The sequence below is a fragment of the Mesorhizobium robiniae genome (genome assembly GCF_040545535.1).
GTDB classification, from domain to species: Bacteria; Pseudomonadota; Alphaproteobacteria; order Rhizobiales; family Rhizobiaceae; genus Mesorhizobium; species Mesorhizobium robiniae.
This window is the reverse complement of record NZ_JBEPMC010000012.1, coordinates 1-56,327: the sequence shown is the minus strand read 5'-3', so window position 1 is coordinate 56,327 and position 56,327 is coordinate 1. Positions and strand designations below refer to the sequence as shown.

Annotated in this window: 52 protein-coding genes and 1 pseudogene (1 of these 53 running past the window's edge); 24 read left to right on the top strand and 29 right to left on the bottom strand. The window is 63.2% G+C overall.

Going from position 1 to position 56,327, the window contains the following annotated elements; translation table 11 throughout:
- Window positions 1–126 carry the 5' end (the start) of a Gfo/Idh/MocA family protein gene (locus tag ABID19_RS27365; RefSeq protein WP_354494021.1) on the bottom strand. The gene continues 1,062 nt to the left of window position 1, outside the view, so only the first 126 of its 1,188 coding nucleotides appear in the window; it begins with the start codon at window positions 124–126; the stop codon falls past the left edge of the window.
- Between the two features lie 152 nt (window positions 127–278).
- Window positions 279–1,334, bottom strand: coding sequence for a sugar phosphate isomerase/epimerase family protein (locus tag ABID19_RS27360; RefSeq protein ID WP_354494020.1), 1,056 nt, complete (start codon window positions 1,332–1,334; stop codon window positions 279–281).
- A 395-nt stretch (window positions 1,335–1,729) separates the two neighbouring features.
- Here ABID19_RS27360 and ABID19_RS27355 point away from each other — a divergent pair, with 395 nt between their 5' ends.
- Genes ABID19_RS27355 through ABID19_RS27340 form a run of 4 tightly spaced genes read left to right on the top strand, consistent with a single transcriptional unit; the run spans window position 1,730 to window position 5,546 of the window.
- Window positions 1,730–2,617 carry a sugar phosphate isomerase/epimerase family protein gene (locus tag ABID19_RS27355; protein ID WP_354494019.1) on the top strand — a complete coding sequence of 296 codons (888 nt, stop codon included), beginning with the start codon at window positions 1,730–1,732 and terminating at the stop codon, window positions 2,615–2,617.
- Between the two features lie 58 nt (window positions 2,618–2,675).
- Window positions 2,676–3,845, top strand: coding sequence for a mandelate racemase/muconate lactonizing enzyme family protein (locus ABID19_RS27350; protein WP_354494018.1), 1,170 nt, complete (start codon window positions 2,676–2,678; stop codon window positions 3,843–3,845).
- A 2-nt stretch (window positions 3,846–3,847) separates the two neighbouring features.
- Window positions 3,848–4,564: a FadR/GntR family transcriptional regulator gene (locus ABID19_RS27345; RefSeq protein ID WP_354494017.1), complete on the top strand. Its 717-nt coding sequence runs from the start codon at window positions 3,848–3,850 to the stop codon at window positions 4,562–4,564.
- A gap of 1 nt (window position 4,565) precedes the next feature.
- A complete protein-coding gene (locus tag ABID19_RS27340; protein WP_354494016.1) occupies window positions 4,566–5,546 on the top strand; it encodes a hydroxyacid dehydrogenase in 981 nt (326 codons plus the stop codon).
- 7 nt (window positions 5,547–5,553) lie between these two features.
- Here ABID19_RS27340 and ABID19_RS27335 read toward each other — a convergent pair whose 3' ends face one another.
- Window positions 5,554–6,849 (bottom strand): amidase, encoded by a 1,296-nt coding sequence (locus ABID19_RS27335; RefSeq protein ID WP_354494015.1) that lies wholly within the window; start codon window positions 6,847–6,849, stop codon window positions 5,554–5,556.
- Window positions 6,850–6,968: 119 nt separating this feature from the next.
- Here ABID19_RS27335 and ABID19_RS27330 point away from each other — a divergent pair.
- Window positions 6,969–7,315, top strand: a pseudogene (locus tag ABID19_RS27330) (GFA family protein).
- A 37-nt stretch (window positions 7,316–7,352) separates the two neighbouring features.
- Here the strand turns inward: ABID19_RS27330 and ABID19_RS27325 are convergent.
- The gene (locus ABID19_RS27325; protein ID WP_354494014.1) at window positions 7,353–8,261 is read right to left on the bottom strand and encodes an SDR family oxidoreductase; all 909 of its coding nucleotides are present in this window, start codon (window positions 8,259–8,261) and stop codon (window positions 7,353–7,355) included.
- A gap of 94 nt (window positions 8,262–8,355) precedes the next feature.
- Here ABID19_RS27325 and ABID19_RS27320 point away from each other — a divergent pair, with 94 nt between their 5' ends.
- Entirely contained in the window at window positions 8,356–8,925 is a 570-nt protein-coding gene (locus ABID19_RS27320; RefSeq protein ID WP_354494013.1) for a TetR/AcrR family transcriptional regulator, read from the top strand.
- A 45-nt stretch (window positions 8,926–8,970) separates the two neighbouring features.
- Here the strand turns inward: ABID19_RS27320 and ABID19_RS27315 are convergent, their stop codons facing one another.
- Window positions 8,971–10,185, bottom strand: coding sequence for an MFS transporter (locus tag ABID19_RS27315; RefSeq protein ID WP_354494012.1), 1,215 nt, complete (start codon window positions 10,183–10,185; stop codon window positions 8,971–8,973).
- A 91-nt stretch (window positions 10,186–10,276) separates the two neighbouring features.
- On the opposite strand from ABID19_RS27315, the gene ABID19_RS27310 reads away from it, so the two are divergent.
- Window positions 10,277–11,248, top strand: coding sequence for an AraC family transcriptional regulator (locus ABID19_RS27310; protein ID WP_354494011.1), 972 nt, complete (start codon window positions 10,277–10,279; stop codon window positions 11,246–11,248).
- A 179-nt stretch (window positions 11,249–11,427) separates the two neighbouring features.
- On the opposite strand, the gene ABID19_RS27305 is transcribed toward ABID19_RS27310, so the two are convergent.
- The 7 genes from ABID19_RS27305 to ABID19_RS27275 all read right to left on the bottom strand — a co-directional run bounded on the left by ABID19_RS27305 (window position 11,428) and on the right by ABID19_RS27275 (window position 18,108).
- Window positions 11,428–12,513 (bottom strand): ABC transporter ATP-binding protein, encoded by a 1,086-nt coding sequence (locus ABID19_RS27305; protein ID WP_354494010.1) that lies wholly within the window; start codon window positions 12,511–12,513, stop codon window positions 11,428–11,430.
- The gene (locus tag ABID19_RS27300) at window positions 12,513–13,616 is read right to left on the bottom strand and encodes an ABC transporter ATP-binding protein (protein WP_354494009.1); all 1,104 of its coding nucleotides are present in this window, start codon (window positions 13,614–13,616) and stop codon (window positions 12,513–12,515) included. Before ABID19_RS27300 ends, ABID19_RS27305 begins: the two co-directional genes overlap by 1 nt.
- Window positions 13,613–13,822 (bottom strand): hypothetical protein, encoded by a 210-nt coding sequence (locus tag ABID19_RS27295; RefSeq protein ID WP_354494008.1) that lies wholly within the window; start codon window positions 13,820–13,822, stop codon window positions 13,613–13,615. Before ABID19_RS27295 ends, ABID19_RS27300 begins: the two co-directional genes overlap by 4 nt.
- Window positions 13,819–14,778 (bottom strand): carbohydrate ABC transporter permease, encoded by a 960-nt coding sequence (locus tag ABID19_RS27290; RefSeq protein ID WP_352935648.1) that lies wholly within the window; start codon window positions 14,776–14,778, stop codon window positions 13,819–13,821. Before ABID19_RS27290 ends, ABID19_RS27295 begins: the two co-directional genes overlap by 4 nt.
- A gap of 1 nt (window position 14,779) precedes the next feature.
- The gene (locus tag ABID19_RS27285) at window positions 14,780–15,685 is read right to left on the bottom strand and encodes a carbohydrate ABC transporter permease (RefSeq protein WP_029348308.1); all 906 of its coding nucleotides are present in this window, start codon (window positions 15,683–15,685) and stop codon (window positions 14,780–14,782) included.
- Between the two features lie 73 nt (window positions 15,686–15,758).
- Window positions 15,759–17,075 (bottom strand): ABC transporter substrate-binding protein, encoded by a 1,317-nt coding sequence (locus tag ABID19_RS27280; protein WP_352935651.1) that lies wholly within the window; start codon window positions 17,073–17,075, stop codon window positions 15,759–15,761.
- 349 nt (window positions 17,076–17,424) lie between these two features.
- A complete protein-coding gene (locus tag ABID19_RS27275; RefSeq protein WP_354494007.1) occupies window positions 17,425–18,108 on the bottom strand; it encodes a TetR/AcrR family transcriptional regulator in 684 nt (227 codons plus the stop codon).
- Window positions 18,109–18,223: 115 nt separating this feature from the next.
- Between ABID19_RS27275 and ABID19_RS27270 the strand changes: the two genes are divergently transcribed.
- The 3 genes from ABID19_RS27270 to ABID19_RS27260 are packed head-to-tail and all read left to right on the top strand — an operon-like array spanning window position 18,224 to window position 20,719.
- Window positions 18,224–19,420 (top strand): Tm-1-like ATP-binding domain-containing protein, encoded by a 1,197-nt coding sequence (locus tag ABID19_RS27270; protein WP_354494006.1) that lies wholly within the window; start codon window positions 18,224–18,226, stop codon window positions 19,418–19,420.
- An 11-nt stretch (window positions 19,421–19,431) separates the two neighbouring features.
- Window positions 19,432–20,295, top strand: a complete 864-nt coding sequence (locus tag ABID19_RS27265) for a phosphoenolpyruvate hydrolase family protein (protein ID WP_292224048.1) — start codon at window positions 19,432–19,434, stop codon at window positions 20,293–20,295.
- 4 nt (window positions 20,296–20,299) lie between these two features.
- The gene (locus ABID19_RS27260; RefSeq protein ID WP_354494005.1) at window positions 20,300–20,719 is read left to right on the top strand and encodes a cupin domain-containing protein; all 420 of its coding nucleotides are present in this window, start codon (window positions 20,300–20,302) and stop codon (window positions 20,717–20,719) included.
- Here ABID19_RS27260 and ABID19_RS27255 read toward each other — a convergent pair.
- Window positions 20,716–21,906, bottom strand: coding sequence for a Xaa-Pro peptidase family protein (locus tag ABID19_RS27255; RefSeq protein ID WP_354494004.1), 1,191 nt, complete (start codon window positions 21,904–21,906; stop codon window positions 20,716–20,718). The two genes, ABID19_RS27260 and ABID19_RS27255, sit on opposite strands and share 4 nt — an antisense overlap.
- 375 nt (window positions 21,907–22,281) lie before the next feature.
- On the opposite strand from ABID19_RS27255, the gene ABID19_RS27250 reads away from it, so the two are divergent.
- From ABID19_RS27250 to ABID19_RS27230, 5 genes are all read left to right on the top strand, one after another.
- The gene (locus ABID19_RS27250) at window positions 22,282–23,892 is read left to right on the top strand and encodes an ABC transporter substrate-binding protein (RefSeq protein ID WP_354494003.1); all 1,611 of its coding nucleotides are present in this window, start codon (window positions 22,282–22,284) and stop codon (window positions 23,890–23,892) included.
- Between the two features lie 276 nt (window positions 23,893–24,168).
- Complete coding sequence (locus ABID19_RS27245) at window positions 24,169–25,155, top strand: ABC transporter permease (RefSeq protein ID WP_354494002.1); 987 nt, start codon at window positions 24,169–24,171, stop codon at window positions 25,153–25,155.
- Window positions 25,152–25,982: an ABC transporter permease gene (locus ABID19_RS27240; protein WP_354494001.1), complete on the top strand. Its 831-nt coding sequence runs from the start codon at window positions 25,152–25,154 to the stop codon at window positions 25,980–25,982. The genes ABID19_RS27245 and ABID19_RS27240 overlap by 4 nt, the downstream gene beginning before the upstream one ends.
- Complete coding sequence (locus ABID19_RS27235) at window positions 25,979–26,989, top strand: ABC transporter ATP-binding protein (protein WP_354494000.1); 1,011 nt, start codon at window positions 25,979–25,981, stop codon at window positions 26,987–26,989. Before ABID19_RS27240 ends, ABID19_RS27235 begins: the two co-directional genes overlap by 4 nt.
- Window positions 26,986–27,789 carry an ABC transporter ATP-binding protein gene (locus ABID19_RS27230; RefSeq protein ID WP_354493999.1) on the top strand — a complete coding sequence of 268 codons (804 nt, stop codon included), beginning with the start codon at window positions 26,986–26,988 and terminating at the stop codon, window positions 27,787–27,789. Before ABID19_RS27235 ends, ABID19_RS27230 begins: the two co-directional genes overlap by 4 nt.
- On the opposite strand, the gene ggt is transcribed toward ABID19_RS27230, so the two are convergent.
- From ggt to ABID19_RS27210, 4 genes are all read right to left on the bottom strand, one after another.
- Window positions 27,783–29,369: a gamma-glutamyltransferase gene (ggt, locus tag ABID19_RS27225; protein WP_354493998.1), complete on the bottom strand. Its 1,587-nt coding sequence runs from the start codon at window positions 29,367–29,369 to the stop codon at window positions 27,783–27,785. The genes ABID19_RS27230 and ggt overlap by 7 nt on opposite strands.
- A 99-nt stretch (window positions 29,370–29,468) precedes the next feature.
- The gene (locus tag ABID19_RS27220) at window positions 29,469–30,323 is read right to left on the bottom strand and encodes a TIGR01459 family HAD-type hydrolase (protein WP_354493997.1); all 855 of its coding nucleotides are present in this window, start codon (window positions 30,321–30,323) and stop codon (window positions 29,469–29,471) included.
- Window positions 30,320–31,606 carry an FGGY-family carbohydrate kinase gene (locus ABID19_RS27215; RefSeq protein ID WP_354493996.1) on the bottom strand — a complete coding sequence of 429 codons (1,287 nt, stop codon included), beginning with the start codon at window positions 31,604–31,606 and terminating at the stop codon, window positions 30,320–30,322. The genes ABID19_RS27220 and ABID19_RS27215 overlap by 4 nt, the downstream gene beginning before the upstream one ends.
- A gap of 1 nt (window position 31,607) precedes the next feature.
- Window positions 31,608–32,651 (bottom strand): class II aldolase/adducin family protein, encoded by a 1,044-nt coding sequence (locus ABID19_RS27210; RefSeq protein WP_354493995.1) that lies wholly within the window; start codon window positions 32,649–32,651, stop codon window positions 31,608–31,610.
- A gap of 180 nt (window positions 32,652–32,831) precedes the next feature.
- Here ABID19_RS27210 and ABID19_RS27205 point away from each other — a divergent pair, with 180 nt between their 5' ends.
- From ABID19_RS27205 to ABID19_RS27180, 6 genes are all read left to right on the top strand, one after another.
- Window positions 32,832–33,614 (top strand): DeoR/GlpR family DNA-binding transcription regulator, encoded by a 783-nt coding sequence (locus tag ABID19_RS27205; RefSeq protein ID WP_354493994.1) that lies wholly within the window; start codon window positions 32,832–32,834, stop codon window positions 33,612–33,614.
- Window positions 33,611–34,990, top strand: coding sequence for a carbohydrate kinase (locus ABID19_RS27200; RefSeq protein ID WP_354493993.1), 1,380 nt, complete (start codon window positions 33,611–33,613; stop codon window positions 34,988–34,990). The genes ABID19_RS27205 and ABID19_RS27200 overlap by 4 nt, the downstream gene beginning before the upstream one ends.
- The gene (locus ABID19_RS27195; RefSeq protein ID WP_354493992.1) at window positions 34,987–36,531 is read left to right on the top strand and encodes a sugar ABC transporter ATP-binding protein; all 1,545 of its coding nucleotides are present in this window, start codon (window positions 34,987–34,989) and stop codon (window positions 36,529–36,531) included. The genes ABID19_RS27200 and ABID19_RS27195 overlap by 4 nt, the downstream gene beginning before the upstream one ends.
- Window positions 36,532–36,575: 44 nt before the next feature.
- Entirely contained in the window at window positions 36,576–37,574 is a 999-nt protein-coding gene (locus tag ABID19_RS27190) for an ABC transporter permease subunit (RefSeq protein WP_354494157.1), read from the top strand.
- Between the two features lie 77 nt (window positions 37,575–37,651).
- On the top strand, window positions 37,652–38,590 hold the full coding sequence (locus ABID19_RS27185) for an ABC transporter substrate-binding protein (protein WP_352935711.1): 939 nt from the start codon (window positions 37,652–37,654) through the stop codon (window positions 38,588–38,590).
- A 118-nt stretch (window positions 38,591–38,708) separates the two neighbouring features.
- The gene (locus ABID19_RS27180; protein WP_354493991.1) at window positions 38,709–39,602 is read left to right on the top strand and encodes a sugar phosphate isomerase/epimerase family protein; all 894 of its coding nucleotides are present in this window, start codon (window positions 38,709–38,711) and stop codon (window positions 39,600–39,602) included.
- Between the two features lie 90 nt (window positions 39,603–39,692).
- On the opposite strand, the gene ABID19_RS27175 is transcribed toward ABID19_RS27180, so the two are convergent.
- The 12 genes from ABID19_RS27175 to uxuA all read right to left on the bottom strand — a co-directional run bounded on the left by ABID19_RS27175 (window position 39,693) and on the right by uxuA (window position 53,155).
- Entirely contained in the window at window positions 39,693–40,529 is an 837-nt protein-coding gene (locus ABID19_RS27175) for an SMP-30/gluconolactonase/LRE family protein (RefSeq protein ID WP_354493990.1), read from the bottom strand.
- Window position 40,530: 1 nt separating this feature from the next.
- Window positions 40,531–42,297, bottom strand: a complete 1,767-nt coding sequence (locus ABID19_RS27170; protein WP_354493989.1) for a CoA-transferase — start codon at window positions 42,295–42,297, stop codon at window positions 40,531–40,533.
- Window positions 42,294–43,079 (bottom strand): enoyl-CoA hydratase/isomerase family protein, encoded by a 786-nt coding sequence (locus ABID19_RS27165; RefSeq protein WP_354493988.1) that lies wholly within the window; start codon window positions 43,077–43,079, stop codon window positions 42,294–42,296. The genes ABID19_RS27170 and ABID19_RS27165 overlap by 4 nt, the downstream gene beginning before the upstream one ends.
- Window positions 43,080–43,081: 2 nt before the next feature.
- Window positions 43,082–44,287, bottom strand: coding sequence for a CaiB/BaiF CoA transferase family protein (locus tag ABID19_RS27160; RefSeq protein ID WP_354493987.1), 1,206 nt, complete (start codon window positions 44,285–44,287; stop codon window positions 43,082–43,084).
- Between the two features lie 22 nt (window positions 44,288–44,309).
- Complete coding sequence (locus ABID19_RS27155) at window positions 44,310–45,095, bottom strand: SDR family NAD(P)-dependent oxidoreductase (protein ID WP_354493986.1); 786 nt, start codon at window positions 45,093–45,095, stop codon at window positions 44,310–44,312.
- 1 nt (window position 45,096) lies between these two features.
- Window positions 45,097–46,092: an ABC transporter permease gene (locus ABID19_RS27150; RefSeq protein WP_354493985.1), complete on the bottom strand. Its 996-nt coding sequence runs from the start codon at window positions 46,090–46,092 to the stop codon at window positions 45,097–45,099.
- 63 nt (window positions 46,093–46,155) lie between these two features.
- A complete protein-coding gene (locus ABID19_RS27145) occupies window positions 46,156–47,688 on the bottom strand; it encodes a sugar ABC transporter ATP-binding protein (protein WP_354493984.1) in 1,533 nt (510 codons plus the stop codon).
- A complete protein-coding gene (locus ABID19_RS27140; protein ID WP_354493983.1) occupies window positions 47,678–48,661 on the bottom strand; it encodes an ABC transporter permease in 984 nt (327 codons plus the stop codon). Before ABID19_RS27140 ends, ABID19_RS27145 begins: the two co-directional genes overlap by 11 nt.
- Window positions 48,662–48,797: 136 nt before the next feature.
- Window positions 48,798–49,829, bottom strand: coding sequence for a sugar ABC transporter substrate-binding protein (locus tag ABID19_RS27135; RefSeq protein WP_354493982.1), 1,032 nt, complete (start codon window positions 49,827–49,829; stop codon window positions 48,798–48,800).
- Between the two features lie 24 nt (window positions 49,830–49,853).
- Window positions 49,854–50,705 carry an IclR family transcriptional regulator gene (locus ABID19_RS27130; RefSeq protein ID WP_354493981.1) on the bottom strand — a complete coding sequence of 284 codons (852 nt, stop codon included), beginning with the start codon at window positions 50,703–50,705 and terminating at the stop codon, window positions 49,854–49,856.
- On the bottom strand, window positions 50,706–51,854 hold the full coding sequence (locus tag ABID19_RS27125; RefSeq protein ID WP_354493980.1) for an ABC transporter substrate-binding protein: 1,149 nt from the start codon (window positions 51,852–51,854) through the stop codon (window positions 50,706–50,708). It lies immediately after the preceding gene.
- A gap of 116 nt (window positions 51,855–51,970) precedes the next feature.
- Window positions 51,971–53,155 carry a mannonate dehydratase gene (gene uxuA, locus ABID19_RS27120; protein WP_354493979.1) on the bottom strand — a complete coding sequence of 395 codons (1,185 nt, stop codon included), beginning with the start codon at window positions 53,153–53,155 and terminating at the stop codon, window positions 51,971–51,973.
- A 189-nt stretch (window positions 53,156–53,344) separates the two neighbouring features.
- Between uxuA and ABID19_RS27115 the strand changes: the two genes are divergently transcribed.
- From ABID19_RS27115 to ftsZ, 3 genes are all read left to right on the top strand, one after another.
- Window positions 53,345–54,079, top strand: a complete 735-nt coding sequence (locus ABID19_RS27115) for a FadR/GntR family transcriptional regulator (protein WP_354493978.1) — start codon at window positions 53,345–53,347, stop codon at window positions 54,077–54,079.
- Between the two features lie 12 nt (window positions 54,080–54,091).
- On the top strand, window positions 54,092–54,877 hold the full coding sequence (locus ABID19_RS27110; RefSeq protein ID WP_354493977.1) for an SDR family NAD(P)-dependent oxidoreductase: 786 nt from the start codon (window positions 54,092–54,094) through the stop codon (window positions 54,875–54,877).
- A 237-nt stretch (window positions 54,878–55,114) separates the two neighbouring features.
- The gene (ftsZ, locus tag ABID19_RS27105; RefSeq protein ID WP_354493976.1) at window positions 55,115–56,122 is read left to right on the top strand and encodes a cell division protein FtsZ; all 1,008 of its coding nucleotides are present in this window, start codon (window positions 55,115–55,117) and stop codon (window positions 56,120–56,122) included.
- Window positions 56,123–56,327: the final 205 nt, after the last annotated feature.

The following is a 56,327-nucleotide window of genomic DNA, read 5'->3' as shown; positions in this document are numbered from 1 at the left end:
CACGAACTCATTGTCCATGCGCGCCGCGATCCGGTGCACCGCACCGATGAAGGCGCCTTGCCCACCGCCGACCATGCCGTAGCGGATCGGGCCGCCTCCCGTTTCCGACTTCGATGCGCCGACCATGATTTTCTCCCTCGTTGTCGCTTACCTCCCCCTTGAGGGGAGGTCGATCCGCGCAGCGGATCGGGTGGGGTCGCCGGGCGTGGAGCTCGGCATGAACCGACCCCACCCGGCCCTTCGGGCCACCCTCCCCTCGAGGGGGAGGGAAAGCCGCGCTAGATGCCCATCATGGCGCGCAGCACCTTCTTGTCGGTCGCGCCGCCGGCGAAATCGTCAAACGCCTTTTCCGTCACCCTGATGATGTGATGCTCGATAAAGGGAGCGCCTTCGGCCGCACCGTCCTCCGGATGCTTCAGACAGCATTCCCATTCCAGCACCGCCCATGAATCGTAGTCATATTGGGCCAGCTTGGAGAAGATGCCGCCGAAATCCACCTGCCCGTCGCCGAGCGAGCGGAAACGCCCGGCCCGGTTCGTCCAGCTCTGATAGCCGGAATAGACGCCCTGCCGGCCGGTCGGATTGAACTCGGCGTCCTTGACGTGGAACGCCTTGATCCGCTCGTGATAGATGTCGATGAATTCGAGATAGTCGAGCTGCTGCAGCAGGAAATGCGACGGGTCGTAATTGATGTTGCAGCGCTTGTGGCCGCCCAGCGCGTCGAGGAACATCTCGAACGTCGCACCGTCGAACACGTCCTCGCCCGGATGGATCTCGTAACCGAGGTCGACGCCATTGTCCTCATAGACGTCGAGGATCGGCTTCCAGCGTTTGCCGAGTTCGGAAAATGCTTCCTCGATCAATCCCGCCGGCCGTTGCGGCCAAGGATAAAGGTAAGGGAAGGCCAACGCTCCGCAAAATGACACCGAGGCCTTGAGCCCGAGATTTTTTGAAGCCTTGGCACCGAACTTCATCTGCTCGACCGCCCATTGCTGCCTCGCCTTCGGATTGTTGTGCACCGCAGACGGCGCGAAGCCGTCGAACTGCGCATCATAGGCCGGATGCACCGCCACCAATTGTCCCTGCAGATGCGTCGAGAGCTCGGTGATCTCGACGCCGGCATCCGTGCAGATGCCCTTCACTTCGTCGCAATAGGCCTTGGAAGACGCCGCCTTCTCGAGGTCGAACAGGCGGCTGTCCCAGGTCGGGATCTGCACGCCCTTGTAGCCCAGCCCGGCCGCCCATCTGGTGATCGACGGCAGCGAATTGAACGGTGCGGCATCGCCCGCGAACTGCGCCAGAAACAGCCCAGGCCCCTTCATTGTCGACGGCATCGGCATCCTCCCTTTTTGTCAGGACCAAGCATAGCGCCGATTGAAAGCACGGCCAGCCTCTTTGGTCTTTTCTCGACAGGCGCATATTTGCGCCGCCATTCTGGTATTACCAAATGTGGATATTTGGTCAAGCGGCTCCGCTCGCAATCAGAGCTGCCGCGATTGCCCAATTGCGAGAAAATATACCAGCTTAATCAATGGACTAATCCACTAACAGGGTTACCATGCAGGACTTCTTGCCGTCCATATGAAATTGCTGTAGACCTCTCCGGAGGCCCAATTGGTCGAACCAGTTCACGGCAAATGCTGGAGCGCCTTGGGGAGGAATCTTGCGACGCAATCTGGGGGTGCGTCGCGGGCGAATTGTTACAGGCGAATTCTGGGAAGGACAGACCATGCATCTTTCGACGCACAACTGGATGCGGGCCGAACCGTTGGAGACGACACTCAGGCGCATCAAGAAATTCGGCTATGAGTCGATCGAGATTTCCGGCGAGCCCGAACAGTACAAGACCAACGAGACGCGTGCGCTCCTCAAGGAGCACGGCATCCGCTGCTGGGGGGCGGTGACGCTGATGCTGGGCGAGCGCAATCTCGCCGCCAAAGACCAGGGCCAGCGCGAGCGCTCGGTGCAGTATGTCAAGGACGTGCTGACGATGGTCAGCGAGCTCGACGGCGAGATCATCACCCTCGTTCCCGCCACCGTCGGCAAGGTGGTGCCGGACGGCACCGAAGAAGAAGAATGGAAATGGGTGGTCGACGCCACCAGGGAATGCTTCACCTACGCCAAGAAGGTCGGCGTCAAGATCGCGGTCGAGCCGCTCAACCGCTTCGAGACCTATCTGTTCAATCGTGGCGCGCAGGCGCTGGCGCTGGCCGATGCGGTCAGCCCCGAATGCGGCGTCTGCCTCGACGCCTATCACATCCACATGGAAGAATTTAACGTCTATGACGCCATCCGGCAGGTCGGCAAGCGCCTGTTCGACTTCCATGTCGCCGATAACAACCGCTTCGCCGCCGGTCTCGGACAAATCGACTGGCCGAAGATCGTCAGCACGCTGAAGGAGGTCGGTTACGACGGCGCGCTGACCAACGAATTCGTCGCCCCTGTCGACCGCACGCCGGCCGCTCCCTATCCCGACATGGTCGAACGCAATCCTGTCGACATCTCGCCCGAGCAACTCAAGTTCATTCAGGATCATGGTTCCAGCGTGCTGACGGAAAAGTTCTACACCGATCAAATGCGCATCAACGCTGAAACGCTGCTGCCGCTGATCAAGTAGTCGATCCGTTTGGGAATGAGCCTTTCCGCCCTGACCGGCGGCAGGGCCGGGGATGAACATGCGCATCAAGACGGTCCAAGCCTGGTGGGTTCGCATACCGATCGAAGCCGCGAAGCAGCATCGCAGCGACTTCGGTCAGGTAACGACGTTCGACGCCGCCATCCTGCGCATCGAGACCGATGATGGGCTGGTCGGCTGGGGCGAAGGCAAGAATGCCGCCGGCAGCACCGGCAGCTATGGCGCACTCGTCCACATGCTGAACCACGAAATCGGCCCGCAGCTGATCGGCTGCGATCCGGCCGACATCGGGGTCATCTGGGAGATGCTCTACAATGGCGTGCGCCACGACAGTGCCGCGAAAAACGGCCACGCCATGCCGCAGCTGGCGCGGCGCGGCATCAGCGTCGCCGCGATCAGCGCCGTCGACATCGCGTTGTGGGATATTCTGGGCAAGTCGCTAGGGGTTCCGGTCTGGCGGCTGCTTGGCGGCCGCAAGCTCGACCGCATGCCGGCCTATGCTTCCGGTGGCTGGGCTTCCTCCGAGGCGATCGGCGACCAGCTGAAATCCTATATCGCCAAGGGCGGCTTCAAGGCGCTGAAGATGCGTGTCGGCGCGATGGACGGCGCTCCGCACAATTCCGCTGCCCGCGTCCGCGCCGCGAGACAGGCGCTCGGCCCTGAAGTCGACCTGATGGTCGATGCGCATGGCACCTATACGGTGGCGGAAGCCAAGCGCTTCATCCATCTCGCCGGCGATCTCGATCTGGCCTGGTTCGAGGAGCCGGTTATCGCCGACGACAAATCAGGCATGGCCGAAGTGCGGGCATCCGGCTCCGTCCCGATCGCCACCGGCGAAAGCGAAGCGACGCGCTATGCGTTCCGCGACCTCGCCACGCTGAAGGCGGCCGATATCTTCCAGCCCGACCCGGCCTTTTGCGGCGGCATCAGCGAGGCGATGAAGATCGGCACGATCGCCAGCGCCTTCAATCTGCGCTTTGCGCCGCATCTGTGGGCAGGCGCGCCTTGCTTCTTCGCCGGACTCCATGTCTGCGCTGCTTCGCCGGCTAGCTTTACCGTCGAATATTCGCTCGGCGCCAACCCGATGATCCACGATCTGATCGAAGAGACTGTCGAAGCAAAGGACGGTATGATAGCGATCCCCGAGAAGCCCGGGCTGGGATTCACCCTTTCGGAACGGTTCCTGGAGGCGCACGCGCTACGCGGCTGATCATGAAAGAAAAGAACCTTCTCGCGGAGCTCGCCGCCTATCTGTTCTCCCACTCCGACAAGGAGACGGGCCGAACGCCGTCGGAGCGTGAGCTGGCCGAGCATTTCGCCGTCAGCCGTGGCCAGATCCGCGAGGCGCTGGCCATCCTCGAAGCCATGCGTATCGTCGAGCGCCGGGCCAAATCCGGCATCTATATCGACACCAAGCAGCCCAGCGTCGAAGCGATGGCACTGTTTGCGCGAGCCGGCCTGCCGCTCGACCCGATTATGATCTACGAGACGGTCGAGTTGCGCAAGATTCACGAAATCAAGGCCGCTGAGCTTGCCTGTTCGCGTGCCACCGAGGAAAATTTCGAGCGGCTGCGCGAAATCCTGAAGGCTTCGGAGGATCGCATTGCTGCGGGCGAAGGCCTGGCCAAGGAGGACCGCGAGTTTCACCTTGAGATCGTGCGGGCAACCAAGAACAGCGTTTTTCACAACATATGCAGCGTCTATTACATGATGGGTGAGCAACGCCTGCCGATCTATTTCAACGATCCCGAACGTGGGGTTCGCTCGCATGCCGAGCACATTCAGATCTACGAGGCGCTGCTGCGCCGCGACGGCAACCTCGCCCAGGCGCTGATGAGCGCCCATCTGCAAGGCGCCGAAAGCTATTGGAAAGGCCTGATCGAGGGCGGCGGCGCAGAACCTCACAGCCCAGCACTCGAGCAGGTCTGACATGCCTAAAATCCTGTCGACGCACACGCTGCACCCGCGCGCCTCCGCCATGCTGACTGGTGCCGGTGAACTCGCTGTCGCCTCCGGCCTCGATGCGGACACGCTGGCGACTGAGGCGAGGAATGCCGACATCATCATCGTTCGCGCGCCGCTGCCGTCAGTGCTTTTCGAAGGGGCAACAAAGCTCCGGGCTGCAATCCGCCACGGCGCCGGGCTCGACATGATCCCGATGGAAGCGGCCACTGCAGCCGGCGTGCTGGTGGCAAACGTGCCGGCGGTCAATGCACGCTCGGTCGCCGAGCATGTGATGTTCGCGGCGCTCGCACTCTCCCGGCGCTTCCGCATGGTGGACCGCGATTTGCGCACAAAAGGCTGGCTCGCCGGCCGAGAGCACGCCAATTCTAACAGCGAGCTCGCCGGCAAGACGATTGGCATAGTCGGCCTCGGCGCGGTCGGCCAGGCGGTCGGCCACATCGCCGCGCATGGCTTTGACCTGAACGTCGTGGCGACCACCCGCAGCATGCGGCCGGCGCCGGACAAGGTCGGCTTCCTGTCAATTGATGCGCTGGTCGAGCAGAGCGACATCATCATTCTGTGCTGTCCGCTGACGCCGGAGACGCGCGGCCTGATCAGCCGCGAGCGCATCGGCCGCATGAAGCCGGATGCGCTGCTGATCAACGTTTCGCGTGGACCTGTGATCGACGATGACGCCCTGATCGAGGCGCTGAAAAAGGGCCGCATCGGCGGCGCCGCGCTCGATGTCTTTTCGACGCAGCCGCTGCCGCCAGGTCATCCCTATTTCAGCTTCGACAATGTCATTGTCACCCCGCACATGGCGGGGATCACCGAGCAATCGATGATGCGCATGGGCGTCGGCGCTGCGGGTGAAGCCTTGCTCGTGCTGGCCAACAGACTGCCGGTCAACCTGCGCAATCCCGAAGTGGTCGAGCACTATAGGCGGCGGTTTCCGGCCGACGCCTGACGGCACCTCAACGGCGAAGCAGTGCCTCGACTTCCGCCGCAATGCGCAGGAGACGGTGGTCGTGGCCATTGCGCGCCACCAGCATCAGCCCGGCCGGGCGCGTCATTCCCGGCATCGGCAGCGAGATCGCACAGAGGTCGAACTGGTTGGCAACCTGCGTGTTGCGCAGCAAAAGGCCTTCCGCACGCTCACAGAGAACATCGTCGCTGGTCATCGACACGATGGTCGGTGCGGTGACCGGCGTGGTCGGCAGGGCCAGCACATCGATCGATGCCAGCCGCTCGTCCATGGCGGCGACAAGCACCGTGCGGCGGCGGATTGCCTTTATATAGGCCGTGGCCGGAACGGCGGCAGCGCGCGACAACGGCTCGCTCACCCGCGGATCGACCGGCGTTGTCGCGCCAGTCGCCAGCCAATCTGCATGGACCTCGGCGCCCTCCATCGCAGCGATCGAGGCCCGCCCGGTTACCCCTCGCAAATCGGCAAGGAGGTCATCGATGGACAGGTCGGCGAGGCGTGCACCCGCAAGCTCTACCGTTCGAACATATCGGTCGAACGCCACCGCGACCTCTTCCTCCGTATCGTCGAACAGCACGCCGCGTGGAACGCCGATGCGCAGTCCGGCAAGCGGAAGTGGAATGAGAGCCAGAGGCTCTTCGCCGGCCATCACGGCATCGGTTGCGGCACATTCGGCCACGGTGCGGGCAAGCGGGCCAATGGAGTCCAGCGTGACCGACAGCTGGAAAACGCCATCACGCGGCACGCGCCGCGCCGTCGGCTTGAAGCCGACGACACCGTTCAGCGATGCCGGAATGCGCACCGAACCGCCGGTGTCGGAACCGATCGAGATCTCGCTCGTACCTTCGCCGACCGAAACACCGGCGCCGGAGGATGAGCCGCCCGCAATCCGGCTGGCGTCGGTCGCATTGCCGGGCGTGCCGTAATGCGGATTGACGCCGATCGCGGTGAAAGCGAATTCGGTCATATTGGTTTTGCCGAAGATGACGGCGCCGGCCTGTCGCAGCCGCCGCACGATGACGGCATCCCGCAGCGCCGGCGCCGCGGCGCCGAGCAACAGCGATCCGGCCGTGGTCGGCTCGCCGGCGACGTCGAACAAGTCCTTGATCGATACGATCGCTCCGTCGAGCGGTCCGAGCGTCACGCCGGCTTTGCGCCTGGCATCGGCGGCATCGGCTGCTGCCCGAGCGGCTTCCGGATAGAGTTTTACGAACACGCTTTCATTATCCGCGCGGACGGCGAGACGCGAAAGGACGGCTTCAAGACGATCGCGGGCTGATTGCATTTCGGTGTCGGACTCCGGACGCCTGCAACGTCTTACAGGCAACGACTGGTGCATGGACTGCAGAGGCATAACCTGGCAGGGACAGATTTGCACCCCGTTGAATGGAAGGAGGAGACCTGATGCTGTACAAAGGCAGCTGCCACTGCGGCAAGATCGCCTTCGAGATCGAAGGCGATCTGACCGGAGCCGTGCGATGCAATTGCTCGATCTGCTCACGCAAGGGCGCGCTGCTATGGGCCGTGCCGCATGAGACGTTGCGGGTGCTTGCCTGGGGCGACGATCTTGGCAAGTACACTTTCGGCAACCATGTCATCGCCCACCGGTTCTGCCGGGCCTGCGGCGTCCATCCCTTCGCCGAGGATGTCAGCGAAGGGGACGAACGAAGCGCCTACGTCAACATCCATTGCGTAGACGACCTCGATCTGGACGCTGTGTCGATTTCGACTTCGACGGCCGCGCGGCCTGAAACCGAAACCATTGCCGGCTCCCAGCGTTCGAGCGGTCTAACGGTACCCGGTCACATCGGCTGGTTTGCCGGCGTCCTGAACCTCGGGAACATAGCGCCAAGCGTCGGGCCGCGAGCCGTCGAGGTCAGTGAAACCGTAGACCTGCGCCAGCCCGCCACTCGACAGCGACTGTCCGTTCCAACGCGAACGATCCGGGTCGGCCGCAAGCGCCGCCACCGCGCGGCCGACAAAGCGCGGCGTCTCCGAGATGGCAAAATGCGGCACCTTCGCTATCGCATCGCGCCAGTTGTCCTCCTTGACGCCGAACGCCTCAAGCATCATTTCCGAACGCAACCAGCCGGGCGTGAGCGAAACCGACGTAGCACCATGCGCCGCGAGATCCTTGGCATGGGCCCATGCCATGCGTGTCACCGACACTTTGGCGAGATCATAGAAGGGCGACAGCCGATAGTGGTCGGCATTGTATTCGGCGGTGCCGTCGGTGACCTCGACAAGCAGCCCACCCGAACGCTCGATCAGCAGCGGCAGCGCGTGGTGAGCTGTGATCAGGTGCGTGTCGATTGCCAGCCTGAGCATGCGCAGGCCGTTCTCGAGATTGTGCTGCCAGACCGGCTTGTCCCATTCGAACAGCTTTTCGCCGCCCCAGATGTCGTTGACCAGTATATCGAGACGGCCCTGCTCCGCGCGGATTCGGTCGACCAATTTGCGCACGTCTTCCGAAATCAGATGATCGACCTGCACGGCAATGCCCTTGCCGCCAAGCGCCGAAACCAGTTCCGCCGTTTCCTCGATGGTCTCAGGACGTGCATATTCGGACGGATGCCCGCGCGTCGACCTGCCGGTGACGTAAACAGTCGCGCCGCTGGCGCCCAGTTCGACTGCAATGCCTCGGCCGGCGCCACGCGTGGCGCCCGCGACCAGAGCGACTTTTCCACGAAGCGTCATTAGGCTCTCCCTAAACTCGATTCGACCAGGAGGTGCTGGTCTTTGCCAGTGCCGCGATATATAAATGATTATTCGGTTATAAATGGATGTCAAGATGCCCCGGCCAAAAACCCAGTCCGACCAAGACGTGCTCGAAGCGGCGAACCGGCTGATCCACGCGCATGGCCCGGAAGCGCTCACCTTCGAGCGGCTGTCCGTGGCCTGCGGACTTTCCGGCTCGACGCTGGTGCAGCGTTTCAAAAGCAAGGCCGCTCTGAAGCAGAGGGCTCTGTTGCAAGCATGGGACCGGCTTGATGACAAGACGGCGAGGCTGTCGAAGACGATCCCAAGAACCCCTGGTGGAGCGATTGGGCTGCTGGTGGCGCTGTCGCAGGACTATGGCGGCATCGAATCCTATGCCGAAGGCCTTCTGGTGCTGCGCGAGGATCTGCGCGATCCACTGCTTCGCGAACGCGGCGCGTCGTGGAAAGCTTCTCTGTGTGACGTGCTCGACGCCTGTTTTGCCTCAGCAGCCGATCCGCCTGAAGGCATCGGCCTGCTCATGGCTTCGCACTGGCAAGGCTCGCTGCTGTGGTGGAGTTTCGACCCCAAGGTCGAAGTGACCGCTTATGTCGAAAACAGCCTGACCCGTTTCGTAACGGCGATAACGGCCCGAAGAGCGTAACCGATCTCCGGGCCGGTCAAAGATGAATCCGCAAGGGCGGATGGGCTAGGCTGCGTGCTTCGGACCGAGCAGGAACGCCGCCAAGGCCGCCAGCAACGTGGCGATCCCGCAATAGGCGAAAGCGCTGGCAACGCCGGCATTGTCGACCAGCACGCCGCCGAAAACGGCGCCCAGCGCAATGGCCACCTGGAACGCCGCGACCATCAGCCCGCCGGCGCTCTCGGCCTGGTCGGGAGCGGCTCGCACCAGCCAGGTTTGCAGCCCGACCGGCACCGCACCGAAGGCAAAGCCCCAGGCAGCAACCGCTATCGCCGCAACGACTGGCGAGGCTCCGAGAGTAAGTAGCAAGGCGGCTGCCAGAGCAATCAGCAGAGGTGCCAGGCCGACGGCGGTCTTAAGGCTGCGCTCGGCCATGAAGCCACCGGCAAAATTGCCGAAGAACCCACCGATTCCGAAGGCGAGCAGCACCAGAGAGATCGTCTCGATGTCCAGCGCAGGCACCTTCTCCAGAAACGGGCGGACATAGGTGAAGCCGGCAAAGTGTCCCGAGGCGACCAGCAGGACCACCAGAAGTGCCGCCCTGATTGTCGGGCGCTTCATCACGTCCAGCAAGGTTCGAAAGCTTGCCACGCCCATCGGCGGCAGCTTCGGAAGGGTGGCGATCTGCACCAGCAGCGCCAGGGCGCCGACGACCGCCGCGATCATGAAAGCGGTGCGCCATCCCCAGACGTCGCCGACATAAGCGCCAACCGGGGCTGCGGTAACGGTGGCGACCGAAACGCCGGTTAGGATAATCGACATGGCGCGCGGCATCAGCCGCATCGGCACGAGCCGCATCGCCATGGCCGCCGACATCGACCAGAAGCCGCCGAGGGCGATGCCAAGAACGACGCGGGCAGCCAGAAGCACAGGAAGCGACGACGCGAACGCCGCGAGCAGGTTCGAGACGATCAGAAGAACGGTCAGGCCCCACATGACCAGCCTGCGATCCAGCCGCTTGGTGACGATGGCCATGGTCGGCGCCGCGATCGCTCCGACGACCGCTGTCGCAGTGACAGCTTGCCCGGCGGCGCCTTCGGTGATGCCGAGATCCTGCGCCAGCCGCGTCAGCAGGCTGGCGGGCAGGAATTCGGCGGTCACCAGGCCGAAAACGCCAAGCGCCAGCGATACCACCGCGCCCCACGCCGGCTCGGATCGTTCTTCGGATTCGGAAGAGTCGAGAACAGCGGCGTCCATGACGCCTGTCACGGGTTCGGTCATCGTGAATCTCCGATCTGGTTGCAGCGCAACATTTGGCTGCAGTGCAACATAAGGAGTGACCGCCTGGAGTTTCCATGCTAGAAACACCATTATGCTTGACTATTCGTCCAAAGTTCCGATCACCGGCGATCCGCTGACCGACATATTGCGCGGGCTGCGGCTCGACGGCGTCGAATATGGCCGCTGTGAAATGCAGGAGCCTTGGGGGCTTCAATTTCCGGCCCAGACGGCGGCACGGTTTCATTTCATCGGCCGCAAGGGATGCTGGCTGCTGCAACCGTCCGGCGAATGGGTAGAGCTCAAGGCGGGCGACGCGGTGTTGCTGCCACGCGGTGCAGCACACGTCCTGGCAAGCGAGCCGGGCATTGAGGCTTCGCCGATCCAGGGCTACCAGGTCGCCGAGGTCTGCAAGGGCGTTTACTGCCTGTCCAACGAAGGTTGCCGGCCGGGGACCCTGCTGTTTTTCGGCAGCATGTATTTCAATCTCGACGGTCTGCATCCATTGCTCGGCATGATGCCGGACGTGATGCGCGCGCACGAGTTGGAAGCCTATGAACCCGGCATCCCACATCTGCTGGAGTCCATGGCCCGCGAAGTGACGCTGGAGCGTGTCGGTTCGGGCGGCATTCTCGCACGGCTTGCCGATGTGCTCGCCGCCACCGTCATCCGGTCGTGGGTCGAGCGCGGCTGCGGCGACTCGTCCGGATGGATTGCGGCGGTGAGAGACCGCGAGATCGGCCGCGTGCTGGCCGCAATCCACCTCGAACCGGACCGCGACTGGACGGTGGAAACGCTCGCCAGGATGATGGGCGCCTCGCGATCGGGTTTCGCGGAGCGCTTCGCCACGATCGTCGGCGAAACGCCGGCGAGATACGTCACCCAGGTGAGGATGCATCAGGCACGGCAATGGCTGGTCCGCGACCGGCTGAAGATCTCCGTCGTCGCCGCTCGCCTGGGCTATGAATCCGACGCGGCCTTCAGTCGGGCGTTCAAGCGCGTCATCGGAACGGCTCCCAGCCATTTCCGGGCCGAGGAACAGGCTGAGACCCGTCAAGCCGGCTAAATCTGGCTAAGGGCTTCAAGCCGCCGAGCATCCTCCTGCCCAACAGACGCGCTCAACAGCGTTTCACCGTTTCACGGAAACGCCGAAACGCTCTATCTCTTTGTTTCTGCGCAATTCCCTAGGGAAAGCGCTATGCGCTTTTCCCGGGAAAACCATTTCACACTTTTCCTGGAATTGCTTTAGCCCGCGTGGCGGAGGCTTATTCCGCTACTCTTGTCGAACAGCACCACCTTGTCCGGATCCCAGGCAAAGCGCACCGGTTGCTCGATCTCGACATCGGTTCTGGCCGGCACCGTGGCCCGCAGCATGGCGTCGCCGACCCGCAGCGTAAGGATCTTCTCGACGCCATGGTTCTCGACATCGTGGACGCGCGCTTCCACCGGCGCCCCGCTCTCGAGATAGACATCCTCGGGACGAATGCCGAAGACGAGCGGGCGACCGTCGGTCGCACCGCTCGTCTTTGCCCTCCCCGCAAAAGGCAGTTCGAAATTCAGCGGTGCCATCACCGCGCGGCCGTCGACGAGTTTGCCGTCGATGAGATTCATCGGCGGCGAGCCGACGAAGCTCGCCACATAGGTGTCGCGCGGATTGTTGTAGATCTCATACGGCGTGCCGGTCTGGACGATGCGGCCATGGTTGAGCACGCCGACCTTGTCGCCCATCGACATCGCCTCGATCTGGTCGTGCGTCACGAACAGGAAGGTCGCGCCGAGCTGCATCTGCAGGTTCTTCAGCTCGGTGCGCAGCGCCTCGCGCAATTTTGCGTCGAGCGCCGACAGCGGCTCGTCCATCAGGAACACGCGCGGCTTGCGCACGATGGCGCGGCCGATCGAGACACGCTGCATCTCGCCGCCCGAAAGCCGGTCGGTCTTGCGGTCGAGCAGATGCTCTATCCGCAGCGTCCTGGCGGCACGGTCGACGCGATCCTTGATCTCCGCGTCGGGCAGCCGGCGGATTTTCGGCTTCAGCGGGAATTCGAGGTTCTGGCGCACCGTATAGCGGGGATAAAGCGAATATTGCTGTAGCACCAGCGCCACATCCCGCTCGGCCGCACCCCAGTTGGCGACGTCGACGCCATCGATGAAGACCTGGCCTTCGGTCGGCTTCTCCAGGCCGGCGACCATGCGCAGCGTCGTCGTTTTGCCGGCCCCGGTCTCGCCGAGCAGCACGAAGAACTCGCCATCGGCAATGTCGAGATTGAGCCCGGTCAATGCAGTGTGATTGCCGAATGTCTTCGAGATGTTCTTAAGCTGGATATGGGCCATCAGAGTCTCACCCCCAGCGACTTGCCGCTCGCCGTATCGAAGAAATGCGCCTGGGCCGGATCGATCTTGACGAAGACCCTCTCGCCCGGTCCAGTGACAAAGCCGCTCTTGGTGCGCGCGCGCAGCATCTTGGAGCCGACCTTGAGGTCGACGATGTCGAAAGAGCCGAGCGGCTCGACGATCTGCGCCTCGACCGGCAAGAACCCGTCGGCGGCTTCGCGGCGAACGATGACGCCTTCCGGCCGGATGCCGAGCGCAAGCTTGGCGCTGGCATGGCCGTTGAGCTTCGCCAGCAGCGCGCGCGGGAATTCGAAGCCGGTGGCCGCTCCGCCAACCGTCACCGAGGCCGACGCGGCTTTTTCCGCCACCGACGCATCGGCGACATTCATCACCGGGCTGCCGACGAACTGCGCGACGAACAGATTGGCCGGCCGCGAATAGACCTCGTCCGGCGAACCGACCTGCTGCAGCACGCCTTCATGCATGATGACGATGCGGTCGGCGAGGCTCATCGCCTCGATCTGGTCATGCGTGACATAGATGGTGGTGGAGCCCTGCTTGATGTGCAGCCGCTTGATCTCGGCCCGCATCTCCTCGCGCAGCTTGGCATCGAGCGCGCCGATCGGCTCGTCCATCAGCATTGCCTTCGGCCGCCGCACCAGCGCCCGGCCGATGGCCACGCGCTGCATGTCGCCGCCCGACAGCGCCGAGGGTTTCTTGGCGAGGAGATCGGTGATCTGCAGCGTCTTGGCGACCGAGCGCACTTCGCTGTCGATCTCGGCTTTGCTCTGGCGCGTGGCCCTGAGCGGAAAGGCAATGTTCTCGTAGACGCTCATATGCGGATAGAGCGAGAACGACTGGAAGACCATGGCGATGTCGCGGTCGGCGGCCTTGAGATGCTGGACCGGCTTGCCGTCGATGAGGATATCGCCGCCGTCGATCGTCTCCAGCCCGGCAATAGCGCGAAGTGTCGTCGTCTTGCCGCAGCCCGATTGGCCGAGCAGCACGATGAACTCATTGTCGGCGATCTTGAGATTGAGGTCCTTGATGACCTGAACGGCGCCAAAGAATTTCTGGACGCCACGAAGCTCGATCTGGGTCATGCGTGGCCTTCTTTTTCCAACGCGCCGGTCGCCTGCGGTTTCTGCCTTGGACCGACCCAACCGGTGATCATGAAGGTCAGCAGTCCGACGATGATGATCGTCAGCCCGTAGCGGTGCAGGAAGAAATTCCACGGCTGGCAGAGCGCGATGATGCCGAACACCATCACGATCTCGGCCGTGCGCTGGATTGTAGCATGGCGGATCATTTGCGGATCGCTCCAAAGGACATGCCGCGCAAGAGGTGGTTGCGGAGCAGGAAGGTGAAGATCGCGACCGGCAGCAGGAACAGGAAGGTTCCGGCGGCAATCACCGTCCAGTCCGGCAGGCCGGAACCGACCTGGCTGGGGATGAAGGGCGGTGCCGTCTGGGCGCGTCGGTTGGTCATGATCAGCGCGAAGGCATATTCGTTCCACGCGGTGATGAAGCAGAACACGGCGGTGGCGGCGATGCCGGTGGCCGCTTCCGGCAGCACGATCTTGAAGAAGGCCTCCATGCGCGTGTAGCCGTCGACGAGCGCTGCCTCCTCGTACTCCCTCGGAATCTCGTCCATGAACCCCTTCATCAGCCATACGGAGAAGCTGAGGTTGAAGGCGGTGTAGAGGATGATCAGGCCCCAATGCGTGTCGTTGAGGCCGACGACCCGGTACATCAGGAACATCGGGATCGCCACCACCACTGGCGGCAGCATGCGCGTCGACAGGATGAAGAAGAGCAGGTCCTGTTCCCCCTTTATCTTGAAGCGCGAAAAACCATATGCGGTGAAGGTGCCCATGCCGACGGCCAGGACGGTCGAGGTTATGGCGACGATCAGCGAATTCATGAAGCGGCTCGGATAGCCGGACCACTGCACCTCGCCCCTGCCCGAGCGCACCACCTTCTCGCCGCCGTCAAACACCAGCCGCTCCCACCACGGGGCGGCGGCGTATTGCTCCGGCGTCGGCGCGGTGCGCAACTGCGACCGCTTGGTGAAGAGCTTCACGAAGGGCGATATCTCAGGCTGGAACACCACCGTCGGTGGAATGGTGGTGGCAAGGTTGCGCGGTTTGAACGCCGTCGAGGCTATCCAGTAGATCGGCGCCAGGAAGATCATTGTGATGATCAGCACACCGACGATGGCGAGCTTGTTGAGCGAACGCTCGGTAGAGGTGGTGACAGCGGCCATTCTAGCGCTCCTTCACCTTGTTCAGGTATTTGACGTAGATGTTGGTGATCGCCAGGATCATGATCAGCACGATGTAGGCTAGCGCGCAGGAGCGCCCGGTCTGCCATTCCTGGAACGCCATCTTGTAGAGCCGGATCGAGATCACCTCGGTGGTTGGCTGGCTGGTCAGGATGTAGGCGAGATCGAAGGTCTTGAACGCCTCCATGGTGCGAAAAATGATCGCGATCATCAGAATCGGCGCGACCAAGGGCAGCGTGATGCGAAAGAAGGTGTAGAACGATCCGGCGCGGTCGATCGCGGCCGCTTCGTAGAGGTGCTTCGGCACTGCCGACAGGCCGGCGAGCGACAGCAGCATCACGAAGGGCGACCACATCCAGATGTCGGTGATGGCAACCGCGTAGAGCGCCATGTCGGGGTTGGAGAGCCACTCGAAGGAGCCGAGGCCGAGCGTATAGTTGATGATGCCGAAGGACGGGTCGTAGAGCAGCTTCCAGAACAGGCCGACGACGGCCATCGACAGCATCATCGGCAACAGCAGGAGGGTCGTCAGCAGGCCCTTCAACGGGATATCGCGGTTGAGCAGCAACGCCACCCCAAAGCCGACGATGACCTGGCCGACTACGGAGACGATGACATATTTGGCGGTGATGGCGAAATTCGACCAGATGAACGGATCGTTGAGCAGCTCGCGGTAATTCTGCAGTCCGACGAAATTGGCCGCCGCCGGGCTCGATGCGCGAAAATCGGTGAACGAATAGCCGAGCGAGTAGATCAGCGGAAAGATGTTGAAGACGATCAGGAAAACGATCGTCGGAATGATGAAGAGATTGCGGATCGTGAGATCGCTCATACCGCGGGCGGCGGAGCGCGAATTTGGATCCAGAGTGGTCATGACTGCAGTGGCCAAGGCCCGTTCCTTCCTTGTCCGGAAAAGAAAACGGAAGGGGCGAGCTCCCGCCCCCTCCGAGCGTTAATGCCGTTTACTTCACGCGGTTGTATTTCTTGAATGTCGCGTTCCAGTCCGCGGCGAGCGAATCGAGCACTTCCTTGGCCGTGCCCTGATTGCCGGTGATGTACGGATAGACGCGTTGGTTCATCTGGATGAGCAGCTCGGCATATTCCGGCGTCGCCCAGAAGTCCTTCACCTTGAACATGGTTTCGTAGAAGGCCTTGTTGTAAGGCGTTGCGTTCTGGAATTCAGGCGACTCGAGCACCTTGGCGCTTGCCGTGTAACCGCCGAGTTCCGCCCATTTCTTCTGCGTATCTTCCTTGATAAACCATTCCAGGAACTTCATCGCCTCTTCCTGGTTCTCGGAATAGGAGATGACGGAGATGCCCTGGCCGCCGAGCGCGGCGAACTGGTCGCCGTTCGGCCCTGGAGGGTTGGCGAAGAAGCCGGTGGCCTTGGCATTCGGGTTCGAGGCTTCGTTGATGAGCGCCGGGAAGAAGGCGAAATAGTTCATGCTCATCGCCGCCAGGTTCTCGGTGATCGCCTGGTTGTCCTCGATGAAGAAGCTCTTGGCCCAACCAGGAGGAGTGAAGGAATAGAGCTCCTTGTAGGCCTCGAGCGCCTTGACGTTCTGTTCGGAGTTGATGATCCCGTCGACCTTGTAACTGGCATAATCGCCAAGTTCGCCGCCGTAGGAGAAGATGGCGTTCTCGACGCCCATCACCAGCGCGTCATACGAGTTATCGGTGTAGATGGCGACGCCGTAGCGCTTCTCGTCGGGACGGTGGAAGAATTCGGCGATGTCGCGCAACTGCTTCCAGTCCTTCGGCACGCCGAGATCGTAGCCATACTTGGCCTTGAAGGCTTCCATCTCCTTCGGGTCTTCGAACCAGTCCTTGCGATAGGACCAGCCGACCGCGTCGCCCTCGGCCGGGATCGACCAGTACTTGCCGGAGTTGGACGGATATTCGGCGTAGTACTTGACCGTCGCTGGCGCCATCACCTCCTTCAGATTGTGCTTGTTGAAAAAGTCGGTGAGGTCGACATAGTGGCCCGCCTCGGAGGCCGCGCCGATCCACTGCGAGTCGCCGACGACCATGTCGTAGGCGCTGCCCTTGGCGTTGAACTCGGTGAATGCCTTGGTCTGGAAGTCGGACCAAGGCGTGGTTTCGACCGTGACCTTCACGCCGCTCTCGGCTTCGTAAAGATTGACGAGTTCCTGCAAATAGTTCGCCGGATCCCATTCAGCCCAGAATATGGTGAGTTCCTTATCCTGCGCGTAGACGGACGTTCCGCAGGCGAGCACTAAGCCGATACCAGCAAGCATGCTGGTCATTGTCTTGCGCATAATGATTTCCTCCCTTGTGCGCATTCTACCGTATCATGCGAGCCGGCGGCGAGGCCGACCCTGGTAGTTCCTCCCGTGATGCCACCATCCGGCTTTGAGCCTCCTCGCTCAGCCGAAATGGCCCTCACATCCAATCCGCTTTATTGCCTTGATCTGGTATTACCAATTCCAGACGCACGTCAAGCTCTTTCTTGGACGATGACAGACACTCAAACAAGCGAATTCCAGCGACATCTGCCTGTTTTCCTTAAATTTTCCTACTCCTTGATACGCAAGAGCCTTGTACGGGCTACGGCACCACGGCTATTGTCAGTAATCGGCATCCCCATCTGGTCGAACCAGATCGACACTATTTCGTGGCTGTCGTCGGCGCGCTTCTGTCCCCTCCGGCTATCGATTCCACTACTGCAGCTCGCACCAGGGCCCCGGCTGCCCATTGCGCGACCGACATCATCCTGCGGCTGTCCAGCCCCCATATATCCTTCAGCACGATGAGCACTTCAACGCCGAAGATCAGCGACAGGGCCTGCGCCAGGCGCTTGAATTCGCGCGGCGGCAGCCGATCCTTGAGCGGTGCGATCGCGTCCTTGAGCAGATCGACGCGATGGCCGCGCGTGAAGGCCGGCTCGCCGCCCAGCGTGCCCGCCTGCCGGCGCGCCCACTGGTCGAGCGACAACTTCAGTGCTGCCTTGAACGTCGCCTCGAAGGCCTCGATACGCGGCATAGCCGTATCGAACAGTTCGACGACGCGGCGCTCGGGGTCGGTTGAGGCTGATTTCCAGGTGAGGATCGGCCCGAGGCCTTCGTTGACCACCGCTTGCACCAACGCCGCCTGGCTGGGAAAATACCGATAGGCGGTGGCGCGCGAGACTTCCGCGGCTTCGGCGACCTCGCTGACCGAGGGCGTGGCGCCTGCCTGCATCAGCCTTGTCGCCGTCTCCAGCATCAACCGCCTTGTGCGCGCCCGCGGTCCGCGCGCCGCTTGAGAGCCGGCGTCGTCGGACACTGCCGCTTGTTGACGTGAGACATTCATGTCAATACGATACGCGCGTCTCAAAAAATTGCAATGGCCCTTCGCGCTGCCGAACGGCCGGGCAAAAGAGCGGCAGGCGGCAACGCCGAGCGCGCCCAGGGATCGGGGAAACGCAATGAAGCGCGTCTATGTGGTGGGCACCGCCGACACCAAAGGTGAGGAGCTGGCTTTTCTGGCCGATGCGGTCGCTGTCACCGGTGCTGCTGTCGCCAGCGTCGACGTCGGGACACGCAGCCCGACGGTACCGGTCGATGTCCCGGCCGACGAGGTCGCCGGTCACCATCCCGGTGGCAGCAGTGCCGTGTTGGGCATCGACGACCGCGGCACCGCGGTGGCGGCAATGGCCATCGCCTTTACCCGCTTCGTCCAATCGCGTACCGACATATCAGGTGTGATCGGCATCGGCGGTGGCGGCGGCACGTCGATCATTACATCAGGCATGCGCGCTCTGCCGCTAGGCCTGCCCAAGATCATGGTCTCGACGCTCGCCTCGGGCGACACCGCGCCTTACGTCGATGTCTCCGACATCGTCATGATGCCGTCGGTGACAGACATGGCCGGCCTGAACCGGCTTTCGCGTGTCGTGCTGCACAATGCGGCCCAGGCGATATCAGGCATGGCGGCAAAGCCGGCGCCGCCGCCCGACGGCAAGCCGTCGATCGGCCTCACCATGTTCGGCGTCACCACGCCATGTGTGACTTCCATCGCCGAGCAGCTTCGCTCGACTTACGACTGCCTGGTCTTCCACGCCACCGGCACCGGCGGCCGCACCATGGAAAAGCTGGCCGATAGCGGCTTGCTGTCCGGCGTCATCGACATCACCACGACCGAGGTCTGCGACCTCTTGTTCGGTGGCGTGCTGCCGGCAACCGAAGACCGCTTCGGCGCGATCGCTCGCACTGGGCTGCCTTATGTTGGCTCGGTCGGGGCGCTCGATATGGTGAATTTCTGGGCGCCGCCGACCATTCCGGAACGCTACAACGGACGGCTGTTTTATGAGCACAATCCGAATGTGACGCTGATGCGCACGACACCTGAGGAAAGCCGCAAGATCGGCGAATGGATTGGCACAAGGCTGAGCCTCTGCGAGGGACCGGTCCGGTTCCTCATTCCCGAAAAGGGCGTCTCGGCACTCGATATCGAAGGCGGCGCCTTCTTCGACCCTGAAGCCGATGCAGCACTCTTCGAGGCCATCGAGCGCACGATCCTGCCTGATGACACGCGACGCGTGACGCGCCTGCCGCTGCACATCAACGATCCGGAATTCGCCGAGGCTGCAACAGCGGCCTTTCTCGACATCCCCATACAGTGAGAGAAAAAGACATGGCCGCCATACCGCGCAAGAAGATCCTGGAAAAGTTCCGCAAGATGATTGCCGGCGGCGTGCCGATCGTCGGCGGCGGCGCCGGCACCGGCCTATCTGCCAAGGCCGAAGAGGCCGGTGGCATCGACCTGATCATCATCTACAATTCCGGCCGCTATCGCATGGCCGGGCGCGGCTCGGCCGCCGGCCTGCTCGCCTATGGCAACGCCAACGAGATTGTCAAGGAAATGGCCTATGAGGTGCTGCCGGTGGTGAAGAAGACGCCGGTTCTGGCCGGCGTCAACGGCACCGATCCCTTCGTCATCATGCCGCTGCTGCTGGCCGAACTGAAAACGATGGGCTTTTCCGGCGTGCAGAACTTTCCGACAATCGGCCTGTTCGACGGCCAGATGCGGCAGAGTTTTGAAGAAACCGGCATGGGCTTCGGGCTCGAAGTCGACATGATCGCCGCCGCACACGAGCTTGACCTCCTGACCACCCCCTATGTGTTCAATCCCGATGAGGCACGCGCCATGACCAAGGCTGGCGCCGACATCGTCGTCGCCCATATGGGCGTGACGACAGGCGGCTCGATCGGCGCGACGTCGGCCAAGTCACTGGACGACTGCGTCAAGGAGATCGACGCCATCGCTGAAGCGGCGCGCGTCGTGCGCAAGGACGTCATCCTGCTTTGCCATGGCGGGCCGATCTCGATGCCGGACGACGCCCGCTACATCCTCGAGCGCTGCAAGGGCCTGCATGGCTTCTATGGCGCGAGCTCCATGGAACGGCTCCCGGCGGAAGCGGCGATCGCCAGGCAGACCGCGGATTTCAAGGCTGTGACGCTTGGTGCCAAAACGACTGCGAAGAAAAAGAAGGGATGAGACGATGACTGACAAGAGCAAGATGTTTGTCTATCCGAAGGACGTCAGCGCCTTCGGCTTCGACTGGGGCAAGCTCTCGCTGACAGTTGCGCCCGAGGTGAACGGCGCGACACGCTTCTCCGGCGGCGTCGTCGACCTGCCCTCCGGCAAGGGCCACACGCGCCACAACCATCCGGGTGCGGAAGAGATCATCTTCGTCATCTCGGGCAATGGCGAGCAGATGGTCGAAGACGACGAGGGCAATCCGGTCGTTGCGAAGGTCGGGCCCGGTTGCACCATCTATGTACCGGAAAGCCGCTTCCATTCGACGCTGAACACCGGCGACGCGCCGATGCAGCTCTTCGTCGTCTATTCGCCAGCCGGGCCGGAGCTGGCGCTGCGGGAATTGCCTGATTTCAGGCTGCTGCCGCCGGGTGGTGGCTAAGCCACCCCACCTCTGTTCCAACCCCTGCCCCGGTCGCCGAACATGACGTAGCCGGCGTCTGTGACGGCCACCGTGTCCTCCAGCTTGATGAAGCCGCGCGTCGGGTGAAGCATCGTCGTCTCGACCGAGAGCACCATGTTTTTCTCCAGCGGCTTTTCGGCGTAAGTGCCTTCATAGGTCACGGGATGGTTGGTCATCAGGAAGGGCGCTTCGTGGGTGATCAGTCCCATGCCGTGGGCGAAGAAATCGGTGTACGGTGCGACCTTGGATTTCTTCAGCACGCCCTCGGCATAGGAGATCATATCGCCGCCAAGAGTGCCCGCCCTGACCTTGGAAAAAGCGGCCTGCTGCACCGTCTCGACCTCGGCCAGCAAATCCTCCAGTTCAGCGTCCGGTTCGCCTAAGATGCCCATGCGACAGAGGTCACCGATATAGCCGTGATAATTGCCGCCGGAATCGATCGACATCACCTCGCCCTTTTTCCACGCCTGTGGTGAGCCGGCACGGTTATGGCTGGCGCCGAGCGTCAACAGGCAATATTCGAAATGCGCGCCGCGATTGGTCTCCTCGCGCCTGAGCTGCTCGATGATCTCGGCCTTGGTCGTGCCTTCGCGTGCCCAGGCAATGGTTGCCAGCATGGAATCGGTGATCAGTTCGGACGCGACGCGCAGCTTCTCCAGCTCCGCTTCGGTTTTGATGGCACGCATGCGCTCCAGCATATCAGTCGCATCGATCAGCTTGGCGTCGGGCAACGCCTTGCGGATCAGGGTGTAGGCGTCCGACGGCAGGAAAGCCGGCTCTATGCCGATGCGGGCGTTGCCCTTGCCGATTTTCGTCAGGTGCTCGACCGCAAGGTTGGCGGCGTCGAGCGTGCCCCAGCAGGCGGCGTGCAAGGTCGGCGTCCAGAACGGGTTGTTCTGGTGCTCGCCGCCCTCCATGCGGTTGCCGATATAGGCGGCATGCTCAGGCCCACCCTTCTCGTAGACGACAACAGGCAAATAGCGGCTGTGGCCGATCGCATCCATGGCGGCGAAGAAGATGAACTTGTAGCCGCCAAGCAGATATTGCGTGTTGTGCTTGGAGGTGGCGAGCAGCACATCGATGCCGGCCTCCTCCATCAGCCGATCGACCCTGGCATGATCGAACGGGATGGTGCTGATGGCATTCTTGCCCGGGGCGACGTTCATCTTTCTCTCTCCCTGAATTCCCTGGCCGGCCGGTCGCATCGCCAGCTGTCTTGGTCATGATATTCTGGCTGTCAATCAAATCTGCACTATTTTGCCCAGCCTGGTCCAGCCAGAAACAGGTGGAACGGCCATTCCAGCATACTTCGTCCTCGTATATTGCGAGGCTTAACCTAATCTGGTCCTACCAGATCAGCCCGAATGAGCCGCTTCCCTCTAACTGGTCCAGCGGACGAAATTTTCAAAGCCACATAAGGATGCGCCTAATCCGTCTCTGGCGAAACCCTTGGCGAAGCTCATAATCACCCTTGCAAGGATGCCGCCTGGCGTCCGAGGGTGGCCTGCCCGGCGGGTGGCTGAGAGGGACGGAGTTCGATCATGTCAGAGTTCACGATTTCCAGACGCACCGTGCTTGCCGGTTCGGCATTGCTTCTGGCCTCGACGGCGCTGCCGACCATTGGTCTGGCGCAGACGCCCAGGAAAGGCGGGCGGCTGGTCGTCGCCGCCGATTCCGAGCCGCGCAACCTCAACCCGGCGATGGTGGCTTCCAACGGCGTGTTCTTCATCTCGAGCAAGATCGTCGAAACGCTCGCCGAGGCGTCCTTCGACGGCAAGGGCGGGCTCGACCCACGCTTGGCGACAGACTGGGAGGGCGCCGCCGACGGCCTGTCGGTGACATTCAAATTGCGCGAAGGCGTCAAATGGCATGACGGCAAACCTTTCACCTCCGCCGACGTCGCGTTCTCGGCGCTGCAGATATGGAAGCCGCTGCAGAATCTCGGCCGTACCGTGTTCAAAGACCTTGAGGCGGTCGATACGCCCGACGAACTGACCGCCGTGTTCAAATTCGCCAAGCCGACACCATTCCAGCTGATCCGCAACGCCTTGCCGGCGCTGAGCAGCGTCGTGCCCAAGCACATCTACGAAACAGGTAAGATCGAAGAAAACCCGGCCAACAATGCGCCTGTCGGCACCGGCCCCTTCAAATTCGCCGAACATAAACCTGGCGAATACTACCGGCTGGAGAAGAATACCGGCTACTGGGGCAAGGACCAGCCTTACCTCGACGAGATCATCTATCAGGTGCTGCCCGACCGCACTTCGGCGGCAAGCGCGCTCGAGGCGGAAGAGATCCAGCTCGCCGCCTTTTCCGCCGTGCCTCTGGCCGATCTCGACCGCATCTCCAAAGTGCCTGGCCTCAAGGTGATCACCAAGGGTTATGAGGGGCTGACCTATCAGCTCGTCGTCGAGATCAACCATCGCCGCAAGGAACTGGCCGACCTGAAGGTGCGCCAGGCGATCGCCCACGCCATCGACAAGGATTTCGTCGTCAAGACAGTGTTCCTCGGCTACGCTGCCACAGCCACCGGCCCGGTGCCGAAGAACGATCCGCAATTCTATACGGCCGACGTGCCGACCTATGCCTTCGACGTGGCCAAGGCCAACACCTTGCTCGACGAAGCCGGCTACATCAGGGGTGACGACGGCAAACGCTTTTCACTGAAGCTGCTGCCGGCGCCCTATTTCAACGAGACCAAGCAGTTCGGCGACTATCTGCGCCAGGCGCTCGCCGCCATCGGCATTGACGCCCAGCTGGTCAACAACGACTCCGCCGCGCACATCAAGGCCGTCTACACCGACCACGCCTTCGATCTTGCCGTCGGACCACCGGTGTTCCGCGGCGACCCTGCGATCTCGACCACCATCCTGGTGCAAAGCGGTATTCCCGACGGCGTGCCGTTCTCCAACCAGGGCGGCTACAAGAACGATGAACTCGATGCCCTCATCGCCAAGGCATCCGAGACTCTCGACACATCGGCCCGCACCGAACTCTACAAGGAGTTTCAGAAAAAGGTCGCCGCCGACCTGCCGCTGATCAACGTCGCCGAATGGAGCTTCATCAGCGTTATCAGAGACACGGTAGGGAATGTCGCCAACAACCCGCGCTGGGCGGTGTCGAACTGGGCGGACACCTGGCTGGAGGCTTAGCAAGGTTCGCTCCAGACTTGCACATGGTGTATCCGGGTGCTCAGCTTCGGTGATGAGAGTTCTACGGCGCCCCCCTCTGTCCTACCGGACATCTCCCCCACAAGGGGGGAGATTGGCAGCTTCGGCGTTAAAGGCAGCTTTGCAACACTGGAGATTGGCGAAAACGACAATGACCGCCGATCTCCCCCCAAGTGGGGGAGATGTCCGGCAGGACAGAGGGGGGCGCCGTAGAACACAACGCAGAAGAATTGGCCCACCTGCCAATGTCGGTGCGCCATGACCCGCGCCCTCACCCTCCTTCGCCGCCGCCTCGTCGGCAGCATCTTCGTGCTGCTGATTGTCGTCATCGGCACCTTCCTTTTGCTGGAAGCCGCGCCTGGCGATGCGGTCGACGCCTATATCGCCTCGACCGGCGGCGACGCCGGCATGATCGAATTGCTGCGCCATCGTTGGGGCCTCGACCAGTCGGCGCTGACGCGGCTGGCGAACTATCTCTGGGCACTGCTGCATCTCGACCTCGGCCAGTCGGTGACTTTCTCCAGGCCGATCCGCGAGGTGATCCTCGAACGCCTGCCCAACACCCTGCTTTTGATGGGCAGCGCCACCGCGCTCTCCTTCGGTTTCGGCTCGGCGCTCGGCATCTATGCCGGCGCCAGGCCCGGCAGCTTTCGCGACCGCTTCCTGTCGATCGGCTCGCTCGCGCTCTATGCCGTACCGGGCTTCTGGCTCGGGCTGGTGCTGATCATCGTCTTTGCCGTCGACCTGCGCTGGTTTCCGATCGGCGGCATCGAGAGCCTCGCCTCGGCCAAGACCGGCCTCGACCGCGCGGTGGATATCGCCCGCCATCTCATCCTGCCGGTGTCCGCGCTCGGATTTATCTACCTCGCACTCTATCTGCGCATGATGCGCGCCGGCATGGCCGAGGTCTGGCGGCAGGATTTTGTCCTCGCCGCTCGAGCCAAGGGCCTGTCCCGCCGCCGCATCGTGCTCGCTCACGTCGCCCGCAACGCGCTGTTGCCGCTGGTCACCATGCTCGGACTGCAATCGGCGCAGATGCTCGGCGGCAGCGTCGTCATCGAAAGCGTCTTTTCGGTGCCCGGCCTTGGCCGGCTGGCACAGGAAGCGGTGGCGGCGCGTGATACGCCGCTGCTGCTCGGCATCATTCTCGTCAGCGCCGTTCTGGTCATCGTCATCAACCTTCTCGTCGATGTCGCTTACGCCTTCCTCGATCCGCGTGTCGGCGCCAGCGAGGCGAGCGCGTGAACCCGCTTCGCCGCTTTTTTCGCACGCCGGAAGCGGTCGCCGGCGCGATCGTCCTGGCGGCGCTGTTCGCCATGGCGCTGTCGGCGTCGCTATTCTTTCCCGGCGATCCGCAGGCGATTGCCGGGCCGGCATTGCTGCCGCCCTTTCAGGACTGGTCGCTGCCGCTCGGCACCGACCGGCTCGGCCGCGACGTGCTGGCCGAACTTTTCCACGGAGCCCGTACATCGCTGGCGGTCGGGCTGGCGGCGGCAGCCGCAGCCCTTGCCGTCGGCGCGATAGTCGGCACGCTGGCCGGCTTTGCCGGCGGCGGCGTCGACGAAGTGCTGATGCGCATCACCGACGCCCTCCAGACCGTGCCGAGCTTCCTGCTGGCGCTGGCCTTCGTCAGCGTCGTCGGCCCATCGCTCGGTGTCGTCATCGCGGCGATAGCACTCGGCGCATGGACCGGACCGGCACGTGTCGCCCGTGCAGAAGTGCTGTCGATCCGCGAGCGCGATTTTGTCGCCGGCGCCCGCGTCATCGGCATGCATCCGCTGGAGATCGCCTTTCGCGAAGTGCTGCCCAACGCATTGCCACCGGTACTGGCATTGTCGTCTGTGATCGTCGCCGCCGCGATCCTCACCGAGGCGGCCCTTTCGTTTCTCGGCCTCGGCGACCCGAACCGCGTAACGTGGGGCGGCATGATCGCCGAAGGCCGCGCAGTCCTACGCACAGCGCCCTTCCTGTCGATCATTCCGGGCGTAGCGCTCGTGCTGACCGTGCTCGGCGTCTATCTCGCCGGCGAAGGCGTCGTCGAAACGACAGCAGTGAGAAGGAGCCTGTCGTGACGGCACTGCTTTCGATCCGCGATTTGACGGTGACCTACCGCCGCGATGGCAGCGAGGTGGCGGCGCTGAACCATGTCAGCTTGGATGTCGCCGCCGGCGAGCGCCTCGCCATCATCGGCGAGAGCGGTTCGGGCAAGAGCACGCTGGCGCTTGCCGTCGCCGGCCTGCTGCCGGGATCTTCCAAGGTTGAGGGTCGCATCGAGTGGAAGTTACCGAACCTTCGATCGCCTCATTCCTTCGCGCCCCCCTCTGTCCTGCCGGACATCTCCCCCACACGGGGGGAGATCGGCAATTCCGTCGCCGGCACTCCCCCTGCAGCCTTGGAGATTGGCAAAAGCGGAAATGACAGCGCAATCTCCCCCCAAGTGGGGGAGATGTCCGGCAGGACAGAGGGGGGCGCGACGGATCGCCAACCTGCCAGTCTTCGCGACCACAGTCCCCTCGGTGGCCGCGACATTGGCTTCATCTTCCAGGACCCATCGGCCAGCCTCGATCCGGTGATGGCAGTCGGCGAGCAAATCGCGGAGGTCGCGCGCACGCATCTCGGCCTTACTTGGTCGCAATCCTATGCCAGGGCAAAAACCCTGCTTGAACGCGTCCGCCTGCCCGACCCGGACGCCGCTTTGCGCGCCTATCCGCACCAGCTTTCCGGCGGCCAGAAGCAGCGCGTGGCGATTGCCGCAGCGATTGCGGCAAGTCCGAAACTGCTGATCGCCGATGAGGCGACCAGCGCGCTCGACACCATCGTGCAGGCCGAGATCGTTGCGCTGATACGGCAATTGGTGGCCGAGGACGGCATGACGCTGCTGTTCGTCAGCCACGACATCGCCTTGGCAGCCGAGTTGGCCCAGCGCATCGCCGTGTTCCGGCACGGCGAGCTGGTCGAACTCGGTGCAACGGCGCAGATCATCGCTAGGCCACGCCACGCCTACACGAGAGCGCTGCTCGACGCCCATCTCGGCCTCGACGCCGAACCGCTGCTGCAGCAGGCAGGAGCGTCGGGGTGAGCCGTCCATTGCTGGCCGTTTCCGGCCTGACCAAACGATATCGTCGCGGCGGCAAGACGATCGCCGCCGTCGACGACGTTTCCTTTCACATCAGGTCCGGCGAGACGCTGGCATTGGCCGGGCCTTCCGGCAGCGGCAAGTCGACGATCGCGCGGCTGCTGCTGCGGCTGATCGAACCGGACGCCGGTCGTATCGAGTTCGAAGGCGGCGATTTCCTGTCCCTGAACGGCGCTACCTTGCGCGCGCGGCGCGCGCGTCTGCAAATGGTGTTCCAGGACCCGCTCGCCGCCTTCAACCCGCGCGCCACCGTAGCGCGCGTGCTTGACGACCCTCTGCGCATCCATGGCATAGCATCCCCCACCGAGCGTCCGCACCGCATCGCTGCTTTGCTGGACCGTGTCGGCCTAGGCGCTGATCTCGCCAGCCGCGCCATCCACGAGATCTCGGGTGGCCAGCGCCAGCGCGTCGCGATTGCCCGCGCCATCGCCACAAAGCCGTCGCTGATCGTGCTCGACGAGGCAGTGTCCGCGCTCGACGTATCGGTGCGCCGACAGATCCTGCAATTGCTGCTCGACCTGCAGCACGAGGAACGTATCGCCTATCTGTTCATTTCGCACGATCTTGGCGTCATCGGCGCCATCGCTCACCGTGTCGTCATCCTCGATGCCGGCCAAGTCGCCGAGAGCGGCGACGCCCGTGCGGTCATCGGTGCCCCGCAGTCAGCGATCGGCAAGGCGCTGGTGGCGGCAGCGCCAAAACTGAACAGGACCAGCGTGCAGGGCGCAGCAGATCGTCAATAGCCCAGCGCGCAACCATCCTTGCGTGGATCGGACGCGCCGGTAAGCGTGCCCTTGTCCCAGTCGATCAGCACCAGCTGGCCGCCGCCATGTGGCTCGGTCGCGATGGACACTTGGTGGCCCCGCTCGCGCAGGCCGGCGATCGCATCGGCCGGAACGCCGCGCTCCGCCTCTACTGTGTCCTGCCTGTAAAACACTCGTGGCGCATCCAGCGCCTCCTGCGGATCCATGCCGAAATCGATCATGTTGGTGAGCAGGTGAACATGGCCGAACGGCTGGTAGCCGCCGCCCATCACCCCGAACGGCATAACCGCCCGGCCGTTGGCTGTCACCATCCCCGGCATGATGGTGTGCATGGGGCGTTTTCCCGGGGCGATGCAGTTTGGGTGGTCTGCCGCCAAACGGAAGCTGCTGCCGCGATTCTGCAGGACGACGCCGGTCCTGGGGCCGACCACCCCGCTGCCGAACGAATGAAAGGTCGAGTTGATGAAGCTGACCGCGTTGCGGTCGCGATCGACCACGGAGATGTAGACGGTATCGCTTGGCTGAAGCTCAAGGCGAGGCAGATGCGTCATCGCGCGCGCCGGATCGATGGCGGCACGCAGCCGGTCCGCATGGGAGCTGGACAACAACTGCTCCACGGGAACATGGACGTGATTCTGGTCGCCGATGAAATTGTCGCGGTCCTGATAGGCAAGCCGCCCCGCCTCGATCTCGAGGTGAAGGCGCTCGGCGCCATTCGGTTCCAGCGAGCCGAGCGAAAAGCCCGACAGCACATTCAGCATGATCAGTGCCGTCAGCCCCTGGTTGTTCGGCGGCATCTGGTGGATGTCGTAACCCCGATAGGACGTGCCGACGGGCCTGACATAATCGCCCTTCGTCGCCGCGAAATCCTCAAGCGCATGCAGCCCGCCAAGCGCGCGCAGACGCGACACCATGTCGTCGGCGACCTCACCTTCATAAAAGCCGGCACGGCCACGGCGCGAAACGATGCGTAGCGTGTCGGCCAATTGCGGCTGCCGGTGCAACTCGCCGGCCAGCGGCGCCTTTCCATCCGGCAGAAAAATCCGCGCCGCATGTTCGTCGGCGGCCAGCAGGGCAGCACTTTCGGCCCAGTCGAAGGCGACGCGGTCTTGGACGACATAGCCCTGTTCGGCGTAGCGTATGGCGGGCGCGAGCGCGGCGTCGATGCCCTTTCTGCCGTGATCCTCGAGCAGCCGGCACCAGGCGTCGATGGCGCCCGGCACGGTGACCGCATGCGGGCCGGACTCAGGCAGCGCGTCATGCCCCCTGTCCAGATACCACTCAGCCGTCGCTGCGGCAGGTGCGCGGCCCGAGCCGTTGAAGGCCAGAACCTCGCCTTGGCCATTAGGACAGTAGAGGACGAAACAGTCGCCGCCGATGCCGGTTGATTGCGGCTCGACGACTGCCTGCACTGCCGCCGCGCACACGGCTGCGTCCATTGCGTTGCCGCCGGACCGCAGCATCTCGACCGCCGCCAATGTCGCCAGCGGGTGCGATGTCGCGGCCATCGCTTCCGTCGCACGAACCGGCGACCGTCCGGGGAGCTGAAAATCACGCATGCAGGATCAATAGCCTCCGAACTAGCGATGGCGCCAAGAGTTGTGCCCTCGAAAGTAGCACGACCAGGAGGCAGTGATCACCCGGGGAAATTACCGTCCTCAATCAGCAAACTTGAAAAAATCGGTGGTGTAATCCGGGTATGCGTTCAGCCCATCGAAAAGGTCGGCCAGGTCGCGGGTGTCTGCCAATATTCCTGACAAGACCAGCGCAGTCGCCACGCCGGCACCAATTCCACCGGCGATATCGTGTTCGACGCTGTCGCCGACACAGACCACGGTGCTTCGGTCCGGATTACCCGCCAGCGCCAGCGCGGCATCGAAGATCGGCGCGTAGGGCTTGCCGATGCGGGTGACGCTGCCGCCGAGGCTCTCGTAGAGATCCGCAAGCTGGCCGGCGCCAAAGCGGGGGCCCACTGCCGTCAGCATGATCTTGTCGGGATTGGTGCAGAAGCATGGCACCTGCCGTGCTGCTGCCGGTGCAAAAAGTCTGCGATAGTGGTCGATGTCGTAGCGATCGCCCTCGCTGGCGGCGATCAGTACCAGCTCGGCATCGTCGCCGTCGCTGGTCAACGTAAAAGGCAGACCTTCAATCGCCGAGCGGTCGCCTTCGCGGCTGATCAGCAGGCACTTCGTGTTTGGGCGCAGCCTACCGGATGTCGCCATTTCCTGAAACGACCGCCACGCGATCTCGCCGGAAGAGACAAATTGATCCCAGCTTCCTGGTTCGAAGCCAAGCTTCAGCAAGCGGGTCTCGTTGGGCCGCGCCCGCCTGCCCGAGTTCGAGACCAGCACAATCGTCCGGCCTGCGCGCTTCAGCGCCGACAATGCCTCCACGGCGCCCGGATAGGGGTTGGTGCCATCGTGCAGCACGCCGAATTGGTCGAGCAGGAACACCTGATAGCGCTCGACCAGCGCTCCGATACCGTCGAGATGTTCAACTGTTTTCGTGCTCACAAAAGCTCCGCTTCGATTGCGCCCATCAGCGCCAGCCGCGCCGTGCCGGCGGCCGCCTCGTCAGAAAGCGCCGGTAGGAAACTGACGCCCAGCTTGTGCTGCCGGATAGCGGTCCAGGCGGGACTTGCCGCACCGCCGCCGACGCTTCTGACCGAGGTCAATCGGGGCGCACCGAGTTCGGCAAGCCGGCGATAGCCGAGCGCCTCGATCCCGGCAATGCCTTCCAACATCGCTTTCAGATAGTCGGCGTCGTCCGCCGGCCGCGGCGTCAGGCGTGGCGGCAGAGCAGGATCGGCCACGGGGAAGCGTTCGCCGACCGTGGGAAGCGGATAATAGTCGAGGCCGGTCTCCGTCATGGGGTCGATCCCCGCACTCAACTCGATGATGCGCGCGAGGGGAAAATGCTGCGCCAGCACCTTGCCGCCCGAATTCGACGCGCCACCCGCCAGATAGGCATCTCCCAGCCGATGGCTGTAGATGCCGAACTGCGGCGCTGAGATCGGCCGGTCGGAGAGTATCTTGATGGTCAGCGAGGACCCCAGCGCGGTGACGCCGTCGCCAACCGCCGCAGCACCCGTCGCCAGGAACGATGCGCAGCCATCCGTCGTCCCGGCGACCACGGCCACGTCGTGGGCCAGGCCGAACATATCCGCGGCGCTCGCGGTGAGCGTTCCCGTGACATCGCCCGGCTTGACGACGCGAGGCAGGAATTCCATGCGCATGCCGGTCGCCGCGATCCAGTCCGGCCAGCGGCGAGCCTCGACGTCATAGCCGGTTTTCAAGGCGTTGTTCTCGTCGCTGATGTCGAAGCGGCCGGAGAACTGTCCCGCAATCCAGTCGGCCTGATGCAGCACCGCGGCGACGCCGGGCAGGCGCTGGAACCACAGTGCCTTGGCGAGACCGGACGTCGCCCCGAGTGCTGCGCTCGCGGCCGGCGCCTCGCGCGCGATCACAGCCAGTATGGCGTCGTCGTCGACCTTGTCGTTGTACATCAACGGCTCGGCCAGCGGCCGGCCGGCGCCATCGACCGGCAGCAGCGTGCCCGAAGTGCCGTCGACGGCAATCGACCGGACCGCCGCGCGATCGACACCTGCAAGCAGGTCCGTCAGCGCCGCGCCGACCGCTGACCACCACACCGAGGGGTCGCGGGCGTTCTGGCCAAATCTGTCGAGTGGAACGGCGGAACGCGCGGCAATCGAAAAGTCCGGCCGCATGGCGACGGCGCGCGCACCTGATGTGCCGATGTCGATGCCGATCGAAAGGGGGCCAATTGGACGCGCCATGTCAGCCGCCAGCTGCATTGAGTTTCTGGCGATACTGCTCGGCGTCCCAATTGATCAGCTCGTCGTTCTCGGCGGCGGTCAGATAGTTCAGCTTCGCCGCGACGTCGACCCGCGCCGTCACGTCGGCGAGGCAGCGTTGCATGGCGTCGGCGCCGGCACTGGCGTCGCCACGCATCAGCACGCCAGCCCCGGGAAACAGGATTGCCACCGGTGCCGCACCGCACCGCTCGGTGACGCGCGGAACGTCCTCGCCCGGCCTAGCCACCACCGAGCCCTTGCCGAGAAAGATGACGTGATCGGGATAGAGGCTGCCTCCCGATGCCATGCGGCAGCTTTCCGGATCGATCGCCGCGGCATGTGCTTCCACATCCGCCGGTAACCTGTAACCGGTGCGTCCGATGAGCGCCGTCAATGCAACAACGTTGGGCTCCACCACCTCGCGCGGCGGCCGCGCCAGCAGCCCCGTAACGCGACGCAGCAGTGCCTCGGCGCCGGCGACGGTCTCGGCAGCGACGACCAGCCCGTGATTGCCAAGGATCAGCACATCGACGCCTGGCCGAAGGCGCTCGGCAATGCCCTGGGCAAGCGGCAGGCCCGGTCGGCGATAGGGAACATACGCCCATTCGAGCCCATCGAGGCGCTTGGCCAGCTGACCCTCGCAGTCGGCCTGCACGGCAAGCGAAATGGTTTCGACGCAGTGGACATGCAGAACGACGCGTTGCGGCATCAGCGCGTGAACCGTGGTCTCGATCGAGGGACGCAGCTTGCGGGCATTGAGCGCCTCGATGGCGAACGCCTGCGGCTGATCGGCGGCCGGGTCGCGCTGTTCGACAGCCTCAAGCAGCGGCGCGATCGCCACGGGCACCATGATGTCCTCGGCGAGCGCATTCTTCAACCAGGTGCCGGAAGCCTTGATCCAGAGCGTGTCGCCGGCCTTCAGCGAAGTGTTGCCGCCGGCGGCCTGGGTCAAATGCGGGTCGCGCCCGATGCTGGCCGAAAGCGACCGCAAAGCAGCCAATTCCTGCGCATCCGCATAGTTTGCCATCGAAAGTCCTCCACAAACCGGCCGCGTGGCCACGGCTTTGGATTTTGACGCTGGTATCGCAGATGCGAGTAAGTTACGTCAATAGTGATCTTATCTCGTCAAATCGAGCTTGCAATCCAATGCGTGTTGAGTAAGTTGCACCAATTGCCGTGGCAAAATGGCATTTTCGGGAGGTATCCGTTGAGCGACTCCGGCCGCCAGCGTCAGATCGTCGAGTTGTTGCGGGATCGCCCCTTCGCCTCCGTGCGCGAGTTGCAGGAGCGGCTCGGCGTGTCGGCTGCGACGGTGCGGCGCGACATCGACAAGATCGATGAGGCCGGCGAAGCACGGAAGGTCTATGGCGGCATTTCGGCGCTCGATGGCGCCTCGCAAGCTGGTGTCGCCTATGCCAGGCCCTATGACGAGAACCGCGATCTCGCAGTCGAAGCCAAGCGGCAGATCGCCGCTCTCGCCGCGACCATGGTGCGCGACGGCGACGCCGTCATCGTGCATGGCGGTTCGACCTGTTTCCATCTCGGCGCCAAGCTCGCCGACCGCAACATCCGGCTCTATACCAACTCGATGCCGCTCGTGGCTTATCTGAGCGACCACGGCCATTGCAGCCTGACCATTGCCGGAGGTGAGCTTCATCGCGAGCCTGGCATCATCCATTCGCTCACCCAGGCGGTGCCGTTCTATGCCTCCAAGTTTTTTCTTGGCACGCAAGGCATCGGCCAGGAGGGCCTGCTGGAATCGCACCCGTTGCTGGTCCGCTCCATCGTCGAACTCAGCCTGTGCGCCGACCAGATCGTGGTGCTGGCCGACAGCCGCAAACTGTCGATCCACGCGCGCAACGTCGCGCTGCCCTTGTCGCGCATCGGCACGCTGGTGACCGACGATGCCCTCTCCGATGCCGACGCACGCATGCTGGAAGACGCTGGCGTCACGGTGCGGATTGCCTCTGCCTCGGGAGCCCTCCAGTGAAGGTGGCTGTCCTCGACTTCGGCAAGACCAATTCGAAGCTGTTCGTCTTCGGTCAGGACGGGCAGATCCTCGACGAGCGCCGGACCCAGCCGAACTGGGTACGCAAAGGCGGCTTCAGTGTGCTCGACGAAACGGCGCTTCACGATTGGGCGGTTCGCGCCGTCGGCGAAGCGGTCGACAATCATGGTGTGGAAGGATTGATGGTTTCGGGCCATGGCTGCACCTTTGCCTTGATTGACGATGCGGCGCTGACGCACCCGATCCTCGACTACGAGCAGGAGCCGCCGGCTGAGATTGCCGCGCAGATCGATCGCCGCATTCCAGATTTTGCCGAGACCTTCTCCCCGCATCTGCCGCTCGGCTTTAACTACGGGCGCCACATGCTGTGGCTGAAGGCGGTGCAACCCGGCGCGTTCGCTGCCGCGAAATCGATCCTCGGCTATCCGCAATACTGGAGCTGGCGCTTTGGCGGCCGGGCGGTCTCCGAAGTGTCTTATCTCGGCTGTCACTCGCATCTGTGGGCGCCGCGCAAGCGCGATTTCTCCTCGCTGGTCGACGCCGAGGGCTGGCGTAGCCAGATGCCCGCCTTCGAGCGTGCCGGCACGGTCATCGGCGAGCAGCGCTTCGGCGAAGCAGCCCGGCCGATCGCCATCCACAACGGCGTCCATGACTCGAATGCGGCGCTCCATGCCTATCGCCGGCAGAAGCTTGGCCCGGTCACCGTCGTCTCGACCGGCACCTGGGTCGTGGTGCTCAATCCGGACTGCCCGCTCGACGCGCTCGATCGCGACCGCGACATGCTGGTCAATGTCGATGTCGATGGTGGCCCGGTGCCGACCATCCGCTTCATGGGCGGGCGTGAATTCGCTGTCATCAGCGCCGGCTGGCAGGGCACGATCGCCCGCTCCACGCTACAGCAGGTAATCGACGCCGGCATTATGGCGCTGCCCAGCTTCGCGCCAGGCGGGCCGATGCCTGGCCATCCCGGCGCACTGGTCGGGCGCACACCCACCGCGGAGGAGCGCGCGGCCGTGGCGCTGCTCTATGTCGCGCTGATGGTAGATCTGTGTCTCGACCTGATCCATTCGGACAATACCATCATCGTCGATGGCGGGCTGAACAGCGGCGGCCTGCTCGCCGCCCTGCTGGCGCAGCTGCGTCCCGGCCAGGCCTTCATGCAGGGCGCCACGCTGGAAGGCAGCGCCACCGGAGCGGCGGCTCTCGCCTTCGAGAGCGTCGGATGCGAATTTGCCGCCGAGGCGCCGGAGCCTGTTCGTGCGTCAAGCTTTGCCGGGCTTGCCGGCTATCGCGACGACTGGCGTGGCCTCACCGCTAATCGAGGCATCGTTGCCGCAGCATCGGGAGACGCAAGATGACTGCCGCCGCCCAAATCGAAACGGCGCGTCAGCCGGTGCTGGAGATGCGTCACATCTCGAAGACGTTCGGCCCGATCCGCGCCTTGCAGGATGTGTCGCTGACCGTCCACGCCGGCGAACTGCACGCGCTGATGGGCGAGAACGGCGCCGGCAAGTCGACGCTGATGAAGGTGCTGTCCGGCGCCTATCGGCCGGATCCAGGCGGCGATATCCTGATCGACGGCACACCGGCCGCGACCGGCGATCCGATCAAGGCACGCGCCAACGGCATTGCCGTCATTTATCAGGAGCTGTCGCTGGCGCCCAACCTGACGGTCGCGCAGAACATCTTCCTCGGCAACGAGCCGAGACGGTTCGGCATCGTCGACCGCGACCAGTGCCATCGGCGCGCCAAGGAAATCATCGCACGGCTCGGCGTTTCCTTCTCGGCGCGCGCCTCGGTCTCCAGCCTGTCGCTCGGCGAACGCCAGATGGTCGAAATCGCCCGCGCGCTGTCGACCAGCGCGCGCATCATCGTCATGGACGAGCCGACCACCTCGCTGACCTCGCGCGAGACCGACCGGCTGTTCGAAGTCATTGCGACGCTGAAGTCGCAAGGCATCGCCATCATCTACATCAGCCACCGCATGGAAGAGGTCTACCAGCTTGCCGACCGCGTCAGCGTGCTGCGCGACAGCGGCTATGTCGGCACGCTCGAGCGCGCCGACCTGAATGCCTCGCGCCTCGTCTCGATGATGGGCGGCCGTGACCTGTCCGCCTTCTACAAGAAGGATCACCGCCCGCCGGACGCAAAGCGTGCAATCGCGCTATCGGTAAAGGGCATGTCGGACGGCCATCTTTTGAAGGACTGTTCCTTTGACCTGCACAAGGGCGAAGTGCTGGCGCTGGCGGGCCTGGTCGGCTCGGGCCGCACCGAGCTCGCACGGTTGATCTTCGGCGCCGACAGGCACACATCAGGCACGTTGGAACTCGACGGCAAGCCGATAGTTATCGGCTCGCCGCGCGAGGCGCTGGATGCCGGCATCGCCTACCTCACCGAGGACCGTAAGGAACTCGGTCTGTTCCTCGACATGTCGATTTCCGACAATATCAGCATGGGCGTGCTCGCAAGGGATGCGCAGGTTGGAGGCTTGCGCGACTTTGCGACGGCCGAGAGGCGCGCCGCCAAGGCCGTTTCCGACCTGTCCATCCGCACCAGGTCGGTGCAGGCCAATGCCGGCTCGCTGTCGGGTGGCAACCAGCAGAAGGTGCTGCTCGCCCGCCTGCTGGAGACCGAGCCTCGGGTTCTCATCCTCGACGAGCCGACCCGCGGCGTCGATGTCGGGGCGAAGTCGGAAATCTACCGGCTGATCGACGATCTCGCCAAGAAGGGCATCGCCATCCTGATGATCTCCAGTGAGCTGCCGGAGGTGATCGGCGTCGCCGACCGCGTGCTGGTTATGCGCGACGGCACCATATCAGGCGAGGTGACGGCATCCGAAGGCCAGCCGCTCAGTCAGGAAGCAATCATGGAACTTGCAACGGGAGCGGCCAAAGGATGACCGACAAGAGCGGCACCGGGATGACCGACAAGAGCGGCCAAGGGATGACCGACAAGGCAACCGAGATAAGCGCGGGCGACCAGGCCGTCGGCAAGAACCGGCGGCTGCGCACCGCCTTCGCCGCGCTGGGCATGCTGCCGGTGCTGATCCTTTTGGCGGCCGGGTTCCAGCTCATGAACCCGCGCTTCCTCACCGAAACCAACCTTTTGATCGTCACCCAGCAGTCGTCGATCAACATCGTGCTTGCGGCCGGCATGACCTTCGTCATCCTGACCGGCGGCATCGATCTATCCGTCGGCTCCATCCTTGCCGCCTCGGCGATGGTGGCGGTGATGGTGTCGCTGGTGCCGGAGTGGGGCATGCTCGGCGTGCCGGCGGCCATTCTGGTCGGCCTCGGCTTCGGCGTCGTCAACGGGCTGCTCGTCGCCTACATCAAGCTGCCGCCCTTTATCGTCACGCTGGGTTCGCTGACAGCCGTGCGCGGCGTCGCCCGCCTGCTCGGCCAGGACACCACGGTATTCAACTCGGACCTGCCGTTCGACTTCATCGGCAACGGTTCGCTGTTCGGCATCCCTTGGCTGGTCATCATCGCTCTGTCGGTCGTGGTGCTGTCGTGGCTGGTGCTCAAACGCACCGTGCTCGGCACCTGGATCTATGCCGTCGGCGGCAATGCCGAGGCCGCCCGTCTCACTGGCATCAAGGTGCCGCTGGTGCTGCTCTTCGTCTATGGCGTTTCCGGCCTTCTGGCCGGCCTTGGCGGCGCCATGTCGGCGGCCCGGCTCTATGCGGCCAATGGGCTGCAGCTTGGGCAGTCCTACGAACTCGACGCCATCGCCGCGGTCATTCTCGGCGGCACCAGCTTCGTCGGCGGCGTCGGCTCGATCTGGGGCACGCTGATCGGCGGCTTGATCATCGCGGTGCTCTCCAACGGGCTCATATTGGCGGGTGTTTCGGACATCTGGCAGTACATCATCAAGGGATTGGTCATCATCGTGGCGGTCGCCCTCGACCGCTACAGGCTCCAGGCAGGAGCAAGAACGTGATTGACCTTAGTCGCCGGCGTCAACGACCCGGTTTCATGTAACGCACCGTGAGAGGCGCGGGGCATCAGGAGGAAAGAATGAAGACCATCGCTAAACTGCTCTGCGGCGTCGCCCTTGCGGCCGTCGCCATAGCACCGGCTTCGGCCAAGGACCTGAACAAGGTCGGTATCTCGGTCGGCCTGCTCGGCAACCCGTTCTTCGTCGCCACCATCAAGGGCATCGAAGACGCGGCCAAGAAGATCAACCCGAATGTCGAGGTGACGTCGGTGTCGGCCGACTACGACCTCAACAAGCAGGTCTCGCAGGTCGACTCGTTCATCGCTGCCGGCGTCGACGTGATCATGCTCAACGCCGTCGATGCCAAGGCGATCGCACCGGCGGTCAAGAAGGCACAGGCCGCGGGCATCGTGGTTGCCGCGTTCGACGTTTCGGCGCCGGGTGCCGACGTCACCGTGATGACCAACAACGTCAAAGCCGGCGAAGCGGCCTGCCAGTACCTGGTCGACCATACCGGCGGCAAGGGCGACTATGTCATCCTGAACGGCCCGGCATCGTCGTCGATCCTGGAGCGGGTGAAGGGTTGCAAGGACGTGCTTGCGAAGCACCCGGATATCAAGATCCTCTCCGACGACCAGAATGCCGAGGGCTCGCGCGACGGCGGCCTGAAGGTGTTCCAGTCGCTGCTGACCCGTTTCGACAAGATCGACGCAGTGTTCGCCATCAACGATCCGACGGCAATCGGCGCCCAACTCGCGGCCAAGCAACTCAACCGCTCGGAGTTCATCTTCACTGCGGTCGACGGCGCGCCCGATATCGAGAAGGAACTCTCTTCCGGCACGTCGATGATCAAGGCTTCGGCCTCGCAGGATCCCTATGTGATGGCAGGCCAGTCGCTGCAGATGGCGGCTGAAGTGCTCGCCGGCAAAAAGCCGGCCGAGGCGACGGTGCTGCTCGACCCGAAGCTGATCACGGCCGAGAATCTGAAGGACTACAAGGGCTGGACCGCAGCCCGCTAAGCCTCCCAAGGCCGGTGCGGCCGGGCTGACCGGCCGCACCATTTTTTGTTTGAGCATCGGATTCTCCAGACCCGTTTCTACTTTTGGGTCCGATGCTCCCGCGCAACCGGAGACGATCATGTCGCGCATTGGAATCCATTCTTTCGTCTGGTCGGCAAGCTCGGCGCAAGGCGACCTCGAACGGACGCTGGCCAACACCAAAGAGGCCGGCTTCGACTTGATCGAATTCTCCTATCTCGACCCTGCCAATTTCGACATTGGCGGGCTGGCCAAGCGCATCGCCGACCTCGATCTCGGCGTGGCGATCAGCATCGGGTTGCCGGCCGACGGCGACATTTCCAGCCCCGACAAGACAATTGCCGCGCGCGGCGTCGAAATCCTCAATGACACCATTTCGCTGACCCGGGACCTGGGCGGCCAGAAGGTCGCCGGCATCCTCTCGACCGGCCACGGATTGCAAACTGAGGCGCCGACGCGCGACCAATGGAACCGCAGCGCCGGAACGCTCGCCAAGGTCGCGGGGACCGCCAAGACCGCCGGCGTCACGCTCAACCTCGAGATCGTCAACCGCTTCGAAAGCAATCTGCTCAACACCGCCGCGCAAGGGTTGGCCTTCATCGAGGACACCGGCTCAGATAACATCTTCCTGCATCTCGACACCTTCCACATGAACATCGAGGAGGCCGATGTCGGACTGGCCATCCGCCACGCTGCGAAAAAGATCGGCTATGTCCATATCGGCGAGAGCCATCGCGGCTTCCTCGGCACCGGCAACATCGACTTTGCCGCGATCTTCGATGCGCTGACCGCGGTCGGCTATAGCGACGACCTCAGCTTCGAATCCTTCTCGTCGGAGATCGTCGACGAGAATCTGTCGAAGAAAACCGCGATCTGGCGCAATTTATGGACCGACAATATGGAGCTGGCCCGGCATGCCCGCCGCTTCATCGCCATCGGGTTGGAAACGGCGCGGCGCAAGGCCGAGCTTGTTGCGTCGAGCCATCGACCTTAGCGCCACCCGGCATCATCCATCAGCTGTGGCTGGAGCATCGGACCCAAAAGTGGGTACCGGTTTTGGGAAAATCCGATGCTCAAACAAAATTTAGTTTGGAATTGTGGCCAGGTCGATTTCGGTAATATGCCAGCGACCAAGGTTGGCCGTGTAGAGTTTGTCGCCCTTGAAGGCGATGTTGGTGGGATGCGCCAGCGTCGTCGCGGCCGGGTCCTCTATCAGCACTTCGAGGCCTCTGTCCTGGCGCCAGCGATAGATCCGGCTTGGCTCGTAGCATGAAATGAATAATGAGCCGTCCGGCGCAAAAGCCAATCCGTCCGGGACATTGTCGACGCCTTCGACGACGACACGCCTGGCACCGGCCGCGCCGTCAGGCAGGATCGGCACATAGCTGATACACGCCGCATCGCTTTCCACCACATAAAGCCCGCCGCCGTCCGGTGCCATCGCCATGCCGTTGGCAAAGGCCATGGGTTCGCGACACCACGGGCCGCCTTCACCGGTCTTTAAATCGTAGCGGAAGATGCCGGAGCGGTTGTCTTCGCCTACGCTGTCCGACACGTAGAGCCAGCCTCGTGTCTCGTCGACGACCGGATAGTTCGGCACGCGGATGCCGGCCGAGGCGAAGTGCTCCATAAGAGCCGTCCCGGCGTTCCAGCGAAAGATCGCCGAATGCTTCAGATCGCAGGCAAAACAGTTTCCCGCGCTGTCGAAAGCGATGCCGAGCAGAAAACCTTCCGTGCCACCCATGCGTTCGACCGAGCCGCCATCGGCGGAAAGCCGCAAGAGATCGCCGGTTTCGGTGCCGCACCAGATCGACCCGTCGCGGTGGATAGCCACGCCCTCCGGATGGGCCACGCGCGGACTGGTGAAGATACCGTCGAAGAAGATCCGGGCGGCGGCCATTTCAAGCAACGGCTTTGCCACCTCAGCCTCCTGCCGTCTGCGCGACCATGCAACGCTCGACCATGATGCGGTCGGCGGCGAGGATCTCGGCGATCAGTGCACCACGCTCCTTGGCGCTGACGAATTCCAGGCGGCGCAGACCGAGGGGATCGATTCGGTTTCGCAGGACATCAAGCATGTCGTTCGAGGGGAGCGGAATTTCCCGACAGTCGGCATCGAAAGTCACCGCAAAGCCGGTGGCATCGCGGATCTGCTGCTGCGTGATATCAGGCATGGTTTCGATGACGATCAATTCCCGGCTCGATCGGTCGAGCCGAAACACACAAAGATCGGTGAACACCAGCGCCTCGCCGGTCCGATAACCCATCGGCTCGCGTTCATTCTGGGTGAGTAAGCCGCGCGCCGAACTGGCGATCTCGACGTCGTCCACCAGCGACTGGACCGAATGGCGGGGAACATAGAGCAAATAGTCGCGGTGCATGTTGGCGACGTCGGCCATGCCGCCCTGCCCGGGCAACCGGATAAGGCCGCCGTCGCGCTTGCGTAGCGCGATCGTGTTAACGCGGCCGCGTCGATCGACTTGCGCGGCGCCGACGATCTCGTGGGTCACCGCACCGGCCTGATAGTAGGTCGCGTAGGTGTCGTCGCCACCGGCATGCGCCACCGCCGTCTCGCAATCGAGACTTTCGATCAGCGACAGGATCATCGGGCTCGGCGCGATGTCGAGGTGCCCACAGCTCATCGTCGCGATGATCATGTCAGGCGCGTGCGTCGCCTTGGCCAGCCGGTAGGCGACGTTGGCCAGCGGCGACACCGCACCTGCACTGGCAAAGCTGTCGTTGTCGAACTCGGCGGCGATACGGGCGGCGATGATCTCGTCGACGGACGCTTTCTTTTCGCCGTGCGCGACCGCGGGCATTGCGAGGGCCGTTTCAACGCGAACTTTCGCGGCTTCTTGCAGCAGCTCGGGCATGCCCTCGGACGGCAGGCGCAAGCTGTCCGCCAAAGGTGTTTCCTTGGTCGCGAACGCCTCCGACAATCTCTGATAATCGGTCACATAGAAAGGCAGGCAGGAGGCCGGATAGGCGCCGCCCGGCGCCAGCGCTATGGCCGACACCTGATTGCGGGTGAGAATGCTCTGCCTGCCATCCTGCCGCAGCGCTCCAACCGGAACGATCTCCTCGACCGTGACCAGCACTTGCCGCGCTGCGCCTGCCATGGCGAAGTCCAGCGCGCGCGGCCCGATGATCTGGACATTGCCGCTCTCGTCGGCGCGCTGGGCGTGGACGACAAACGTATCGAGCCGCAGCGGCGGGATGAAGCCGGTCTCGGTCCTGGCAATGGGATCGGGCGCGGCACTTGCGCCCGGCACACGCGCGAGCATGTCCGAGCCCTGCGGAAGCTGGAACGGCATCGACGGCAGGTTTTGCTGCGTCGCCCGCAGCGCCTGGATCATCGCCAGCGCCGTCCAATCGCGGACGGGAACGGCATTTGTCTCGGCAACCGCGCGGAAACGCGGCGGCAGGCCGAAAATGTCCAGGCTGGAAAAGCAGAGGTCGATTTCCGCTACCGCATCCGCTTCGAGAAGCAGTTCGAGCGGCAGCCCGCCGGCCCAGCAGACGTAGCGCAAATCCTTGATATCAGAGCGGGCGATGGCGCCCAGCAAGGCGATCGGCAGCCGGGCGAAATGGTGGCCGCCGACGCCGAAGACGTCGCCACTTCCGACCATCGCGGCCAGCCCCTCGACATCGGTGAAGCGCGGCCGGTTCGGCTTGACCAGGGATATCATTGCGCAGCCTTCGCCCGCGCGGCGCTTTTCTCGGCGAAGTCCTTCACCCGCCGCTGGCCGATCTCGCTGCGATAGAGCCCGCCCAGGATATCGCGTTCCATGGCAAGGCCATCGGCCAGGTTACCCGATACGGCATGCGCCGTCAGCGCTTTCAGTCCCTCGATCGCGGCAGCCGGCTCGGCGGCGATCATCTCGGCAAGTTCCAGCGCCCGCGGCATCAACCTTTCCACGTCGACGACTTCGCTGACCAGTCCGGCCCCGATGAATTCGGAAGCCGGCACGATGGCGCCGGTCATCAGCAGGAGATTGGCGCGGTTGCGGCCGAGTTTTTGGACGCTGCGCTGCGTGCCGCCGCCGCCGGGGATCAGACCGAGCTTGATCTCCGGCAGACCGAGTTTCGCGAACTGGTTGGCGATGACGATGTCGCAGCACAGCACCAGTTCCATGCCGCCACCCAGCGCAAAGCCATTGACCGCGGCGATCACCGGCTTGCGGTTGTTTTCGACCGCTGCATACATGCGCGTGCCGGCGGCTTGGAAGGCATCGAACTCGGCAGCTGTCTGGCCGGCATATTCCTTGATGTCGGCGCCGGCCATGAAGCCGCGCCCCTCGCCGGTCACCACAATCGCACCGACACCGTCATCCCCGGACAGCGCTTCGAAAGCATCAGTGATCTCGCCTTGCATCAGCCGGTTCATGGCATTGAGCTGGTCGGCGCGCCGGAAGGTGACGACGGCGACGCGCCCGGATATGTCCAAGGTGAGTGTCTGGTAAACGCTCATCGTCAGGCAGCGTCCACGGTCATGTCGCCGGACGCCTCAAGTGCTGCAATCTCGTCCTTGGAGAGGCCGAACTCGGCCAGGATCTCGCGGCCATGCTGGCCGACCAACGGGGCGGGCCGTTCGATGGTTGCGGGCGTCTCGCTCATTTTGACCGCCGGCGCGACCACCCGCACCTTGCCGCCGCGCGGATGATCGTAACTGGTGATCATGCCCATGTGCTTGACCTGCGGATCCTCGGCAGCGCGGCGGATATCCTTCACCTCGGCGCACCAGATGTCGACTGCCAGCAGCCGCGCCAGCAGGTCTTGCGTCGCAAACTTCCTGGTCTCGGCATTGACCTTCTCGAACACCTCGTCGCGCTTGTCGAACAGCGTCTTCAGATCGTCGTAGACGGCAAGCTGCGGCGCCTCCAATGTCTCATACAGCGTCTTGAACGGGCTCATGGCGATCGACACATGGCCGCCGTCCTTCGCTTCGTAGATGCCGAACGGAGCCTGCATTCCGGGATGGCCGATACCGGAATTGGGCCGCACGAAATCCTCGCCGAGATTGAGCACGGCTACATATTCCTGGTTGAGATGAGCGAGCATCCCGGCCAGCAGATTGACCTCGATCTTCTGGCCCTTGCCGGTTTTCTCGCGATAGTAGAGCGCCGACAATATGCCGTAGACCATGTTCATCGCGCCGATCTGGTCGGCGAGGCCGGCGCCGGCCGGAACAGGAGCCTGGTCACCACGGCCGGTGTTGGAGATCAGCCCGGACAGCCCCTGGATCAGCATGTCCTGGCCCGGGCGCTCGACATAAGGGCCTTCCTCGCCATAGCCGGAGCCCGAACAATAGATGATGCCGGGATTGACTGCCTTGAAGTCCTCGTAGCCATAACCAAGCTTGGCCAGTACGCCGGGGCGAAAATTCTGCACCACCACGTCGGCCTTCTTGGCCATGTCCATGACGATGGCGTGCACCTTGCGGCTCTTCAGATTGAGCGCGATCGAACGCTTGTTGCGGTTCCAGGCGAGGAAGTTCGGGCTCTCGGAGCCGCCGACCCATTTGGCGAAGAAGGTCATGCTGCGGAACATGTCGCCAGCGCCGGCGCGCTCGATCTTGATGACGTCGGCGCCCATGTCACCGAGCAGCTGCGTGGCGAATGGCCCCTGCAGCAGATGGCTGAAATCGAGGATGCGGACGCCTTTGAGGGCCTTGTTCATTTCATGTCTCGTTTCGTGTTTTTCAAAGCAGATCGGGAACGTAGCGCGGCGCGGCAGTCAGCCCGCCGTCGACGCGTAGGTCGGTTCCGGTGGTGAAGCCGGCGGCATCCGAAGCCAGATAGACAGCGGCTTCGGCCACTTCGGAGGGCTTGCCGATGCGGCCGAGCGGATGCATCTTGACCCAGGCCTTGGCGAGATTGCCGCCGATCTCCTTGATCAGCTTGTCGTTCATCGGCGTGTTGATGGTGCCCGGCGAGATCGAGTTGACGCGGATGTTGAGCGGGCCGAACTCGACCGCCATCTGGCGCGTCATCGCCATCACCGCGCCCTTGGCGCCGGCATAGGCGGTCCAGCCGTCGAGCCCGATATGCCCCTGCGCCGAGGCCATGTTGATGATCGAGCCCGATTTCTGCGCGATCATATGCGGCAGAGCGTATTTGCAGCCGCGAAAGACGCTGGTCAGGTTGACTGTGATCAGCCGGTGCCATTGCTCGTCGGTCATCTCATGCACCGGCATGCCGCCGATGGCGATGGCGGCGTTGTTGACCAGCACGTCGAGACGTCCGGCCTTCTTGACGGCCGTGTCGATGAGGTCGGCGATGTCGGCCTCCTTCGACACGTCGCAATGCAGGTAGTCGGCACGGTGGCCGGCGGTGCGCAAGTCCGCAGCGAAGCTTTCGCCCTGTTCGTCGGCGATGTCGCTCAGGAAGACATGCGCGCCCTCTCTCGCCATCGCCTCCGAGATCGCATGGCCGATGCCCTCGGCGGCACCGGTGACGACGACGGTCTTTCCCTGCAAGCGAGCCATGTCAGCCTCCATTCGCACGCCGCCGCTTCGCCTCGTCAAGGGCGACCGCGGCTATGATGATCATGCCGGTGATGACGAGCTGCCACTCGGTCGGCAGGCCGAGCCCGCGCAGTCCGTTGGACAGGAACTGCAGGATCAGCACGCCAAGCGCCATGCCGGTCAGGCTGCCGATGCCGCCGGCAAGGCTGACGCCGCCGAGCACCGTGGCGGCAACGACCTGGAACTCGAAATTCAGTCCGGCCGTATGCTGCGCCGAGCCGACGCGAGCCGCGAGAATAATGCCGGCAACCGTTGCCAGCAGCGCGCTGATGATGAAGCAGATGAACTTGACGCGGCGCACGTCATAGCCGGCAAGCCGCGCCACTTCCGGATTGCCGCCGACGGCATAGATCTGCCGTCCGAACGGCCGGTGCCGCATCATGTAGGCGAAGGCGGCAAGCAGGACGAGCGCAATCACCGCCGAATAGGGAACGACATTGAACAGGCGGCCATCCGACAGTGCAATGAAACTGTCGAGAGCGGCATCGTCGGGGATCGCGCGCTGGCCGGTATAGAGATAGACGCCGCCGCGCATAATAAACATCGTGCCGAGCGTTACGATCAGCGAGTTGATCCCGGCATAGGCGGTGAGATAGCCATTCACCACGCCGATGATCAGCCCGAACAGCAGCGCGCCACCAACGCCGAGCAGCAGCGAGTTGGTGTCGTTCATGATGATGATCAGCGGCAGCGCTATGGTCGCCAGCAGCGACCCGATCGAAATGTCGACCTCGCCTGATATAAAGACGATGGCACAGCCGATGCCGGCGGTCAGCGCCAGGGACGCCTGCCCGAGTACATTGGTCATGTTGCGCACGGAGAAGAAATTCTCCGCGGTGAAGGAAAAGAACGCGATCACCAGGATAAGGCAGAGGAGCAGCGCCAATTCCTGCTGCGCGAAGAGCCGCGCCAGCATGGACGGCCCGGCTCTCATCGTCCCTGTGCTTGCCAGGCTCATCGCATGCTCCCATCGAAGGCGTCGGCCGAATGACAGGGAATGCGGCTGCGAAGTGTCATCGTCTTATCCGATCGCTGCATTGAGGATTTTCTCCTGCGTGGCGTCGTCGCGCGACATGATCGCGGTGAGCCGACCCTCGCACATCACCGCGATACGGTCGGAAAGGCCCAGCAGCTCGGGCATTTCCGATGTCATCATGACGACCGCAAGGCCCTCGCCGGCGAGCCGATCGATGAGCGCGAAGATCTCCGACTTGGCGCCGACATCGATGCCGCGGGTCGGCTCGTCGACGACGATCACCTTGAGGCCCCGCATCAGCCAGCGCGAGATCAGCACCTTCTGCTGATTACCGCCGGACAGGTTCTTGATCTCCTGGAATAGGCTGGGCGTCTTGATGCGGAAGCGGTCGACATAGTCCTGCACCGCCTTGCGTTCCCCGGCCTTGTCGATGAAGCCCATACGGGCAAAGGCGCCGAGCGAGGCGAGGCTGGCATTCTGGTAAACCGGCAATTCGCCCATCAGCCCTTCGCTCTTGCGGTCTTCGGTGAGCAGGCCGATGCCGAGCCGGACACCCGTATGTGTGTCGTGCGGCATCAGGCGGTGACCGTCGACGGAAATCGTGCCGGAGGTGATCGGATCGAAGCCGACAACCGCCTTGGCAAGTTCGGTTCGGCCGGCCCCCATCAAACCGAAGAAGCCGAGGACTTCGCCGGCATGCGCTTCGAACGATACGTCCTTCAGCTTCTTCGCCGTGCTGAGCCCTTGCACGGATAAGGCGACCTTGCTGCCCGGCGCGCCGCGCTTGCGCGGAAACAGGCTTTCGATGCGACGGCCGATCATGTCCTGGATCAGCGTATCATTGGTGTGATCGCCGATCGGTCGGGTCGAGACATGCCGGCCGTCGCGCAGAACACTGACCGTGTCGGCGATCTCGAAAACCTCATCGAGCTTATGGCTGACATAGAGCACCGCGATGCCGAGCGCGGCCAGCCGGCGGATGACGGTGAACAGCAGCGAAATCTCGTTTGGCGTCAGCGAGGACGTCGGCTCGTCCATGACCACGACGCGGGCTTCGTGGGCGAGAGCGCGCGCGATCTCGACCATTTGCTGCTGGCTGACCGGCAGCGATCCCGTCCGCGCCGCCGGATCGACATTGAAGCCGATGCGGTTGAACAGCGCGGCCGAATCCGCGCGGATCTTCCTCCAGTCGATCGAGCCGCCTTTGCCGGTCGGATAGCCCTCGAGGAAGATGTTCTCGGCGACGGTGAATTCGGAGATCAGCGCGATCTCCTGGAACACGACCTTGATGCCCTCTCTCAGGCTGTCGCGCGGCGACTTGATGTCGAGCTCGCGTCCGCGCATGCGGATGGTGCCGGCATCCTTGTCGTAGACCCCGGCCATGATCTTGATGAGCGTCGACTTGCCGGCGCCGTTCTCACCCATCAAGGCGTGGATCTTGCCGGGCTCCAGCGTGAGGTCGACATTGTCCAGCGCCACCACGCCCGGAAAGCGCTTGTCGATGCCGCGCATCTCGAGCGCCGGCACGCCTGTGTCGACGGCCGCGCCTTCGCCGGGGTGAAGGAAATCAACGGACATTGGCTCTGTTCCGGATGATGTCGAGATAGGTTGCCAGAATGATGACGATGCCGGGCACCACCATCTGCAAATCCTGGTTCCAGCCGAGAATGATGATGCCGTTGTCGATGACCTTCAGCACCAGAACGCCGAGCAGCGTGCCGAACAGCGAGCCGCGCCCGCCAAGCAGGCTGGTGCCGCCAAGGATGACAGCGGCGATCACCGTCAGCTCGAAGCCGCGTCCGGCGGTCGGCTGGCCCGCATTCATCAGCGACGCCAGGATCATGCCGGCGACCCCAACGCACAGGCCGGTGACGACGAAGGCGAACAGTTTCAGGCGCTCCGAGCGCACACCCGAAAGACGAACCGCACGCTCATTGGCGCCGACCGCATAGAGGTAACGGCCAAGCGTGGTGAAGCGCAGCGTCACGGCTGCGATGGCGAAGATGGCCACCGCAATGACGACCGGCAGCGGGATCGCGCCGATATAGCCGGCGCCGAGATCGGTGAAGCTGACCAGCCGGTGATGGTTCTGCACCGCCTCGCGGGTGAACAGATAGACGCCGCCCTGCAGCATCATCATCGTGCCGATGGTGGCGATCAGCGAGTTCACCTTGAGCCTGGTGACGACCAGACCGTTGAACAGGCCGACCCCGCCGGCAAAGGCGAGCGCCGCCAGCATGCCGAGCGCGAGGCTGTGCGTCGAATTGAGCACGGCCATGCCGATACAGCCGACAAAGGCGAGTGACGCTCCGACCGAGAGATCGACCTCAGCGGTGATGATCAGCATGGTCATGCCCGAGGCGACGATCAGCACCAGCGCGCATTGGCGCAGGATGGCGATGATATTGGCCTCGGAATAGAACTGTGGCGCTGCGATCGAGATGGCGATGCAGAGCACGGCCAGGATGATCCCCAGCACAAGCTGGCTGCTGCCCAATAGCTGGCCGCCGATGAAACGCCTTGGCGCGGAAGATTGCGTAAGCTCGCTCATTTCCATTTCATTTCCGGCGCGGCATCGGGCGCCGTCGCCATTTGGAAACCCGCCTAAACCGGGCGGTTGACCTGTTTTGCCGCCGACATCCGATCGGCCGCCCTTCCCGCCAAGCGGGAAGGGCGATCCGGAATCCCTACTTCTTCAGGTCGGCGGAGGTTTTCATGCACTTTTCCGGCGGCTTGAGCGCATTGACGGCATCCCATTTGATCGTGCGGACAGTGCCGTCGTAGTCGTAGTACTTCTTCCAGTCGTCGCCGTTCATCGGCGCGGTCGGGCTGACGATATGCTCGGGCACCTCTTCGCCGTTGAACAGCTTCACTGCGGCATCGATGGCGGTGTAGCCTTCCTTTTCCGGGAACATCGCGGCTTCGATGCGGTAGGACGGTTCGTTCTGTATCGCATTGATAAAGGCCAGGCCTTCGCCGCCGGTACCGACCGTCAACAAATTATCCTGCGACTTCCCTGCCGCTTTCCAGGCCTGCAGACCGCCCAGCGACGAGGAGTCGTTGATGCCATAGATGATGTTGATGTCGGCGTTCTTGGCAAGCGCCGCCGAAGACACTTCGAGCGCGCGGTCGGGATTGCCGCCGCCGTCGAGGTCGTGGACCATGACCGCGTCGGGGATGATCGTCTTCAGGCCGTCCATGAAGCCTTGCGAACGCAGGACGGTGGCAGACAGGAGCGGCAGGCCGACATTCATCACCTGAGCTTTGCCGCCGAGCTTTTCCTTGGCGTATTTGCCGGCTTCGACGCCGGCCGTGTAGCCGGTATCATAGTCGCAGATCGCGACCATGGTCGTCATGCCCTTGACCGGGTTGCCCTCCAGGACGACGGGGACGTCGTTGGATTTCGCCTGGCGCAGCAGCGGCACGACGCCCTCTTCGTTGACTGGCGTGACAATCAGCACGTCGACGCCCTTGGCCATGAAGTCTTCCGCGGCGGAAACCTGCTTGGCGATGTCGAGATTGGCGTCCTGCACCTCAAGCTCGATGCCGAGTTCCTTGGCACGGGCCTGCATGCCCTTGATGACGTTCTGATACCACTCATGGGTGGCGTAGTTGGTGACGTAGCCGATGCGCTTCGGCATGTTTTCGGCCTGCGCGGCAGCGGCACTCAGGGCCAGAGCGGCCGCCGAGGCAAACAGGATTGATTTGGACCAGTTCATCTTCTTCTCCCTGACATCATCTTGTTAGTTGCTGAACGGATAGTCCCGCCGTTCCGGGTCGGTACGTGACGAAGCGATGATTTCACCCGCGCCCAGCGCCGCCGATATTGTCTCGGCGACCGCTTTCGCCCGTTCGAAAACGGTTTCGCGATCGAACCGCGCGGCCTTCTGCGGCAGGAAAGGGACGGTGAGCGCGGCAATGACCGCACTGGTGTGATCGCGCACCGGCATCGAGATGTTGGTGCAGGCCGCAACGGCCAGCGAGGCGCGCATCTCATAGCCGAGCCTGGCGACTTCGTTCAGCCGCGCTTCGATTTCGGCGCGCGTGCCCTGTCCTTCGCCGGCGGCCACGATCCGCTCGACGATGCGGTCGCGCTCTGCCTGGTTCGAATGTGCGAGCAGCACCGCGCCGGAACTCGTTTCGAGGATCGGGAAATGCGAGCCGAGCGCGACCGAGTAGCGCATCGGCAAAGGCGAATCGATCTGCAGCACCACCAGCGCGCTCTCGCCTTCGCGCACGACCAGATGGCAGCTTTGGTCGGTATTGGTTGAGAGCTCGCGCATCACCGGCAGGGCGCATTCGACCAACCGGTTTACCGGCGGATGCATATGCGCCAACTCGAACAGTTTCAGCGAAAGACGGAAGCGGTCGGATTGCGTCCTGAAGATGTAGCCGCGCTTCTCCAGCAGAAGCAGGATGCGGTAGATTTCGTGAATGGAGCGTCCCAGGCCGGCGGCGATCTCGGTCTGGGTCAGCGGCTCGGCGCTGGAAGCCATGAACTCCAAGACGTCGAGCGCCTTTTCCACTGCCGGCACACGATAGCCGTTGCGGCCGCTTTCGCCTTCATCGACGATCTGGGCTATGTCGGCGGCCATTTATGCGACGCTCCGTTCCGGTTGGCCTTGCCTGGTTTCGCGGTAAAGGCGGTTCAGCCGGTCCGCGAGTTCGGTCGCGGGCATGTCGCCGGCTATGGCAGCGGCCGCATATGGCGCGCATTCGCGGAAAAAGGCGATGAAGCCCGGATGCGTCGGGCGCAGGTATGACGCCTCGATCGTCGCAAGCGTCGAGCTGAAGAAATTGCCGGAAAGATCGTTGACTTCGGCGTCCTTCCACGCCGCCAGCGATCCCGGCTGTCCGCCTGACTTCACGTAGTCGCCACGCTGGTAGCCGGGCGAGCATAGGAAAAGCGCGTAGTCGATGGCGGCCTGCTTGTGTTTCGATTGGGCGCTGACCCCTATGCCGGCACCACCGAGCAAGGCGCCGGCGGATCGCGGGGTCGGCACATCGGCGAAACGCAGATACGGCCTGTCGGCCTTCGAGGCATAGTTCACATAGCCGAAGGCGAACGGCACATAGACGACATCGTCATGCGCGATCATGTGGTCATAGCAGCGAATCGGGTTCCATTTCGACGAATTCGGATGCGACAGCTCGGCAAGCTGGCGCAGCTGCGCGATAGCCTGCTCGACCTTCTCCCTTGCAATGAATTCCTCGCCGTTTTCCTGCGGATGGCCGAGCGTCAAGAGCAGGCACATGGCGTCCGTCGGTACGAACGGCAGGCCAAGCCACTTGCCGTCCTTGCGTGCGCGCCGGCCAAGCTCCAGCACCTCTTCATGAGTGGTGGGTACCGCTGCGTAGCGCTCCAGGAGATCCGGGCGATAGGAGGCGACCTGGCAAGCGGCATCGATCGGCAGCGCCCACTGGCGGCCGTTCCTCGCGTAGGACTGCCAGGATGCACCGACCGAATCTTGCTCGAAGAAGCGGCGCTGCTCCGCCGACAGATAGCCGTCGAACGGCACCATCAGCTCGCCGTCGGCGATGTCGCCGATAAAGGGATGATCGAACACGACCAGATCGTAGGTGCCGAGTACTGGACCGAGCGCGCCCTCGCCGAACTCGTAGAGGCTGCGGCGGTCCCATTCGATCTCCAGGCCGGGATTGGTTGCGCAATACGTCTCGGCGCTGGCGTCAAGCGGACCCCAGCAGCGTCGATGATCCCACGCAAGACCGCGCAGTCTTGTCATTCCTGAAATTCCTCCCTGAACCGAGCGTGCGCCGGTCCGTCGATTAGTAGCAGGTATTTTCACCTGAACAAGTCGTTTTTATATATGCAAACTGTGCCCGTTCCTCTCCGACGACGTCAAGCAAGTCCAAAACGCTCCACCGCGCGCATGATGCCGCGCAACTCGGCAAGGCCTTTCAGGCGGCCGATCAACGAGTAGCCGGGGTTGATCCTGGTCTTGCCGATATCGTCGGCGAGCAGATGGCCATGATCGGGACGCATCGGAATCCGCCAGTCGGCGCGGCCTTCCTTTCGGCGGCGTGTTTCTTCCTGCATCAAAGCGAGGATGACATGCGCCATGTCGGTGCCGCCCTCCAGATGCTCGGCTTCATAGAACGAGCCGTCGTCCTCGATGGTTACATTACGCAGATGGACGAAATGGATCCGGTCGGCAAATTCCTTGATCATGCCGACAATGTCGTTGTCCGCGCGCGTACCGTAAGAGCCGGTGCAGAATGTCAGGCCGTTGGCCGGGCCGTCGACGGCGTTGAGGATGAAACGCGCGTCTTCGGCGGTCGAAACGATCCGCGGCAGACCATAGAGCGAGAAGGGCGGATCGTCGGGATGGATGCACATGCGCGCACCGACTTCTTCGGCGACTGGAACGATCTCGCGCAAGAACCAGGCAAGATTGTCGCGCAACTCCTTCGGCCCGATCGAATCATATTCCGCCAATGCCTCGCGAAAGCTTTCGCGATTATAGCTGCGCTCGGTCGCCGGCAGACCGGCAATGAGATTGCGCTCGATCCTGTCGATCTGCTCGTCGCTCAGTTCCTTCAGTCGCGATTCCGCCTCGGCGATACGGGCGGCAGTATAGCCGGCCTCGGCAATCCTACGCTTCAGCACAAATAGGTCGTAGGCCGCGAAATCGATCGCATCGAAACGCAGCGCATAACCCGTTGTTGGAAGCCGATAGGCAAGATCCGTGCGGGTCCAGTCGACCACGGGCATGAAATTGTAGCAGATCGTCGCAATGCCGGCCTTGGCGAGCGCACGGATCGTGTCCTTGTACCAGCCGACATAACGAAGCCGTTCCGCCGAGCCGATCTTGATCGAGTTGTGAACGGGAATGCTCTCGACGACCGACCAGCTCAGCCCTGCCGCCTCGATGGTCCGCTTGCGCTCCAGAATGCTCTCGAGTGGCCAGGCACGCCCGTCATATATGTCGTGCAGGGCCGTCACCACGCCTGTCGCACCTGCCTGCTTGACATGTTCGAGCGTCACCGGATCGTCCGGTCCATACCAGCGCCAGCACTGTTCCATTGCATCTTTCCTTTCGTGAGAGAACGGCAACTTATTGTTGGACCACAACAAGTGTCAAACTCAAGTTGGGCTTATTTCCGAGATAACCGTCCCCAAGTTTGATCGAAAGCCCCTGAAAGTCGGGCCAAAGCCGATTGTTTTCCCTAATGGCTGCGTTATGTTGGTCCAACAATTAAGGAAGGCTCGACTTTGGAAAACTCTCAAGCCGTGCGCAAGAACGCCGCGGCCCGGCGCGTCGGCGGCGGGTCCGCGGTTGACACGACGGCCGGGCGGATCCTCGATCTCATCCGCGTGCGGCAGCTGAATATCGGCGACGTGCTGCCGACCGAACGTGAGCTCAGCGAGCTTACCGGCGCCAGCCGCAATACCGTACGCGAGGCATTGCGCACAATCCGGACCTACGGACTTATCGAACCAAAACCTCGCGTCGGCGCCGTTCTGGCCAACGGGCAGAGCATGGCCATCCAGAATTTTTTCGCGGCGCATATGGATATCTCACGCTCATCCTTCGCCGACATACAGGGGTTCAGGCGCATCATCGAGGTCGGCATCGGCGACCATATCGTCCTACATGCCTCGAACGAACAGATCGAAGCACTTGACGAGATCAACGGCCAGATCGTTGCGAGCCGCTCGATCGAGGAGGCGGCCGCGAACGATTTCGATTTCCACATGGCGCTGATCGGGTTGTCGGATAATCGCATGCTGGCGGACATGTATTCCTTCCTTTCACCCGTGATCCTGCGGATCATGACCATAGGAAAGGAAATGCGCCCGATGCTGGCCGACACAAGACGCGCCCATGGCGAGATCGTCGCGGCGCTGCGCTCGCGCGACAGGGTGGCCTATGCCTATTTGATGAGCCGCCATCTCGATTTCGCCCTGCGATTCCTGCCGGAAGAGCAGGCGTCCGACGGCCAATAAGGAATTTCCACAATGAAGGATTTCGACGGCAAGATCGCTCTGGTGACGGGGACGACCGGAATCGGCCTGGCAACCGCCCGACGTCTTGCGGCAGGGGGTGCTGCGATCATCGCCTGTGGCATCGACCGTGCGGCCAACGCGGCGATGACGGCGGAACTGGACAGATCCGGCGCCGGGGCGCTGGTCATGGCCGCCGACGTGTCCGTTCCGGATCAGGTTCGCGACGCGGTCACTGCCGGCGTCGAGCGGTTCGGCGGCCTCGATATCATCGTCAATTCCGCGGCGGTCCACCCGTACGGGACCGCTGTCAGCACCGACTTCGACACCTGGACCCGGACGATGTCAGTCAATGTCGGCTCGATCTACCTGACCGCGCATTTCGGCATTCCCGAGATGATGAAGAGAGGCGGCGGTGCCATCGTCAACGTGGCTTCGGTGCAAGGCTTTGCCTGCCAGCAGAACGTCGCCGCCTATGCCACGACCAAGGGCGCCATCCACACGCTGACGCGCTCTCTGGCGCTCGACTACGCACGCTCCGGCATTCGTGTCAATTCCGTCAGCCCGGGCTCGATCCGCTCGCCGATCCTGGAAAAGGCGGCGCGCGGCGAGAATGGCACCGACGCCGATGTCGAGGCGGCCTATAAGCGCTTCGGCGAAGCCCACCCCATCGGACGCATCGGCGAGCCGGAGGAAGTGGCGGAACTCATCGCCTTTCTATGTTCGTCGAAAGCCGGGTTCTGTACCGGTGCGGACTACCGGATCGACGGCGGCCTGACGGCCGGTATCGGCGTGAAGTAGAGCTGGAGCCCCGCCTTGAGACGCTGACGTCTGGCAATTTTCGAAGCCCCAGAGGCCAACCAGTGGCGCGTAACATGCGCGAGTTTGCATAGTGCACTTGCAGCCGAGTCAACCGTCTGATTCCCTTAGGCACGCTGGGCTGTCCTGATTCGCTCACTGTCCAAAGTCTGCAGTGCGCCGGGAACAAGCCTTCCACCGACCGCTGCGCTTGCGCATTCAACGGGAGAGAGACGGCAAATGAACACCGCAACGAGGCCGGAAATCTCGGAAATGAGGCCCAAAATATCCGTCATCGGTGTAGGCGGCGGTGGCGGCAATGCCATCAACAACATGATCGCCGAAGGCTTGCAGGGCACCGAATTTATCGTTGCCAATACCGATGCCCAGGCGCTCACCATGTCGAAAGCAACGCGGCTGATCCAACTGGGAGCTCACGTTACCGAAGGCCTGGGTGCAGGATCCCTGCCCGAGGTTGGCCATGCCGCAGCCGTGGAATCGATCGATGAAATCATGGACCACCTCGCGGGAACGCATATGTGTTTCGTGACCGCAGGCATGGGAGGCGGAACTGGAACCGGTGCGGCACCGGTCATCGCGCAGGCCGCGCGCAATGCGGGAATACTGACGGTGGCCGTCGTCACCAAGCCGTTCGTCTTCGAAGGGAACCGTCGGATGCGTGCGGCCGATGAGGGCATCGAGCGGCTCCGCGAAAGCGCCGATACCGTCATCGTCATCCCGAACCAGAACCTCTTCAGGATCGCCGATGCCAAAACGACGTTCGCGGACGCGTTCGCCTTGGCGGATCGCGTCCTCTACGCCGGCGTCGGCTGCATCACCGATCTCATCGTCAAGGAAGGGCTGATCAATCTCGACTTTGCCGATGTGAAGTCGGTGATGCGCGATATGGGCCGCGCAATGATGGGAACCGGCGAAGCAACCGGGGAGGACCGCGCCAGGAAGGCGGCCGAAGCGGCGATCGCAAACCCGCTTCTCGACGAAGCGTCCATGATGGGCGCCAAGGGCGTCCTCGTCTCGATATCGGGCGGCACTGACATGACGCTGTTTGAGGTCGACGAAGCCGCCACCCGCATACGCGAGGAGGTCGACGCCGACGCCGACATCATTGTCGGTGCCATTTTTGACAAGGCGCTCGCAGGAAAATTCAGGGTGTCGGTCGTTGCGACGGGATTGCGGCGAGGGCTTGAGATACCGCTGACGGCGGTGTCGGAAAACCGTGTGAATTGATCGGCACCAAAGCAAAACCCGGCAACCGTATTGAGGATGCTGGGGTTGTCGAAGCTGGTTGCCGGGACAGGATTTTGACTTCTCTGTCCGCTCCTACCGCGCGGCGCGGCCCAAACGCAAACGGCCCGCTTGAGGCGGGCCGTTTTTGGATTTGGTTGCGGGGACAGGATTTGAACCTGTGACCTTCAGGTTATGAGCCTGACGA

What these genes read in the sequence shown, in the direction of transcription:
- ABID19_RS27325 (WP_354494014.1), bottom strand. Translation starts at nt 8,261, where the DNA reads ATGACGCTTCGTGGAAAAGTCGCTCTGGTCGCGGGCGCCACGCGTGGC.
- ABID19_RS27290 (WP_352935648.1), bottom strand. Translation starts at nt 14,778, where the DNA reads ATGGCCGCTGTCACCACCTCTACCGAGCGTTCGCTCAACAAGCTCGCC.
- ABID19_RS27260 (WP_354494005.1), top strand. Translation starts at nt 20,300, where the DNA reads ATGACTGACAAGAGCAAGATGTTTGTCTATCCGAAGGACGTCAGCGCC.
- ABID19_RS27165 (WP_354493988.1), bottom strand. Translation starts at nt 43,079, where the DNA reads ATGAGCGTTTACCAGACACTCACCTTGGACATATCCGGGCGCGTCGCC.
- ABID19_RS27360 (WP_354494020.1), bottom strand. Translation starts at nt 1,334, where the DNA reads ATGCCGTCGACAATGAAGGGGCCTGGGCTGTTTCTGGCGCAGTTCGCG.
- ABID19_RS27145 (WP_354493984.1), bottom strand. Translation starts at nt 47,688, where the DNA reads ATGTCCGTTGATTTCCTTCACCCCGGCGAAGGCGCGGCCGTCGACACA.
- ABID19_RS27130 (WP_354493981.1), bottom strand. Translation starts at nt 50,705, where the DNA reads ATGGCCGCCGACATAGCCCAGATCGTCGATGAAGGCGAAAGCGGCCGC.
- ABID19_RS27300 (WP_354494009.1), bottom strand. Translation starts at nt 13,616, where the DNA reads ATGACCCAGATCGAGCTTCGTGGCGTCCAGAAATTCTTTGGCGCCGTT.
- ABID19_RS27155 (WP_354493986.1), bottom strand. Translation starts at nt 45,095, where the DNA reads ATGGCTCGCTTGCAGGGAAAGACCGTCGTCGTCACCGGTGCCGCCGAG.
- ABID19_RS27355 (WP_354494019.1), top strand. Translation starts at nt 1,730, where the DNA reads ATGCATCTTTCGACGCACAACTGGATGCGGGCCGAACCGTTGGAGACG.
- ABID19_RS27280 (WP_352935651.1), bottom strand. Translation starts at nt 17,075, where the DNA reads ATGCGCAAGACAATGACCAGCATGCTTGCTGGTATCGGCTTAGTGCTC.
- ABID19_RS27305 (WP_354494010.1), bottom strand. Translation starts at nt 12,513, where the DNA reads ATGGCCCATATCCAGCTTAAGAACATCTCGAAGACATTCGGCAATCAC.
- ABID19_RS27250 (WP_354494003.1), top strand. Translation starts at nt 22,282, where the DNA reads ATGTCAGAGTTCACGATTTCCAGACGCACCGTGCTTGCCGGTTCGGCA.
- ABID19_RS27245 (WP_354494002.1), top strand. Translation starts at nt 24,169, where the DNA reads ATGACCCGCGCCCTCACCCTCCTTCGCCGCCGCCTCGTCGGCAGCATC.
- ABID19_RS27215 (WP_354493996.1), bottom strand. Translation starts at nt 31,606, where the DNA reads ATGGCGCGTCCAATTGGCCCCCTTTCGATCGGCATCGACATCGGCACA.
- ABID19_RS27315 (WP_354494012.1), bottom strand. Translation starts at nt 10,185, where the DNA reads ATGACCGAACCCGTGACAGGCGTCATGGACGCCGCTGTTCTCGACTCT.
- ftsZ (WP_354493976.1), top strand. Translation starts at nt 55,115, where the DNA reads ATGAACACCGCAACGAGGCCGGAAATCTCGGAAATGAGGCCCAAAATA.
- ABID19_RS27350 (WP_354494018.1), top strand. Translation starts at nt 2,676, where the DNA reads ATGCGCATCAAGACGGTCCAAGCCTGGTGGGTTCGCATACCGATCGAA.
- ABID19_RS27170 (WP_354493989.1), bottom strand. Translation starts at nt 42,297, where the DNA reads ATGATATCCCTGGTCAAGCCGAACCGGCCGCGCTTCACCGATGTCGAG.
- ABID19_RS27195 (WP_354493992.1), top strand. Translation starts at nt 34,987, where the DNA reads ATGACTGCCGCCGCCCAAATCGAAACGGCGCGTCAGCCGGTGCTGGAG.
- ABID19_RS27265 (WP_292224048.1), top strand. Translation starts at nt 19,432, where the DNA reads ATGGCCGCCATACCGCGCAAGAAGATCCTGGAAAAGTTCCGCAAGATG.
- ABID19_RS27210 (WP_354493995.1), bottom strand. Translation starts at nt 32,651, where the DNA reads ATGGCAAACTATGCGGATGCGCAGGAATTGGCTGCTTTGCGGTCGCTT.
- ABID19_RS27295 (WP_354494008.1), bottom strand. Translation starts at nt 13,822, where the DNA reads ATGATCCGCCATGCTACAATCCAGCGCACGGCCGAGATCGTGATGGTG.
- ABID19_RS27320 (WP_354494013.1), top strand. Translation starts at nt 8,356, where the DNA reads ATGCCCCGGCCAAAAACCCAGTCCGACCAAGACGTGCTCGAAGCGGCG.
- ABID19_RS27185 (WP_352935711.1), top strand. Translation starts at nt 37,652, where the DNA reads ATGAAGACCATCGCTAAACTGCTCTGCGGCGTCGCCCTTGCGGCCGTC.
- ABID19_RS27135 (WP_354493982.1), bottom strand. Translation starts at nt 49,829, where the DNA reads ATGAACTGGTCCAAATCAATCCTGTTTGCCTCGGCGGCCGCTCTGGCC.
- uxuA (WP_354493979.1), bottom strand. Translation starts at nt 53,155, where the DNA reads ATGGAACAGTGCTGGCGCTGGTATGGACCGGACGATCCGGTGACGCTC.
- ABID19_RS27140 (WP_354493983.1), bottom strand. Translation starts at nt 48,661, where the DNA reads ATGAGCGAGCTTACGCAATCTTCCGCGCCAAGGCGTTTCATCGGCGGC.
- ABID19_RS27190 (WP_354494157.1), top strand. Translation starts at nt 36,576, where the DNA reads ATGACCGACAAGGCAACCGAGATAAGCGCGGGCGACCAGGCCGTCGGC.
- ABID19_RS27340 (WP_354494016.1), top strand. Translation starts at nt 4,566, where the DNA reads ATGCCTAAAATCCTGTCGACGCACACGCTGCACCCGCGCGCCTCCGCC.
- ABID19_RS27150 (WP_354493985.1), bottom strand. Translation starts at nt 46,092, where the DNA reads ATGAGCCTGGCAAGCACAGGGACGATGAGAGCCGGGCCGTCCATGCTG.
- ABID19_RS27345 (WP_354494017.1), top strand. Translation starts at nt 3,848, where the DNA reads ATGAAAGAAAAGAACCTTCTCGCGGAGCTCGCCGCCTATCTGTTCTCC.
- ABID19_RS27180 (WP_354493991.1), top strand. Translation starts at nt 38,709, where the DNA reads ATGTCGCGCATTGGAATCCATTCTTTCGTCTGGTCGGCAAGCTCGGCG.
- ABID19_RS27310 (WP_354494011.1), top strand. Translation starts at nt 10,277, where the DNA reads ATGCTTGACTATTCGTCCAAAGTTCCGATCACCGGCGATCCGCTGACC.
- ABID19_RS27255 (WP_354494004.1), bottom strand. Translation starts at nt 21,906, where the DNA reads ATGAACGTCGCCCCGGGCAAGAATGCCATCAGCACCATCCCGTTCGAT.
- ABID19_RS27335 (WP_354494015.1), bottom strand. Translation starts at nt 6,849, where the DNA reads ATGCAATCAGCCCGCGATCGTCTTGAAGCCGTCCTTTCGCGTCTCGCC.
- ABID19_RS27125 (WP_354493980.1), bottom strand. Translation starts at nt 51,854, where the DNA reads ATGACAAGACTGCGCGGTCTTGCGTGGGATCATCGACGCTGCTGGGGT.
- ABID19_RS27270 (WP_354494006.1), top strand. Translation starts at nt 18,224, where the DNA reads ATGAAGCGCGTCTATGTGGTGGGCACCGCCGACACCAAAGGTGAGGAG.
- ggt (WP_354493998.1), bottom strand. Translation starts at nt 29,369, where the DNA reads ATGCGTGATTTTCAGCTCCCCGGACGGTCGCCGGTTCGTGCGACGGAA.
- ABID19_RS27160 (WP_354493987.1), bottom strand. Translation starts at nt 44,287, where the DNA reads ATGAACAAGGCCCTCAAAGGCGTCCGCATCCTCGATTTCAGCCATCTG.
- ABID19_RS27110 (WP_354493977.1), top strand. Translation starts at nt 54,092, where the DNA reads ATGAAGGATTTCGACGGCAAGATCGCTCTGGTGACGGGGACGACCGGA.
- ABID19_RS27275 (WP_354494007.1), bottom strand. Translation starts at nt 18,108, where the DNA reads ATGAATGTCTCACGTCAACAAGCGGCAGTGTCCGACGACGCCGGCTCT.